This window comes from Prauserella sp. PE36 (assembly GCF_003311655.1).
Taxonomy (GTDB): Bacteria; Actinomycetota; Actinomycetes; order Mycobacteriales; family Pseudonocardiaceae; genus Prauserella_A; species Prauserella_A endophytica.
Map to the genome: position 1 here is coordinate 114,016 of NZ_QEQT01000029.1, position 41,923 is coordinate 155,938.

At 70.3% G+C, this 41,923-nt stretch carries 40 protein-coding genes; 16 read left to right on the forward strand and 24 right to left on the reverse strand.

What is annotated here, in order from left to right; genetic code table 11:
- The first annotated feature begins 12 nt into the window (after positions 1 to 12).
- Both DI005_RS02035 and mctP read left to right on the forward strand, forming a co-directional pair.
- Positions 13 to 231, forward strand: a complete 219-nt coding sequence (locus tag DI005_RS02035) for a DUF3311 domain-containing protein (RefSeq protein WP_369973552.1) — start codon at positions 13 to 15, stop codon at positions 229 to 231.
- On the forward strand, positions 228 to 1,874 hold the full coding sequence (gene mctP / locus DI005_RS02040) for a monocarboxylate uptake permease MctP (RefSeq protein WP_113641088.1): 1,647 nt from the start codon (positions 228 to 230) through the stop codon (positions 1,872 to 1,874). The genes DI005_RS02035 and mctP overlap by 4 nt, the downstream gene beginning before the upstream one ends.
- Here the strand turns inward: mctP and DI005_RS02045 are convergent.
- Positions 1,868 to 3,085, reverse strand: a complete 1,218-nt coding sequence (locus DI005_RS02045; RefSeq protein ID WP_113641089.1) for an RNA polymerase sigma factor — start codon at positions 3,083 to 3,085, stop codon at positions 1,868 to 1,870. The two genes, mctP and DI005_RS02045, sit on opposite strands and share 7 nt — an antisense overlap.
- A gap of 2 nt (positions 3,086 to 3,087) precedes the next feature.
- Entirely contained in the window at positions 3,088 to 3,447 is a 360-nt protein-coding gene (locus DI005_RS02050; RefSeq protein WP_113641090.1) for a YciI family protein, read from the reverse strand.
- Positions 3,448 to 3,533: 86 nt separating this feature from the next.
- Here DI005_RS02050 and DI005_RS02055 point away from each other — a divergent pair, with 86 nt between their 5' ends.
- Entirely contained in the window at positions 3,534 to 4,100 is a 567-nt protein-coding gene (locus DI005_RS02055; RefSeq protein ID WP_112265710.1) for a peroxidase-related enzyme, read from the forward strand.
- A 51-nt stretch (positions 4,101 to 4,151) separates the two neighbouring features.
- Here DI005_RS02055 and DI005_RS02060 read toward each other — a convergent pair whose 3' ends face one another.
- From DI005_RS02060 to DI005_RS02065, 3 genes are all read right to left on the reverse strand, one after another.
- A complete protein-coding gene (locus DI005_RS02060; RefSeq protein ID WP_113641091.1) occupies positions 4,152 to 5,084 on the reverse strand; it encodes a helix-turn-helix domain-containing GNAT family N-acetyltransferase in 933 nt (310 codons plus the stop codon).
- A 173-nt stretch (positions 5,085 to 5,257) separates the two neighbouring features.
- Positions 5,258 to 5,419: a hypothetical protein gene (locus DI005_RS38455; RefSeq protein WP_199542446.1), complete on the reverse strand. Its 162-nt coding sequence runs from the start codon at positions 5,417 to 5,419 to the stop codon at positions 5,258 to 5,260.
- Between the two features lie 208 nt (positions 5,420 to 5,627).
- Positions 5,628 to 6,824, reverse strand: a complete 1,197-nt coding sequence (locus DI005_RS02065; RefSeq protein ID WP_112265707.1) for an ATP-binding protein — start codon at positions 6,822 to 6,824, stop codon at positions 5,628 to 5,630.
- Between the two features lie 129 nt (positions 6,825 to 6,953).
- Here DI005_RS02065 and DI005_RS02070 point away from each other — a divergent pair, with 129 nt between their 5' ends.
- Positions 6,954 to 7,997: a glycerophosphodiester phosphodiesterase gene (locus tag DI005_RS02070; protein WP_113641092.1), complete on the forward strand. Its 1,044-nt coding sequence runs from the start codon at positions 6,954 to 6,956 to the stop codon at positions 7,995 to 7,997.
- A gap of 100 nt (positions 7,998 to 8,097) precedes the next feature.
- Positions 8,098 to 8,682 (forward strand): DoxX family protein, encoded by a 585-nt coding sequence (locus tag DI005_RS02075; protein ID WP_112265702.1) that lies wholly within the window; start codon positions 8,098 to 8,100, stop codon positions 8,680 to 8,682.
- A gap of 64 nt (positions 8,683 to 8,746) precedes the next feature.
- Here the strand turns inward: DI005_RS02075 and DI005_RS02080 are convergent, their stop codons facing one another.
- The 3 genes from DI005_RS02080 to DI005_RS02090 are packed head-to-tail and all read right to left on the reverse strand — an operon-like array spanning position 8,747 to position 11,924.
- Positions 8,747 to 9,562, reverse strand: a complete 816-nt coding sequence (locus DI005_RS02080) for an ABC transporter permease (RefSeq protein ID WP_112265700.1) — start codon at positions 9,560 to 9,562, stop codon at positions 8,747 to 8,749.
- Positions 9,559 to 10,530, reverse strand: coding sequence for an ATP-binding cassette domain-containing protein (locus DI005_RS02085; protein ID WP_112265698.1), 972 nt, complete (start codon positions 10,528 to 10,530; stop codon positions 9,559 to 9,561). The genes DI005_RS02080 and DI005_RS02085 overlap by 4 nt, the downstream gene beginning before the upstream one ends.
- Before the next feature lie 56 nt (positions 10,531 to 10,586).
- Positions 10,587 to 11,924 carry an acetyl-CoA C-acetyltransferase gene (locus DI005_RS02090; protein WP_113641093.1) on the reverse strand — a complete coding sequence of 446 codons (1,338 nt, stop codon included), beginning with the start codon at positions 11,922 to 11,924 and terminating at the stop codon, positions 10,587 to 10,589.
- 98 nt (positions 11,925 to 12,022) lie between these two features.
- Between DI005_RS02090 and DI005_RS02095 the strand changes: the two genes are divergently transcribed.
- Complete coding sequence (locus tag DI005_RS02095; protein WP_112265694.1) at positions 12,023 to 13,366, forward strand: 3-oxoacyl-ACP reductase; 1,344 nt, start codon at positions 12,023 to 12,025, stop codon at positions 13,364 to 13,366.
- Between the two features lies 1 nt (position 13,367).
- Positions 13,368 to 14,213 carry a MaoC/PaaZ C-terminal domain-containing protein gene (locus DI005_RS02100; RefSeq protein WP_112265692.1) on the forward strand — a complete coding sequence of 282 codons (846 nt, stop codon included), beginning with the start codon at positions 13,368 to 13,370 and terminating at the stop codon, positions 14,211 to 14,213.
- Here DI005_RS02100 and DI005_RS02105 read toward each other — a convergent pair.
- Positions 14,200 to 14,859, reverse strand: coding sequence for a TetR/AcrR family transcriptional regulator (locus tag DI005_RS02105; RefSeq protein WP_112265690.1), 660 nt, complete (start codon positions 14,857 to 14,859; stop codon positions 14,200 to 14,202). The genes DI005_RS02100 and DI005_RS02105 overlap by 14 nt on opposite strands.
- Before the next feature lie 184 nt (positions 14,860 to 15,043).
- On the opposite strand from DI005_RS02105, the gene DI005_RS02110 reads away from it, so the two are divergent.
- Complete coding sequence (locus tag DI005_RS02110) at positions 15,044 to 15,505, forward strand: SCP2 sterol-binding domain-containing protein (protein WP_112266716.1); 462 nt, start codon at positions 15,044 to 15,046, stop codon at positions 15,503 to 15,505.
- A gap of 1 nt (position 15,506) precedes the next feature.
- Here DI005_RS02110 and DI005_RS02115 read toward each other — a convergent pair whose 3' ends face one another.
- Complete coding sequence (locus DI005_RS02115) at positions 15,507 to 15,965, reverse strand: FxsA family protein (RefSeq protein WP_113641094.1); 459 nt, start codon at positions 15,963 to 15,965, stop codon at positions 15,507 to 15,509.
- Between the two features lie 68 nt (positions 15,966 to 16,033).
- Between DI005_RS02115 and DI005_RS02120 the strand changes: the two genes are divergently transcribed.
- Positions 16,034 to 17,428, forward strand: coding sequence for a pentapeptide repeat-containing protein (locus DI005_RS02120; RefSeq protein WP_113641095.1), 1,395 nt, complete (start codon positions 16,034 to 16,036; stop codon positions 17,426 to 17,428).
- A gap of 20 nt (positions 17,429 to 17,448) precedes the next feature.
- Here the strand turns inward: DI005_RS02120 and DI005_RS02125 are convergent, their stop codons facing one another.
- From DI005_RS02125 to pdhA, 3 genes are read right to left on the reverse strand one after another with little or no spacing between them, the layout of a single operon-like run.
- On the reverse strand, positions 17,449 to 18,777 hold the full coding sequence (locus tag DI005_RS02125; RefSeq protein ID WP_113641096.1) for a dihydrolipoamide acetyltransferase family protein: 1,329 nt from the start codon (positions 18,775 to 18,777) through the stop codon (positions 17,449 to 17,451).
- 10 nt (positions 18,778 to 18,787) lie between these two features.
- Positions 18,788 to 19,816 (reverse strand): alpha-ketoacid dehydrogenase subunit beta, encoded by a 1,029-nt coding sequence (locus tag DI005_RS02130; protein WP_112265682.1) that lies wholly within the window; start codon positions 19,814 to 19,816, stop codon positions 18,788 to 18,790.
- Positions 19,816 to 21,033: a pyruvate dehydrogenase (acetyl-transferring) E1 component subunit alpha gene (gene pdhA / locus DI005_RS02135; protein ID WP_112265680.1), complete on the reverse strand. Its 1,218-nt coding sequence runs from the start codon at positions 21,031 to 21,033 to the stop codon at positions 19,816 to 19,818. The genes DI005_RS02130 and pdhA overlap by 1 nt, the downstream gene beginning before the upstream one ends.
- Positions 21,034 to 21,399: 366 nt before the next feature.
- Here pdhA and DI005_RS02140 point away from each other — a divergent pair, with 366 nt between their 5' ends.
- Positions 21,400 to 22,809, forward strand: a complete 1,410-nt coding sequence (locus tag DI005_RS02140; RefSeq protein ID WP_113641097.1) for a M20/M25/M40 family metallo-hydrolase — start codon at positions 21,400 to 21,402, stop codon at positions 22,807 to 22,809.
- 14 nt (positions 22,810 to 22,823) lie between these two features.
- Entirely contained in the window at positions 22,824 to 24,095 is a 1,272-nt protein-coding gene (locus tag DI005_RS02145; RefSeq protein WP_228713554.1) for an aspartate aminotransferase family protein, read from the forward strand.
- 76 nt (positions 24,096 to 24,171) lie between these two features.
- On the opposite strand, the gene DI005_RS02150 is transcribed toward DI005_RS02145, so the two are convergent.
- The 6 genes from DI005_RS02150 to DI005_RS02175 are packed head-to-tail and all read right to left on the reverse strand — an operon-like array spanning position 24,172 to position 30,854.
- Positions 24,172 to 25,446, reverse strand: coding sequence for an ABC transporter substrate-binding protein (locus DI005_RS02150; RefSeq protein ID WP_113641098.1), 1,275 nt, complete (start codon positions 25,444 to 25,446; stop codon positions 24,172 to 24,174).
- 30 nt (positions 25,447 to 25,476) lie between these two features.
- Positions 25,477 to 26,571, reverse strand: a complete 1,095-nt coding sequence (locus tag DI005_RS02155) for a branched-chain amino acid ABC transporter permease (RefSeq protein ID WP_233519953.1) — start codon at positions 26,569 to 26,571, stop codon at positions 25,477 to 25,479.
- Entirely contained in the window at positions 26,571 to 27,467 is an 897-nt protein-coding gene (locus DI005_RS02160; protein ID WP_112265674.1) for a branched-chain amino acid ABC transporter permease, read from the reverse strand. Before DI005_RS02160 ends, DI005_RS02155 begins: the two co-directional genes overlap by 1 nt.
- Positions 27,464 to 29,302, reverse strand: a complete 1,839-nt coding sequence (locus tag DI005_RS02165) for a long-chain fatty acid--CoA ligase (protein ID WP_113641099.1) — start codon at positions 29,300 to 29,302, stop codon at positions 27,464 to 27,466. The genes DI005_RS02160 and DI005_RS02165 overlap by 4 nt, the downstream gene beginning before the upstream one ends.
- Positions 29,299 to 30,078, reverse strand: a complete 780-nt coding sequence (locus DI005_RS02170) for an ABC transporter ATP-binding protein (protein ID WP_112265670.1) — start codon at positions 30,076 to 30,078, stop codon at positions 29,299 to 29,301. The genes DI005_RS02165 and DI005_RS02170 overlap by 4 nt, the downstream gene beginning before the upstream one ends.
- Positions 30,066 to 30,854 (reverse strand): ABC transporter ATP-binding protein, encoded by a 789-nt coding sequence (locus DI005_RS02175; protein WP_112265668.1) that lies wholly within the window; start codon positions 30,852 to 30,854, stop codon positions 30,066 to 30,068. Before DI005_RS02175 ends, DI005_RS02170 begins: the two co-directional genes overlap by 13 nt.
- 138 nt (positions 30,855 to 30,992) lie before the next feature.
- Here DI005_RS02175 and DI005_RS02180 point away from each other — a divergent pair, with 138 nt between their 5' ends.
- Positions 30,993 to 32,411: a M20/M25/M40 family metallo-hydrolase gene (locus DI005_RS02180; RefSeq protein WP_112265666.1), complete on the forward strand. Its 1,419-nt coding sequence runs from the start codon at positions 30,993 to 30,995 to the stop codon at positions 32,409 to 32,411.
- 6 nt (positions 32,412 to 32,417) lie between these two features.
- Here DI005_RS02180 and DI005_RS02185 read toward each other — a convergent pair whose 3' ends face one another.
- The 5 genes from DI005_RS02185 to DI005_RS02205 are packed head-to-tail and all read right to left on the reverse strand — an operon-like array spanning position 32,418 to position 36,616.
- Entirely contained in the window at positions 32,418 to 33,017 is a 600-nt protein-coding gene (locus DI005_RS02185; RefSeq protein ID WP_112265664.1) for an energy-coupling factor transporter transmembrane protein EcfT, read from the reverse strand.
- On the reverse strand, positions 33,014 to 33,688 hold the full coding sequence (locus DI005_RS02190; RefSeq protein WP_112265662.1) for an energy-coupling factor ABC transporter ATP-binding protein: 675 nt from the start codon (positions 33,686 to 33,688) through the stop codon (positions 33,014 to 33,016). Before DI005_RS02190 ends, DI005_RS02185 begins: the two co-directional genes overlap by 4 nt.
- A complete protein-coding gene (locus DI005_RS02195; protein ID WP_113641100.1) occupies positions 33,685 to 34,791 on the reverse strand; it encodes a thiolase family protein in 1,107 nt (368 codons plus the stop codon). The genes DI005_RS02190 and DI005_RS02195 overlap by 4 nt, the downstream gene beginning before the upstream one ends.
- Positions 34,788 to 36,044 carry an AMP-binding protein gene (locus tag DI005_RS02200; RefSeq protein ID WP_304481721.1) on the reverse strand — a complete coding sequence of 419 codons (1,257 nt, stop codon included), beginning with the start codon at positions 36,042 to 36,044 and terminating at the stop codon, positions 34,788 to 34,790. Before DI005_RS02200 ends, DI005_RS02195 begins: the two co-directional genes overlap by 4 nt.
- Positions 36,041 to 36,616, reverse strand: coding sequence for a biotin transporter BioY (locus tag DI005_RS02205; protein WP_112265658.1), 576 nt, complete (start codon positions 36,614 to 36,616; stop codon positions 36,041 to 36,043). The genes DI005_RS02200 and DI005_RS02205 overlap by 4 nt, the downstream gene beginning before the upstream one ends.
- Before the next feature lie 311 nt (positions 36,617 to 36,927).
- On the opposite strand from DI005_RS02205, the gene DI005_RS02210 reads away from it, so the two are divergent.
- From DI005_RS02210 to DI005_RS02225, 4 genes are all read left to right on the forward strand, one after another.
- On the forward strand, positions 36,928 to 37,749 hold the full coding sequence (locus DI005_RS02210) for an ABC transporter substrate-binding protein (RefSeq protein ID WP_112266709.1): 822 nt from the start codon (positions 36,928 to 36,930) through the stop codon (positions 37,747 to 37,749).
- Positions 37,750 to 37,807: 58 nt separating this feature from the next.
- Complete coding sequence (locus DI005_RS02215; protein ID WP_112265656.1) at positions 37,808 to 38,617, forward strand: amino acid ABC transporter permease; 810 nt, start codon at positions 37,808 to 37,810, stop codon at positions 38,615 to 38,617.
- Positions 38,614 to 39,369: an amino acid ABC transporter ATP-binding protein gene (locus tag DI005_RS02220; RefSeq protein ID WP_112265654.1), complete on the forward strand. Its 756-nt coding sequence runs from the start codon at positions 38,614 to 38,616 to the stop codon at positions 39,367 to 39,369. Before DI005_RS02215 ends, DI005_RS02220 begins: the two co-directional genes overlap by 4 nt.
- Before the next feature lie 79 nt (positions 39,370 to 39,448).
- Positions 39,449 to 41,815, forward strand: coding sequence for an oxidoreductase (locus tag DI005_RS02225; RefSeq protein ID WP_113641101.1), 2,367 nt, complete (start codon positions 39,449 to 39,451; stop codon positions 41,813 to 41,815).
- Positions 41,816 to 41,923: the final 108 nt, after the last annotated feature.

A 41,923-nucleotide genomic window follows, 5' to 3' on the forward strand; every position in this document is an offset into this window, starting at 1 on the left:
TGGAACCTCCTGTTGATCATTCCGTTCTGGATCCTCCTGACTCCCCTGTACAACCGGGAGGACCCCGCCTTGTTCGGAATGCCCTTTTTCTACTGGTTCCAGTTCGTCGGCATCGCCATCGGGGTCGCCTGCACCACGCTCGTGTACCTCGGGACGAGGCACAAGCCGGCAACCGCGCCACCAAGCGAGCCCGCCGACGTCGACGACCTCGACGAGGGGAACGCGCGATGAACGACCTGCAGTGGCCGGAGCTGGTCGTCTTCAGCGCGTTGTTCCTGCTGGTCACCGTCCTCGGTTTCCTGGCGTCGCGGTGGCGGGCCGGTTCGACGCTGGACCACCTGGACGAATGGGGACTCGGCGGCCGCAAGTTCGGGTCGTGGATCACGTGGTTCCTGATCGGCGGTGACCTCTACACCGCGTACACGTTCGTCGCCGTGCCCGCGCTGCTCTTCGGGGCCGGGGCGATGGGCTTCTTCGCGCTGCCGTACACGGTCCTCGCCTACCCGCTGGTGTTCCTCCCGCTGCTGCGCCTGTGGTCGGTGTCGAGAGCCCGCGGGTACGTCACACCCGCCGACTTCGTACGCGGCCGCTACGGCTCGCCGCTGCTGGCGACCTTGATCGCGATCACCGGCATCGTGGCGACCATGCCCTACATCGCGCTACAGCTCGTGGGGCTCGAGGCGGTGCTGCGGACGATGGGGTTCAACGCGGGTGGCTTCCTCGGCCACCTACCGCTGCTGATCGCCTTCCTCATCCTCGCCGTCTACACCTACCAGTCGGGTCTGCGGGCGCCCGCCCTCATCGCGTTCGTCAAGGACCTGCTGATCTACGTCGTCATCCTCGTGGCCGTGATCTACCTGCCGATCAAGCTGGGCGGCTGGGACACGATCTTCAGCTCCGCCGAGGAGAAGTTCGCCGCGACGGAGTCGGCGACCGACGGCCTGCTGCTGAACTCCGACAACCAACTGCAGTACGCGACGCTGGCGCTGGGCTCCGCACTCGCGCTGTTCCTCTACCCGCACTCGGTGACGGGCGTGCTCGCCTCGCGCGGCCGCGACGTGCTCAAGCGCAACATGTCCGCGCTGCCGGCCTACTCGCTGCTGCTCGGCATGCTGGCCCTGCTCGGTTTCGCCGCCATCGCGGCCGGCACCGAGGCGATCACCAACCAGGCGACCGGCAACCCGGACACGAACACCATCGTGCCGAAGCTGTTCGACGACCAGTTCCCCGCGTGGTTCGCCGGCATCGCCTTCGCCGCGATCGGGATCGGCGCGCTGGTGCCCGCGGCGATCATGTCGATCGCGGCGGCGAACCTGTGGACGCGCAACATCTACAAGGAGTTCCTCAAGCGCGACGCCACCCACGCCGAGGAGGCCAGGCAGGCCAAGCTCGCGTCGCTGGTGGTGAAGTTCGGCGCGGTGGCGTGCATCGTGTTCATCGACCCGCAGTTCTCCATCGACCTGCAGCTGATCGGCGGGGTGATCATCCTGCAGACCCTGCCCTCTGTGGCGATCGCGCTCTACACGCGCTGGCTGCACCGGTGGGGCCTCGTCGCGGGCTGGATCGCCGGACTCGGCTGGGGCCTGATCCTGCTCTACAACATCCCGAACCCCGCAACGGGCAAGGCGCATTTCGGTGGGTCGGCCCTCGCGCTGGACAAGCTGAACATCTTCGGCTGGCAGCCGTTCGCGGGCTCGACGGTGCAGATCTACGTCGGCATCGTGGCGCTGGTCGCCAACCTGCTCGTGGCCGTGGTGGTGACGGTGATCGCGCGGCGGCTGAGGGTTTTCAACGGCACCGACACCACGGTGGACGCCGACTACCACGTCGACGAGCACGACAAGGACCTGCGCCCGATCGCCGCGACTCACTGACCGGAGGGAACGCAGTCGGCGAGCCGGCGGCGCAGCAGTCTGCGCTGTGGTTCGGAGCCCGGCAGCGCCAGTGCCGCGCGGTAGCACGCGGCGGCCCTGCCGGGCTCCCCCGCCCGGAACCACAACTCGCCCAGCGCGGCGGGCAGCAGCCGGTACCCGGCGAGGCGGGGATCTTGTTGGAGGCGTTCCAGCTCCGTGATCCCGGCCCTCGGTCCGCGCACCATCGCCAGCGCGATGGCCCGGTTGAGCCGGACGACCGGCGAGGGGCGCAGTTCCACGAGCCGCTCGTAGAGGCTCAGGATCCTCGGCCAGTCGGTGTCGCCCGCGACGTGACACAGCGCGATCGCGGCCTCCACGTGGTAGGCCGTGAGTTCCGTGCCCGTGCAGGCGGCGCCGAAGGTCCGGGTGCCCTCGGCGATCATCGCGTGATCCCACTTCGAGCGGTCCTGTTCCGCGAGCAGCAGCACGTCTCCGGCGTCGTCCACGCGCGCGGGCAGTCTGCTCGCCTGCAACAGCAACAGGCCGACGAGCGCCCGCGCGTCCGGCAGGTCGGTGCGCGGGTCGGCGAGCAGCAGCCTGCCGAGCCGGATCGCCTCGCCGCAGAGCTCACCGCGCACGGCCTCGTCGCCGCTCGTCGCGTCGTACCCCTCGGTGAACAGCAGGTACAGCACGGAGAGCACGCTGTCGACGCGCCCGGGCAGCTCCTCGGGCGGCGGGAGTTCGAGCGGTCCCGCGCCGCGCAGCCACCGCTTCGCCCTTGCGAGCCGCTGCGCGACGGTCGCCGGTTTGGTCAGCAGCGCCGAGGCGATCTCGTTCACCCCGAGCCCGCCGACGGTCTTGAGCGTGAGCGCCACCTGCGAGGTCTGCGGCAGATCCGGATGGCAGCACAGCAGGATCATCGCCAGCTCGGCGTCGCCGCTCCGCTCGGTCTCCGGGTCGAGCGCGGCGAGCAGCGGCAGCTTCGCCCGCAAGGTCTGCTCGCGGCGAAGCACGTCGAGGGCCCGGTTGCGAGCCGCCCGGAACAGCCAGCCGCGCGGGTTCCTCGGCACGCCGTCGTGGGGCCACGTACGCAATGCCTGCTCGATCGCGTCGGCCACAGCCTCCTCGGCGAGGTCGAGCCTCGCGGGCCCGAGCGTGCGGGCCAGCGTGGCGACGATCTGTCCGGCGCTGTGCCGGAACAGATGCTCCACCACGCCGGCCGGCCCGCCCATGCTCAGGCCTCGCAGCCGTTCTCGCCGAGCTTGCGCACCTCGATCGGCCCGAACCGCAGGTGCGGGTGGGTGCCGAACAGCTTCGCCGCCTGGTCGAGGTCGTCCGCCTCGATCACGATGAAGCCGCCGACGACCTCGGTCGCCTCGGTGTGCGGGCCGTCGGCTGACGCGAGCACTCCGTCGGTGACCCGTACGACACGGCTCTGGCTGTGGGACAGCCCGCTGCTGATGACGAGCCTGCCCTCCTTCTCGAGGTCGTCGCTCCAGGCGAGGTACGCCTCGAGCGTGCGCTGCGCCTCGTCAGGGCTCAGTCCGGCGTGCGAGTCCTCGGCATTGCGGATGAATCCGACGTAACGGGGCATGGTGCCTCCTCAATCTCGATGCTTGTCGACGGTCACCCGGCAGACGAACGAGGACAACGGAAATCGACACGGCTAGCGTGACATCCATGAGCGAGCAGGTGAGCAGGTTCGGCGTCGTCGAACCGGAGGAGCTGCCGGAGGACCTGCGCGAGCGCATCGGCGCGATCGCCGAGAAGTCGGGCTTCGTGCCGAACATCTTCCGCGCGCTCGCGCGCAGGCCTGACGAGCTGCGGGCGTTCCTCGACTACCACGACGCGCTGATGAACCGCGCCGAAGGACTGAGCAAGGCGGAACGGGAGCTCGTGGTGGTGGCGACGTCGGGCGCCAACCACTGCACGTACTGCGTGGTGGCCCACGGCGCCATCCTGCGGATCCGTTCGAAGGACCCGGAGCTGGCCGACCGCGTGTCCAGCAACCCGTGGCAGGTGGAGCTCGACGAACGCGGCCGGGCGATCGTCGACCTCGCCCTCGCGCTGGCGCACGACTCGGCGAAGTTCGGGGAGCGGCACCTCGCGGCGGCGCGTGAGGCCGGGCTGACCGACGACGAGATCTGGGACGTCGGCTCGATCACCGCGCTGTTCGCGATGTCGAACCGGCTGGCCCACCTCACCGCGCTGAAGCCGAACCCGGAGTTCTACACGCTGGGCCGGTAGGGCGGACGCGCCTGCTGGTTCCCTTCCCGCTGCTCGCGACGGAAAGAGCCATCAGGCCCGCCCTAGCCTCGTGCGCCAGACCTCGGAGACGAGGTCCTGCCCCCAGCTTCGGTGCTCCTCGGCGCTTTCCAGTTCGAAGCCCGCTTGCCGGTAGATCGCGCGTGCCGCGGTGAGGTTGCTCTGTGTCCACAGCTCCATCGAGCGGTAGCCGGAGCGGCGGGCGAACTCGACGCACTCGGCGACCAGCCGCTTGCCGACTCCGTGCCCCCGCGCGCTCGGCTCCACCAGCAGCAGGCGCAGCTTGGCCGTGTCCGCGTCACTGCCTTCGACGCAGAAGACCGATCCGACCGGCTCGCCGTCCAGTTCGGCGATCCAGCCGGCCTGCCGTGCGGTGCCCTCGGCCCCGACGTACTCCGCGACGATCCCGGCAACGAGCCCCTCGAAGGAGGCGGTGAAGCCGTACTCCTGGGCGTAGAGCTCGCCGTGCCGCTGCACCACCCAGCCGTAGTCGCCGGCCCTCGGCGGCCGTAGCACCAGCGTGGGATCGGCGCGATGCTCGCCGAGCAGCCTCGTGATGGTGCCCATCGCGGCGAGCAGGCGGCGCTGGTCGGCCTCGGTGAGCCTGCCGAGCAGCTCCCCGATCTGGGTGTCGGTGTTCTGCTCCAGGGTGGCCTGCTTCTTGCGGCCCAGTTCGGTGAGGCCGACGGTCTGCCTGCGGGCGTCGCTCTCGGAGCGCTCGCGCACGAGCAGCCCCTTGCCCTCGAGTTTCGCGAGCAGCCTGCTGGCGTAGCCCGCGTCGAGATCGAGGCGCTTGCGCAGCTCCGGCACGTCGTGGACGTCCTGCTGGGCGAGCTCGTAGAGCACGCGGGCCTCGCTGAGCGAGAAGTCCGACCCGACGAGCCCCTCGTCGAGGACCCCGATCACCCGCGTGTAGAGCCGGTTGAAGGCGCGGACACCGGCGATCCGCTCCGGGTCGGTATTCATTGACCACCTCAACAACTTCGTTGACTATGTCAATAATAACGGCAAAAAAAGAGGCCGGAAAAATGGAAACCCCGTGATGCTGCCAGGTCGGGGGTCCGCCAGCATCACGGGGTCATGGGGGGTATCGACAGCGCCTTCGCCGGCGTTACACCCTGGGTTGATTGTAATTCAGGTCACACGCGCGGTGAGCGCTCGTAGCGGGGGCGTGTCTGCGCGATGGCGATGAGCTCCTGGCGCATGGTCGCGGTCGCGGCGTTGTCGATCGCGCGGTTGATCGCTCGGCGGGTCCGGTTCTCGGCACGGCGGACACGAAGGCGGGCGGCGATGTTGTTCATCGGTTTTGCGGCATCCCCTTAGGGGTCTCGTCGGTTGGCCGGTACGCATCCCATTATGTACCATTTTTCACAAAGTCGCCAGCGATCATCCGGTGAGATGGCTTACTCGCCGAAAGATCGTAGGTGACGGAGGTCATTCTCCGATCAGGATTGACCGCTAGCCTTGTCTACCTTTCTATAGTCGCGGAGCTAGAAAGCTGTAGAAGGCTCAATCGTCGACGCGGCTGAGTAGGTACTGGCCGAAGTGCGGCACCGTGAAGGCGATGTGCCCGCGCTCCGCGGAGTAGACGAGCCCCTTCTTCATCAGGCTGTCCCTCGCCGGCGAGAGCGACGACGGCTTGCGGCCGAGGAAGACGGCCACGTCCGACGTCCCCGCGCTCTCGTCCCGGCCCTGGGTCAGCTCGGCCATCGCGCGTAGGTACTCCCGCTCGGCAGGTGTCGCCCGCTCGACGCGTGAGCCGAAGAAGCCCACCGCCAGTTCGGCCTCGGCCTCGGGCGCAGCGACCCGCACGTCCTCCTCGGTGATCGGGTTCGACGGCGCGGCGTCCCACGCGGCCTTGCCGTACGCCTGCACGAAGTACGGGTAGCCGCCAGAGGCCGTGAACAGTTCGTCGAGCGCCTTGGGGGCGATCTCCGCCTCCTCCCGCTCGACGGGTGCGAGCACGGCCCGGTCGGCGTCTCCCCTGCTCAACCGGTCGATGCGCGTGTAGCGGAAGAGCCGCTCCGAGTACGACTTCGATGCCGAGAGCACGGCGGGCACGTGCGGCAGGCCCGCACCCACCACCACCAGCGGGGCGCCGGACTGCGACAGCTCGTGGCACGCCGCGCACAGCGCCGAGACGTCTTGCGGCACCAGGTCCTGGATCTCGTCGATCAGCAGCGCGACCCCGGTGCCGACATCGGTGGCCAGCTCGGCGACGTCGGTGAACAGCTCCACGAGGTCGATCTCGATGTCGCCGGAGTCGGCTCTGCCCTGCGCCGGGGGCACGTCGATGCCCGGCTGCCAGCGATCGCGCAGCTTCGCGTCCGGCTTGTTGGCCTTGAGCGCGAACGCCTTGAGCACGGCCAGCACCTCGTCCACCCGTTCGGGTGCCCGGTGCCGCACGGCGAGGTCACGGATCGCTCTGTGCAACGCGGCCGAAAGCGGCCTGCGCAGTTCGGCGTCGGGGCGCGCCTCGACCTTGCCCGCGCCCCAGCCACGCCGGATCGCCATCGAGCGCAGCTCGCCCAGCAGCACGGTCTTGCCCACGCCGCGCAGTCCCGTCAGCATCAGGCTGCGCTCCGGCCTGCCACGCGCGACTCGCTCCAGCACCACTTCGAACGCCTGGAGCTCGCGCTCCCGGCCTGCGAGCTCCGGTGGGCGCTGCCCTGCGCCCGGGGCGAACGGATTCCGCACGGGGTCCATCGCTACGACACTATTGGGTTCTCTAGCGCGAGACCGATATTGCGCGAGAAACGGTTATCGGCGTGTCCCGCGCGGACAGCTCCGGTTCGCCTGCCTGTCACCCACGCGTGCGAGCGTCGCCACGTGACCATGACGAAACGGACACTCGCGGTGCTCGCGACCGGGCTGGTGGCGATAGTCGCCTTCACCGGCGTCGCCACCGCCAAGCCGAAGCACAAGACCTTCGACATCCAGGCCCACCGCGGTGGGTTGGGGCTCACTGTGGAGGGCACGCTCGCCGCGTTCTCCAAGGCGCTGACGCTCGGCGTCACCACGCTGGAGCTCGATATCCAGATCACCCGCGACGGCCGCGAGGTGATCACCCACGACCGCAGGATCAATCCGGCGAAGTGCGCCGACACCGCGCCGGTGACACCAGGCGACCCCCAGTACCCGTACGCGGGCAAGTACATCAAGGACCTCACGTTCGCCCAGGTCCGCACGCTCGACTGCGGCTCACAGCGGCAGCCGAACCACCCCGACCAGGAGCTCTCCCCCGGCGCGAAGATGCCGACGCTGGCCGAGCTGTTCGCGCTCGTGCGCAAGCACCGAGCGTGGCACGTCGAGTTCAACATCGAGACCAAGGTCGAGGCCGCGGCGCCGCACGAGACCGCTCCGCGTGAGCAGTTCGTCGACCGTGTGGTGCGGGAGGTGCTCCGCTCGGGCTTCGCCCGCAACGTCTCGATCCAGAGCTTCGACTGGGGCGCGCTCATGCTGGTGCGGGAGCGGGCGCCGTGGCTGCCGGTGGTCGCGCTGACCCAGCCGGAGTTCCTGCAGGTCGGCCAGCCGGGGAAGTCGCCGTGGCTCGGCGGGCTCGACATCGACGACTTCGGCGGGAGCCCGGTGCGCGCGGTGAAGTCGTTCGGCGCGAGCGCGCTGTCCCCGGTGCACGGCAACCCGCAGGGCGGCTCGGTGACCGACCCCGACTACGTCCCCTTCACGACGAAGGCGCTGGTCGACGAGGCGCACCGCGCCGGGCTGAAGGTGATCCCGTGGACGATCAACGACAAGGCAACCATGCACAAGCTGATCGACGACGGGGTGGACGGGATCATCACCGACTACCCGGACCGGCTGCGCGAGGTGGCGGAGGAGCGCGGGTTCAAGCTCCCGAAGTCGTATCCGCTTCGCTAGCCCTTTCTAGCGTGGACGCTAGAAATCCGTAGATGGGTGAAGACGGCGAGTAGTGGGTAGTTTCCTGGCGCACTGCTTCTCCTCGTCAAGGAAGGTCGCGATGATTCTCCGTCGAGTGGCGCGCCCGCTCCTCGCCTCCATCTTCATCTCCGGCGGCATCAACGCTCTGCGGGACGCCGAGGGCCACGCGCAGGCAGCCAAGCCGCTGGTCGACAAGACCGTCGCGCCGCAGGCCGACTCGTTGCCCGACCAGGTGCCGACCGATCCGGTGAGCCTGGTGAAGATCGATGCCGCGGTGAAGATCGTCGGTGGGACGCTGCTCGCGCTGGGCCGGATGCCCAGGGTGTCAGCACTGATGCTGCTCGGCAGCCTCGTGCCCACGACCGTCGCCGGCCACCCGTTCTGGGAGGAGAAGGACTCCGAGCAGCGGCAGGCGCAGCTGGTCGAGTTCCTCAAGAACGCGGGTCTCGCGGGCGGACTCCTGCTCGCCGCGGCCGACACCGAGGGCAAGCCGTCCGTGGCGTGGCGCGCGAAGAAGGCCGCGCACGAGGCCGTGGATCAGGTGCAGGACACGGCGAGCACCGTGCAGCGCAGGACGGGCAAGGCGACCGGCAGGGCCACGAAGGCCGTCGACAAGGCGACCGGCAAGGCCACCAAGGCCGTCGAGTCCGCGCTCTCCCGCTGACCGCGCCCAGCGCGAGTTTCGGGATGGCTGACGTGGCGGAACCCTCCTGCGCCCGCCCGCGGACCTATTTGCTGGCCACCCTGCGGTACCGCGCGGTGGCCAGCGGAGCGAAGATCGCGATGATCGCCACCGAGCTGAGGATCGCGTAGAGCGCCGCGTTCTCGGCGGGCCAGCCCGACGGCAGTGGCCACCCGGCCGGGCTCGCGTTGCCGAAGAGGTCGCGTGTGGCGTTGACGGCCGCCGTGAACGGGTTCCAGTCGGCGATCGTGCCCAGCACACCGGGCAGGCTCTCCTGCGGCACGAAGGCCGAGGAGACGAACGTCAGTGGGAACATCCAGATTAGGCCCGCGCTGTTGGCGACCTCGACGCTCGGCGTGATGAGCCCGATGTAGGCGCCGACCCACGACAACGCGAACGCGAACAGCAGGATCATCAGGTAACCGAGCACGGCGTCCAAGGCGCTGCCGCGGATCCGCCAGCCGATCAGCAGGCCGCACGTCGACATCACCACCAGCACGACGACGCTCAGCACCTGGTCGGCGGTGGTCCGCCCGAGGATCACCGCGAAGCGCGACATCGGCAGCGAGCGGAACCGGTCGATGATGCCCTTCTGCAGGTCGTTGGCGAAGCCGATGACGGTGTAGGAGGAGTTGAACGCCACGGTCTGCGCGAAGATGCCCGCGATCAGGAACTCGCGGTACTCCACGCTGTCGCCGCCGGGACCGCCGATGGCGCCGCCGAAGACGTAGGCGAACATCAGCACGAACATGATCGGGAACACCGTGGCCCCGAGCAGCCACTCTGGGTTGCGCCGCACGTTCATCACGTTGCGCCAGGTGATGACGCCGCTGTCGGAGAACACCTTGGCCAGAGCGGTCACGACGGCACCTCCTCGGTCGTGCCGTGCCCGGTGAGCGAGAGGAACACGTCGTCGAGCGTCGGCCGGTGCAGCGCCGCGTCCTGCACCACCACGTCCAGCGCGTCGAGCCTGCGCAGCGCCTCGACCAAGGCCTTGGTGCCGGTGTCCACCAGGACCTCGACGCGGCGCGAGCGTTCGTCGGCCGCGGGCTCACCGCTGCCGACCTCGGCGAGCACGCGCACGGCGAGCGGCACCTCCTCGGCGGCGGCCACGACGAGTTCGAGCCGTTCGCCGCCGATCTGGTTCTTGAGCTCGTCGGGGGTGCCCCTGGCGATGACTTTGCCCCGGTCGATCACCACCACGGAGTCGGCCAGCCGGTCGGCCTCCTCCAGGTACTGCGTGGTGAGCAGCACGGTGGCGCCGGTGGCGACGAGCTGTTCGATGACCTCCCACATCTCGATCCGGCCGCGCGGGTCGAGCCCGGTGGTGGGCTCGTCGAGCACCACGACGCTCGGCTCGGCCACGAGCGCGCCCGCGAGGTCGAGCCTGCGCCGCATGCCGCCCGAGTAGCCCTTCGCGGGCCGGTCGGCGGCCTCGTCGAGGCGGAATCGGGCGAGCAGCTCGCGCGAGCGCTTGCGCGCCTGCGGTTTGCGCTGCCCGTAGAGCCGGGCGACCAGGTAGAGGTTCTCGAAGCCGGTGAGGTTCTCGTCCACCGCCGCGTACTGGCCGGAGAGCCCGATCGAGCGCCGCACGCCGTCGGGGTCGGTCAGCACGTCATGCCCGGCCACCTCGGCCTCACCCGAGTCGGGCAGCAGCAGGGTGGTGAGGATGCGGACCGTGGTCGTCTTGCCCGCGCCGTTCGGCCCGAGGAGGCCGAGTACCTGCCCGGTGGGGATCTCCAGGTCCACGCCGTCGAGTGCCCGGGTGGTGCCGTAGTGCTTGACGAGGCCGCGTGCCCTGACCGCGACTCCCTTGTCGGTGTCGGACATCACGCCAGACTAGGAGCGCCCCCCGACAAAAGTCGTGCGATTCCGCCGTGCGCGAACTACCTTTCGAGGATCGCCGTGATCCCCTGGCCCCCCGCCGCGCAGATCGAGATGAGGCCCCGGCCGGATCCCTTCTCCTGCAACAGTTTCGCGAGCGTGCCGACGATCCGGCCCCCGGTCGCAGCGAACGGGTGTCCCGCGGCGAGCGAGGAACCGTTGACGTTGAGCTTGTCGCGGTCGATGGAGCCGAGCGGCTCGTCGCGGCCGAGTCGTTCCTTGGCGAACGTCGGGTCCTCCCAAGCCTTGAGCGTGGCGAGCACCTGCGAGGCGAACGCCTCGTGGATCTCGTAGAAGTCGAAGTCGCCGAGCGTGAGCCCGGCGCGGTCGAGCAGCCGGGGCACGGCGTACACGGGCGCCATGAGCAGGCCCTCCTCGCCGTGGACGTAGTCGACTGCCGCCGTCTGCGAGAAGGTCAGGTACGCCTGCACCGGCAGGTTGTGCTCCTTGGCCCACTCCTCGGTCGCGAGCAGCACCGTCGAGGCGCCGTCGGTGAGCGGCGTCGAGTTGGCCGCCGTCATCGTGCCTTCCGGCCCGCCGTAGACGGGCTTGAGCTTGGCGAGTTTCTCCGGCGTCGAGTCGGGACGCAGGTTCTGGTCGCGGGTGAGGCCGAGGTACGGCGTGACGAGGTCGTCGAAGAACCCGCGTTCGTAGGCTGCGGCGAGCCGCTGGTGGCTGGTCGCCGCGAGCTCGTCCTGCTCCTCGCGCGTGACCTCCCACGTGTTGGCGGTGAGGGACGCGTGCTCGCCCATCGACAGGCCCGTGCGCGGTTCCGCGTTGCGCGGGATCTCCGGCACGATGTGGCCCGGCCGGATCTTGGCGAGGAGCTTGAGGCGGTCGCCGAGCGACCTGGCCGCGTTCAGCCGCACCAGCAGCCTGCGGAGGCTGTCGTTGACGGCGAGCGGGGCGTCGCTCGTGGTGTCGACGCCGCCCGCGATGGCCGAGTCGAGCTGCCCCAGCGCGATCTTGTTGGCGACGTTGACGATCGCCTGCAGGCCCGTGCCGCAGGCCATCTGCACGTCGGAGGCCGGCGTGGCGGGCGAGAGCCTGCTGCCGAGCACGCACTCCCTGGCGAGGTTGAAGTCGCGCGAGTGCTTGAGCACCGCGCCGGCCGCGACCTCGCCGAGCCGCTCGTCCTGCAGGGAGAAGCGGCTGACCAGCCCGTCGATGGCCGCGGTGAGCATGTCCTGGTTCGACGCGTTCGCGTAGGGACCGTTGGAGCGGGCGAACGGGATCCGGTTGGCTCCGATGATCGCGACCTTGCGCACTGTCTGTGCTTTGCTTCGCCTGCTGCCGGTGCTCGTCCTGCGTGCCTTCTCCGGCTTCTGCGCTGAGGTCATGGCTCCTCCTGGTCAGCGTTCACGCACCCACTGGCGAGTGTAACCTACTCGCGAGTAGGTTAGGCTGGCGGTGCACAATCGGCACGGGAGGCAATCCGATGGCTGACAGGTATCAGCGGTTCACCAGGACACCGGTCGGGAAGTTCGTGGTGCCGAGGCTCGGCCTGCCGAACCCACCGACCCTGCGTCGCTACCGGCCGGGACAGCCCGCTCTCGATGGTCCCGCACTTCTCGGCAGCGCGCCCGGTGGCAGGCTCGAGAAGGTACTCACCACCCAGCTCGGCGCGATCGGGCTGGACGTCCACACCGCCGCGGCCGACGACGTGCGCTACGGCGCGCTGGTCTTCGACGCCACGGGCATCACCGAGCCCGCAGCGCTGCGCGAGCTGCACCGCTTCTTCCACCCGGTGATCCGCCGCATCGCCGCCAACGGGCGCGTCGTGGTGCTCGGCACCCCGCCCGAGCAGGCGCAGGGCCGCGAGCACATCGCGCAGCGCGCGCTCGAAGGGTTCACCCGCTCCGTCGGCAAGGAGCTCAAGCGCGGTGCCACGGCGCAGCTCGTCTACGTCGGCGAGGGAGCCGAGGACGCGACCGAGTCGACTCTGCGGTTCCTGCTCTCCGCGAAGTCGGCGTTCGTCGACGGCCAGGTGATCCGGATCGGCACGGGCGGCGTCACCACGGCGCGGGCGCCGGAGAGCTGGGAGGAGCCCCTTGCCGGCAAGGTCGCGCTGGTGACGGGCGCCTCGCGGGGCATCGGCGCCGCGATCGCCGAGGTGCTCGCGCGCGACGGCGCGCACGTGGTGGCGCTCGACATCCCCGCGCAGGGCGGCGACCTCTCCTCCGTCGCCAACAGGATCGGCGGCTCGGCGCTGCAACTCGACATCACCGCCGTCGACGCGCCCGCCAAGCTCGCCGAGTACCTCACCCAGCGCCACGGCGGCGTCGACGTCGTCGTCCACAACGCGGGCATCACCAGGGACAAGACGCTCGGCAACCTCAGCGACAGCGCGTGGGACGCCGTGCTGAACGTCAACCTCGTGGCCCAGCTCGCCGTCAACGACACGCTGCTCGCCGAGAAGGTACTCAAGGAGAACGGCCGCATCATCGGCGTCTCCTCGATCGCGGGCATCGCGGGCAACCTCGGCCAGACCAACTACGCCACCAGCAAGGCGGGGGTGATCGGGATGGTCCACGACGGCACGCCGAGGCTCGCCGAGTACGGCGGCACTATCAACGCCGTCGCCCCCGGTTTCATCGAGACGCAGATGACCGCGGCGGTTCCGGTGGTGATCCGCGAGGTCGGGCGGCGGCTGTCGAGCCTCGCCCAGGGCGGCCTTCCCGTGGACGTCGCCGAAACCATCGCCTGGTACGCCAACCCCGGCTCCTCGGCGGTCAACGGCAACGTCGTGCGCGTGTGCGGCCAGGCGTTCCTGGGGGCGTGACATGACGGTCAAGGAGCTCACCGAGGCGCCGAGCCTGTCGAAGCTGTACCCGAAGGCGGTGGTCGGCGGCCTGCGCAAGGCGGGTGGCGAGACCCTGCCGGAGATCGAGTACGTGCGCGCGGGCGTGGTCGCCGACCCGGCGCACGTCGCCGCGTACAACCAGGTGTGCGGCTTCCGGCTCACCGACGAGCTGCCGGCCACCTATCCGCACATCCTCGCTTTCCCGTTGCAGGTGGCGCTGATGTCGGAGCAGGAGTTCCCGTTCCCGCTGCTGGGCATGGTGCATGTGGCCAACCGCATCACCCAGCACCGCCCGGTGCGCATCGGCGAGGAACTGACGCTGCGGGTGCGGGCGGAGCACCTGCGCCCGCACGAGAAGGGCAGGCAGTTCGACGTCGTCAGCGAGGCGATCGCGGGCGGCGAGACGGTGTGGACCGACGTGAGCACGTACCTGCGGCGGGGCGGCGGGTCCGGTTCGGGCGGCAGGAAGGAGCAGCTCGCGGCGCCGTCGGCGGACGCGATCTGGCACGTGCCGTCCGATATCGGGCGCCGCTACGCCGAGGTGTCGGGCGATCGCAACCCGATCCACCTGTATCGGCTCACGGCGAAGCTGTTCGGCTTCCCGTCGGCGATCGCGCACGGCATGTGGACCAAGGCCCGCAGCCTCGCCGCGTTCGAGGGCAGGCTGCCCGGCGCCTACACCGTCGACGTGCGGTTCAAGCTGCCCGTGCTGCTGCCCGCGAAGGTCGCGTTCACGACCTGGCGGACCGATGAGGGGTGGGCCCTGGAGTTGTGGAACGCGCGCAAGCCAAAGCCCCATCTCGAGGGCACGATCACGACTCGGTAGGCCGCCAGACCTCGCCCTCGACCAGGTCGTTGAAGCCGAGCCAGATCAGGTTCATCAGCCACGACGCGAGCACCCCGTCGGAGACGTCGGAGTGGTCGAGCCACCAGTCGGCAAGCGACTCGGCGGCGCCGACGAGCGCGGCGGCGAGCCCCTCGCCGGAGAACTCGGCCTGCTCGGCGAGCCCCTTGCGGGCGCCGGCGGAAACGACGAGCCCGGACACCAGCTCGATCGCCTTGCTGCGCAGCGCGTCGACCTCACCCGCGAACGGGCCGCCCACGGTCAGTGCCTGCCGGTGCAGCACCGTCCATGACTCGCGGTACTCGGCGACGAACCCGTAGAACGAGCGCAGCCCGTGCCACAGCTGCATGTCCGGCGGGACGTCCGGTTTGATGCCGGTCTGCACGGCCTGCAGCAGCCTGCCCGCCTCGCGGCGGATGCAGTGGATGAACAGGTCCTCCTTGGCGCCGAGATAGCTGTAGATCATCGGCTTGGACACGCCCGCGACATCGGAGATCTCGTCCATTGACGCGGAGTGATAGCCGTGACGCGAGAACACCGCCACCGCGGCGTCGAGAATCTGCTTCTCCCGCACCGCTCGGGGTAGCCGTTTAGCCCGTTCGGGCGAGCGTCTTACGTCCTCGGTCACCAGAACCTCCTGTCCTCCCGGAAACGCTACCCGGCAGGGAGGTTCCGCTCGGTTTGCCGCCTTATCTACCGCTGAGTAACCTTACGCCGTGTCCTCGGAAAGCGTCCTGGACGACTTCGCTCGCAGCATCGACGTGCGGGCGCTGAGCACCGAGCAGTTCGTTCAGCTGCTCGAAACCCTCCACATGTTGGACACGGCGGGCGCGGGGGTGTCGCTCACGTCGTTGTCCACGGAGGTGCTCGCCGGAATCGTCGGCCGGGCCTCGAAAGAACAGATCAAAGGAATCGCGCAGCACCCGGAATTGCGCGCGGTGTTTCTCGACGAGATCTTCAGGCGAATGTCCGATCATTTCCTGCCGCAGAAGGCTCAGCACCTGAGCATCGTGGTCGGCTGGCGCTTTCCGGACGGCTCCGAGGATTTCGACCGGTTCCAGACGGTGATAGAGGACGGCCGGTGCGTTTCGAGCGCCGACTGCGCCCGGACCGCGGACACGACGATCACGGTGGCCGTGGAGGATTTCATCAGGATGGCGACGGGCAACGCCGCCGTGGCCACGATGTTCGTGACCGGCAAGGTCAAGGTGAAGGGCGAGTACGCGCCGGCGGTGCGGTTCAGCAGCTACTTCGACATACCCAAGGGCGCGTAGGTCACTGCGAGTCGATGATCATGCGCGGCGGCGGGTCCTGGTCGCCCTTGTTGTCGCCGACGACCTCGCTGTCGACCACGATCACCCGGCCCTGCGCCGGGTAGCCGAGCGGAGCGCGCTTCTCGATGCGGCGCACCCACGCCTTGCGCACCACCGCACGCGTCGGCGGCAGCAGCAACAGCAGGCCGAAGACGTCGCTCACGAAGCCCGGGATCAGGATCAGCAGCCCGCCGAGGCCCACGAGCATGCCGTTGGTGACCTCGGCGTGCGGGGACCGCCCCGACCGCGCGGTGGCCATGAACGCGCGTGCTGCCTTGCCCCCCTCGCGGCGGGCGAGCCACGAGCCGAGGAAGGCCCCGGCCAGCAGCACGCCGAGCGTGGGCAGGAACCCGATCAGCGAAGCGACCGCCCAGACGGCGGCCACCTCGGCGACCAGGTACAGCAAGAACACGACTGCCATACCCGGACAACGCGTGAGTCGGCCCTTTTGCTCCCGCGCTGCGCGCTGAATGGATAACGTCACCCCTCGTGAGCGGGATCTTCACCTGGGACGTGCTGCGCTTCGTGGTGGTCGGGGCGCTGATCGTGGCGGCGCTGATGATCATCAGGGTCGGCGCGAGGCGCGGCCGGTGGTCTCGGCCCTGGGCGGTGCTGTTCGCCCTGGCACGCGTGCTCGAACGGCTCTCGAAGCTCGTGCCTTCGGGCATCGCGGCGTCGGTGCTCGGCTGGCTCCTCGTGGCCGTGCTCGTGGCGAGCGGCACCGCGGCCGGGCTGCTGTGGCTGCTCGGCTGGCCCCGGTTCCCCGCCGCGAGCGAGTTCGGGGTCGCGCAGACCCTGGAGCTGCTCAAGATCGCGCTCGCGGTGGTCGCCGGCTTCGGCGGGGTGGTGCTGCTCGCTCTCAACCTGCGCAAGCAGCGGGTGGCGGAGGCCCAGCACGACCTGGAGGTCGAGCGGGGCGACCGCGAGCAGACGCAGGCCTTCAACGAACGCTTCGGCTCCGCAGCCGAACAACTCGCCCACGAGAACGCCGCCGTTCGCATCGCGGGCATCTACGCGATGGCCGGCCTCGCCGACGACTGGACCGACCAGCGACAGGTGTGCGTCGACGTCCTGTGCGGCTACCTGCGGCTGGCGGAGGACGAGAACGCCGAGTCCGAACGGGAGGTCCGCGACACCGTGCTGCGCGTGATCCGCGACCGGCTGGCGCGGTGGGGCGGCGTCGCCCTCGACTTCACGGGCGTCACCTTCGTCGACGCGGACTTCAGCGGCCTCACGTTCAGCGGCGACGTGACGTTCGACCGGGCGAGCTTCACCGGCGCGCTCACGTCGTTCGAGAAGACGACCTTCAACGGGCTGCTGAGCTGCCACGGCACCACGTTCTCCTCGGAACGGACGAGTTTTCGCTCCGCCTACTTCGGGAAAGCGCGGGCGGAGTTCGTCGGCGTGGAGTTCGGCGGCAAGGTCATCGACTTCTGGCGCATGGAGTTGCACGGGCAGTGCATCGACTTCTACCGCACCAGGTTCGACCAGCAGCAGCTGGACTTCTCGGGAGCGCTGGTCAAGGCGGGGACGTTGCGGTTCGACCGGTGCGAGTTCGCCGACTCCCGGCTGGACCTCTCGCTGGACTACGAATTCGAGGACTTCGGCGGCACCTTCGGGTTGAACCAGACCAGCATGGGGCAGGTGGTGGTCGAAGGCTGCGGCTTCGAGCGCTGCTCCGTCGAGCTGCGGGACCTGCACTGGGCGCCGTCGTACCTGTGGCTCATCGACACCCGCTTCGAGGCGTGTGAGCTGGGGCTGCCCGCGGGGCCCACAGAGAGGCTGCGTCCCTGGCTCAACGCCCGCGAGGTGGAACTTGTCGACACGGATCTACCCGAGGCGCACGTACGCAGGCGGCACCCGGACGCCGCGGCCCACCCGTAGGCGGGCCGCGGCATCGGGGCCTAGTATGTGATCGCCACGGCCGGATCGGCGAGCAGCGCGCCGACGTCGGCGAGGAACTGCGAGCCCTGCTGACCGTCGATCACCCGGTGGTCGAAGCTGAGCGACAGCTGCATCACCTTGCGCACGGCCAGCTCGCCGTCCACCACCCACGGCATGTCGCGGATGGCGCCGACCGCCAGGATGGCCGACTCGCCGGGGTTGATGATCGGCGTGCCGGTGTCGACGCCGAACACGCCCACGTTGGTGATCGTGAACGTGCCGTTCACCATCGCCTCCGGCGGCGTCTTGCCGTCCCTGGCCGTGGCGGTCAGCTCGTCGAGTGCCCTGGCCAGCTCCACCAGCGACATCGCGTCGGCGTCCCGGATCTTCGGCACCACGAGCCCGCGCGGGGTGGCCGCGGCGATCCCGAGGTGCACGTAGTCCTTGTAGACGATCTCGCCAGCTTCGCCGTCCCACACCGCGTTGACGTCCGGTGTCCTGCGCGCGGCGAGGCACACGGCCTTGGCGGCGAACGCGAGCGGCGTGAGCTTGACGCCCGCGAACGCCGGGCTCGTCTTGAGCTTCTCCCGCAGCTCCATCATCGGCGTGACGTCGACGGTGAGGAACTCCGTGACATGCGGGGCCGTGAACGCGCTCGCGACCATCGCCTGCGCGGTGGCCTTGCGGACGCCCTTGATGGGCACCCTCCGCTCCCGGTCCCCGGTCGGCACCGGCTCCGGTGCCGAGGGCTCCGCCGCCCGCCGCACGTCCTCGCGCGTGATCACGCCGCCCTCGGCCGAGCCGGTGAGCTCGCGCAGGTCGACGCCCAGTTCCTTGGCGAGCTTGCGCACGGGCGGCTTCGCGAGGGGGACGTACCCGCCGCGAGGCGGTGCCGCGGCTCCGTTCACGGCTTCCACCGGTGGGGCCTCGACCGGTGCCGGCTCGACCGCCGTGGGCTCGGACGCGGCTGCCTTGCGCGGGCGGCGCTTGGCGACCACGTTCTTCGAGCCGTAGCCGACGAGGGGCTTCATCTCCTCCTCGGCGGCCTGCCGCGGTGCGGGCGCGGACCCGTTGGCGGCCGCGGCGGGCGCCTCGGCGCCGTGCGGGTCAACGTCGACCGTGAGAATCGGCGTGCCGACCTCCACCGTCTGCCCCGGCTCCACGAGCAGCTCGGTGACCACACCGGCCCACGGGATCGGCAGCTCGACAGCGGCCTTCGCCGTCTCGATCTCCACGACGATCTGGTTGACCTGCACCTCGTCGCCGGGCTTCACGCGCCAGCCGAGGATCTCCGCCTCCGTCAGCCCTTCCGCGGTGTCGGCAAGGGGGAACTGCTTGTACTCGGGCATACCCTCCCCCTCACCAGTCCAGCGCGCGGTCGACGGCGTGCAGCACCCGGTCGAGGTCCGGGAGGAAATGCTCCTCCAGCTTCGACGGCGGGTACGGCGTGTCGAACCCGGTCACGCGCAGCACCGGCGCCTCCAGCGAGTAGAAGCACTCCTGCTGGACGCGGGCGGCGATCTCCGAGGTCAGCGACGACTCGGCTGATGCCTCGCTCACCGTGATGAGCCGTCCGGTGCGGCGCACCGACTCGAACACCGGCTCGAGGTCGAGGGGCGAGAGCGTGCGCAGGTCGATGACCTCCAGCGACCGGCCCTCCTCCTCGGCCGCGGTCGCGGCGTCGAGGCACACCTTCACCGAAGGCCCGTAGGCCACCAGGGTGGCCGCGTCACCGCGGCGCAGCACCCGTGAGGCGAACAGCGGGTCGGGCGTGGCGGCGGTGTCGACCGGCGCCTTGAGCGCACCCGAGTGGTAGAGCCGCTTCGGCTCGAAGAACAGCACGGGGTCGTCGGCGGAGATGGCCTGCTGGATCATCCAGTACGCGTCCACCGGGTTCGAGCACGAGACGACCTTCAGCCCCGCGATGTGGCTGAACAACGACTCCGGCGACTCGGAGTGGTGCTCGACAGCGCCGATCCCGCCGCCGAACGGCACCCGGATGACGATGGGGACCTTGACCTTGCCCTGTGTGCGGTAGTGCAGCTTCGCGACCTGGCTGGAGATCTGGTCGAAGCCGGGGAAGATGAACCCCTCGAACTGGATCTCGCACACCGGCCGGTAGCCGCGCACCGCGAGGCCGACCGCGGTGCCGATGATCCCGGACTCGGCGAGCGGCGTGTCCAGCACCCGGTGTTCGCCGAAGTCCTTCTGCAGGCCATCGGTGATGCGGAAGACGCCGCCGAGCTTGCCGACGTCCTCGCCCATGACGATGACCTTGTCGTCGGCCTCCATCGCCCTGCGCAGGCCGAGGTTGAGCGCCTTTCCGATCGTGAGGTTCTGCACGCTCGACGTCGGAGTGTCTACTGTGGATTTCACGGGAGCCGCCATCAGTGCTCACCCGCCCCGAAGCCCGCGAGGTAGGAGAGGTACTCCTCGCGCTGGGCCTCAAGCACCGGCGAGGGCTCCGCGTACACGTTGGCGAAGACCCGCTCCGGCGGCGGTTCCGGCATGTTGAAGCAGTAGTCGCGCAGCTCGGCGGCGAACCGGTCGGCCTCGGCCTGTACCTCGTCGAAGAACTCCTGGTCGGCGCTGCCCGTGCGCGCCAGGTGCACGCGGACCCGCTCGATGGGGTCCTTGTGCTTCCACACCTCGAGCTCGTCGGAGAGCCGGTAGCGCGTGGGGTCGTCGGTGGTGGTGTGGGCGTCCATGCGGTAGGTGAACGCCTCGATCAGCACCGGACCGTTGCCGTGCCTGCACTCCTCGAGCGCCCAGCGGGTGACGGCGAGGCAGCCGAGCACGTCGTTGCCGTCGACGCGGATGCCGGGGAAGCCGTAGCCCCGCGCGCGCTGGTAGAGCGGCAGTCGCGACTGGCGCTCCGTCGGCTCGGAGATGGCCCACTGGTTGTTCTGGCAGAAGAACACGAGCGGCGCGTCGTAGACCGCGGCCCACACGAAGCCCTCGTGCACGTCGCCCTGGCTGGTGGCGCCGTCGCCGAAGTAGCAGATGGTGGCCTCGGCGGTCTCGTCCGCGTCGGCTCCGCCCACCTTGCCGTCGAACTTCTGGCCCATCGCGTAGCCGGCGGCGTTGAGGACCTGGTTGCCGATGACGATCGTGTACGGATGGAAGCGGTGCTGCTGGAAGTCCCAGCCGCCGTGGTCGGTGCACCGGAAGATGCCCAGCAGCTCGCGGAAGTCGACGCCGCGCGTGTAGGCGACGCCGTGCTCGCGGTAGCTGGGGAAGGCCATGTCGCGCGGCTTGAGCGCGCGGCCGGAGCCGACCTGTGCGGCTTCCTGCCCGAGCAGCGGAACCCAGATGCCCAGCTGGCCCTGGCGCTGCATCGCGTTCGCTTCCCGGTCGGCGCGGCGGACCAGCACCATGTCGCGGTAGAGTCCGCGCAGTGCCTCGGCGTCGATGTCGGCGACATAGGGGTCGAACATCGCCGACGAGACGCGCTCGCCTTCGGGAGTCAGGAGCTGAGTGAGCTCAGCACCGCCTTCTGTAGTTGCTCGCAAACCCGCAATCACCTGTTCTGGGGTCGGTTCCGCCGCTGTCGCGGCCGGTCCGGCGCCAGGCTCCGGGCGCGTCCACTGTTCGGGGGACGGCATGCGCTATCTCCTTGGGATCGTGCCGCGCAGCCGCTTGTGGCGGTCGCTACGGCGCACCGGCGGCCACCGTTCGCGTCTCGGGTCCGAGCGCTCAGGTATCCGTCGGCGGTGACGGTTCACGTCGTCATCCTGGCACGAACCGGCCGGTTCTGGAGAGGCCCCGAGTCCGTTTCGTTGCCCCGAATCTGCTGTTGAGCTGCGGAAACGCTTGGAAGACCGACCATGTGCCCGCCGAAATTCGGTGGTGCGAACGGGCGTTAACCAGCCCTTCGCCGGAGACCCGGCCGTTCGCCGGTGGCGTGGCAATACCAGCCGGTACACCCACTGTGACGTGTGCCACAGAGCTTTCGTGCCACGATCAGGAGCATGGACGAGCGACTGGTGCGGGAGACGGTAAGGAACCTGTGGGCGCGAGAGGCACTGGCCGGCCTCTCCGAGTTCGTCGCCATCCCGGCGCTCTCCCCGGCCTTCGACGCCGACTGGCCGAGAACCGGCCACCTCCACGCCGCCGTCGAACATCTGCGGGCCTACCTCGCCGAGCGGCCCATCGCCGGAGCGAAGGCCGAGGTCGTGGAGCTACCGGGGCGTACCCCGGTGCTCCTGCTCGACGTCCCGGCGCGCGCGGCCACCAACCCGGAGACCGTGGTCGTTTACGGCCACCTCGACAAGCAGCCCGCGGCGGGAACGTGGTCGCCTGGACTCGGGCCGTGGACGCCCGTGGTGAAGGACGAGAAGCTCTACGGCCGCGGCGCGGGCGACGACGGCTACGCCGGGTACGCGGCGGCCACGGCGCTGGAGGCGCTGCACGCGGCGGACGGCAGGCACGCGCGCACGGTGGTTCTGCTGGAGACCGGCGAGGAGTCGGGCAGCCCCGACCTCGCCGCCTACCTCGAACACCTCGCCGGGCGGCTCGGCCGCGTCGGCCTCGTGGTGTGTCTCGACACCTCGGGCGCCGACTACGAGCGGCTCTGGCTCGCCACGTCGCTGCGCGGTATCGCTTTCCTCGACCTCACCGTCCGCGTCCTCACCTCAGGGGTGCACTCCGGGCACGGCAGTGGGCTCGTGCCCAGCAGCTTCCGCGTGCTGCGGGAGCTGCTCGACCGCATCGAGGACCCGCGCACGGGCCGGATGAAGTTGCCCGAACTCGAGGTGGGGGTGCCCGCCGACCGGCTCGCCGAGATCAGGGTCGCCGCCGAGGAGGGGTTCCTCGCGCCGCAGCTGCCGCTCGCCGACGGGGTCCGCTACGTCACCGACGACCCCGTCGAGCTGGTGCTCAACAACACCTGGCGCACCACGCTCTCGATCACCGGGGCCGACGGGCTCCCGCCGATCCTCGACGCGGGCAACGTGCTGAGGCCGTACACGAGCCTCAAGCTGAGCTTCCGCCTGCCGCCCACCGTCGACGCCGGGTCGGCGCTGCAGGCCATCGAGAAGGCGCTCACCACGGACGTACCATTCGGCGCGCAGGTGGAGCTGGCGAGGGCCGAGGCCGCCGATGGCTGGAACGCCACGCCGAGGGCGCCGTGGCTGGAGTCCACATTGGACGAAGTGAGCGCCGACGTCTTCGGCAAGCCCTGGCGGGCGCTCGGGCTCGGTGGCACCATCCCGTTCCTCGGCCTGTTCGGGCGGGCCTACCCCGACGCGCAGTTCGTCGTCACCGGGCCGCGAGGCCCCGGGAACAACGCGCACGTGCCCGACGAGTGGCTGCACCTCGAGCAGACCGAGCGGGTGACCGAGGCCGTGGCGCGCATCCTGCACGCGCACGCGACGGCCTGAACGAAAGGAGAGGGATGGCAACCGGATCGGCGCAGTCGCGGCTGTGGCACCCCTTCGCCAACATGGCGGAGGTCAAGGACGACAAGTTCGTCGTGGACCGCGCCGAGGGCGTGTGGCTCTACGACCGCGACGGCAAGCGATACCTCGACGGCACCGCGGGGCTCTGGTACTGCAACGTGGGGCACGGGCGCACGGAGATCGTCGACGCCGTCGCCGCGCAGATGCGACGGCTCGACAACTACTTCACGTTCAACGACTACTCCAACGAGCCCGCAGAGGAGCTCGCGCGGCGGCTGTCCGGCCTCGCGCCCATGGACGAGGCGAAGATCTTCCTGACCACGGGCGGCGGCGAGTCCATCGACACCGCGGCCAAGCTCGCGCGGCTGTACTGGGCGCGCCGGGGTGAGCCCGAGCGGACCCACCTGATCAGCAGGCGGCAGTCCTACCACGGCACGAACGGCCTCGGCACCAGCATCGCGGGCATCGAGGGCAACCGCGACGGCTTCGGCCCGCTCGTCGCCGAGGCCACACGCGTCGCCTACGACGACGCCGAGGAGCTGCGGGCGGCGATCGAGCGCATCGGCCCGGAGAAGGTGGCCGCCTTCTTCGCGGAGCCCGTGATCGGCGCGGGTGGGGCTCGGCCGCCGGAACCCGGCTACCTGGAGGCGGTGGCGAAGATCTGCGCAGAGCACGACGTGCTGTTCATCGCCGACTCGGTGATCGGCGGCTTCGGCAGGCTCGGCGGCTGGTTCGGGGTCGAGCGCTGGGGCCTGCGGCCGGACATGATCACCTTCGCCAAGGGCGTCACGAGCGGGTACCTGCCGCTGGGCGGGGTCGCCGTCTCGGCAAGGGTGTCGGACGTCTTCTGGGAGGCGCCGGGCGCCGCGTTCATGCACGGGCCGACGTACTCGGGGCACCCGAGCGTGGCCGCGGCGGCACTGGCGAACCTGGACATCCTGGAGCGGGAGAACCTGCTGGCGCGCTCGCGGGAGCTGGAGAAACCGCTGCACGACGCGTTGCTCCGGCTGGCGGACCACCCGGCGGTGGCCGAGGTGCGCGGCGGCACCGGGCTGATCGGCGCCGTGGAGATCGACGCCGCTGTCCTCGCGGGCGACAGGGGCCTGATCACGCGCACGCAGAAGGCGATCCGTGAGCGCGGGGCGATCGTGCGTGTGCTGTGCGGCAACACGCTGGTGGTCTCCCCACCGCTCACGATCACCGAAGCCGAGCTGACCCTGCTGGCCGACACGATCGAAGCCGGCATCAACGGAGCCCTCACCGCGTGAGTGAAATGCCCCCCAAGGCCACCTTTGGTGCGTTGAACGCAACAAAGGTGGCCTTGGGGGCAGGTGGGCTAGTGGGCTAGGGGTTGGCTTTCTGGAACTCGAACTGCTTGGCCGCGTCGGAGGTGAAGTTGTACTTCAGCGTGGCCAGGCCGAAGGGCTTGCTCGGGTCCACCGAGAACAGCGTCGTCGAGCGAGGCGGGTTGCGCTTCGCCGCGGTGCCGTAGGTGTAGTCGCCCGTGAGCCCGTCGAAGGACACCGTGCCGATCTGCTCGCTGGCCTTCATGATGCCGTCACGCGAGAGGTCACCGTTCTCCACGGCCTTCTCCAGCACCGCCGTCATCGCGCGCGCCTGGTTGTAGCCGAACGCGAAGTAGTAGTCCGGCTGCTGCTGCGGCGCGTACCGCTCGACGTCGTCGATCATCTGCCGCATGCCGGGCACCGAGGTGTCGCCCCATTCCGTGCCCTCGGCGGCGATCGTCACGTACTGCCGCAGGTACGGCGCCACGGCCGACTTCGCCAGCGCGCCCACGAAACTCGGCGACTGCGCGTACCACTTCGGCCCGAACCGCGCCTGCGCCGCCGTGCCCCAGATCTTGCCCGCGTCGGTCGGCGTCGCCGTCAGGAACACCATCTCGCAGCGGGCCGCGGCCAGCGCACCGATCTGCCCCGCGTAGTTCTCGGTGCCCACCTTGAACTTCTGGGTGTTGGCCACCGTGAAGCCGAGCCGCTCCGCCGCGAAGTCGACACCCTCCTGGCCCGCCTCGCCGTAGACGTCGTCCTGCACCATCGTGCAGATCCGCGACTGCCGGTTGCCGCCGCCCTCCGTGAGGTAGTGCTGCATCGAGTTGATCGCCTGGATCTGGTACGGCGCCCCCACCGGCAGCAGGTGTTGTTCCCGCACCCAGAACGCGTCGAGCGACGCCGGTGCGGCGAGCATGTTGTCAGAGTCGAGCAGCGGCAGCACCGCGAGCGTCGGCGCCGTGCCGAGTACCTGGGTGAACGCGACGACGTCGCTCTTCACCTTGTTGTACTGCTGCACGGTGACGTCGGGCTTGTACTGCGTGTCTTCCTGGACCAGCTCCACCTTGTACTTGCCCGCGACGCCGCCCTTGGCGTTGAGCGCGTCGAACCACACCTTGTTGCCCTCGGTCAACGGCTGGCCGATCACCGCGATGGGACCGGAGAGCGGGCTCAGCACGCCGAGCTTGATCGTCGTGCCGTCGAAACCGGCTCCGCTGGCGGGCTCGCCAGCCTGCCCGCCGCCGGTATCGCCCTCGTCACCGGCACCGCCGCACGCGGCCACCAGCAGCGCTGTGCCAGCCAGCGCCACCCCGATCGCCAGGATCTCCACCGCTTCGCGTACATGACGAGCCTCCTTGCCTCAGTAGGAGAAGGGCCAGGCCTTGAAATAGGCCTTGATCCGTAGCCAGATGCCGGCCAGCCCCCGTGGCTCGAACACCAGGAACAGCACGATCAGCAGCCCGAACAGGGCCTGGTTGAGCGCGAACACACTGATGAAGCCCTCACCGCCGACGCTGGCCTGAACGCCGGGGATGGCCTCGCTGTAGCGATCGATGAGCGCGGGTAGCGCGCCCACGAAGATCGCTCCGAGCACGGCGCCGAAGATCGTGCCGAGCCCGCCGACGATGACGATCGCGATGTACTGGATGGACAGCAGCAGGTTCCACTCGTCGGGACTCACGAACTGCTGGTACGAGCCGAAGAGCGCACCCGCCATCGCCGCGATCGCGCTGGAGAGCATGAACGCGCCGATCTTGTACCGGCCCGCGCGCACACCGATCACCTCGGCCGCCTGGTCGCGGTCGCGCACCGCTTGCAGCGCCCGGCCCGGCCTGGTGCGCACGAGGTTCTTCGCGAGCAGGGCCACCAGCGCGACGAGCCCCCACACGAGCCAGAACCAGCCCTGGTTGCGGGAGTAGCTCTCGCCGAACAGGTTCAGCGCGGCGAAGTCGACCGGGCCGATCGACGCCCCCGCCGTCACCGGTGTGCCGGAGTTGCCGCCGGTGAGGTCGGTGAGGTTGCGCCACAGGTGCTCGCCGATGAACACCAGGCCGAGGGTGACGATCGCGAGGTAGTGCCCGCGCAGCCGCAGTGTGAACGGACCGATCAGCCCGCCGAGCGCGGCGCCGATCGCGGCGGCGGCCAGCAGCCACAACGGCAGCGGGAGTCCGATCTCGCCACCCACCCGCGCCGCGACGTACGCACCGGCGCCGATGAAGAACGCGTGCCCGAGCGAGATCTGTCCACAGTAGCCGGTCAGGAGATTGAGGCCGATCGCGCCGATCGCGGTGATGCCGACGTAGATGAGCACCGACAGCCAGAAGTCGTCCTGCAACACCGTCGGCAGCACGAGGAACACCACGACCAGCGCGGCGAGGCCGGTGCGCGCGAGCGGAGTGCCGAAGAGCCGCAGCTCGTCGGCGTAGCCCCGGGTCACGTTGCGGTGCGCGCCCATCAGACCCGCCTCACTTCCTTGGTGCCGAGCAGCCCGTAGGGACGGATCAGGAGGATCACGATCATCAGCAGGTACGGCACGATCACCGACACGTTGGAGCCCGCCCACGAGAACAGCTCGTCCTGGTAGCCGCGCGTGAGCGCCTCGGCGAGCCCGATGACGAGCCCGCCGAGCACCGCGCCCGCCGGCGAGTCCATGCCGCCGAGGATCATCGCCGGGAACGCGGCGAGCGCGATGAACCCGATCGACGGCGTCAGCCCGCCCGGCCCCGCTGCCATGAGGATCCCGGCGAGTGCGGCGAGTGCCGCCGCGATGGCCCACGACGTCGCGTACACGCGGCGTGCGCTGATGCCCTGCGCGAGCGCGGCCTCGGGGTCGAACGCGGTGACGCGCATGGCGAGGCCGAGCGACGAGTACCGGAAGAACACGAAGAACGCGGCGACGACGGCGGCGGTGAGTCCGATGGTCCACAGGTCGCGTACGCCGAACACGAGCCCGCCCGCCTCGACCGTGCGGATGTTCCACGGGTTGGTGACCTGCTTCTGGTCGAAGCCCCAGATCGCGGTGATCATCGGTTCGAGGATGAACAGCAGGCCGATGGTGATCATGATGACCGCGAACGGGGGTTGCCCCACCATGCGGCGCAGCACGATCCGCTCGAACGTCGCCCCGACGAGCGCCGCCGACGCGCAGCACAGCAGCACCGCGACGCCGAACGCGACCGCGAGGTTGTTGGAGAACGTGTAGCCGAGGTACGCACCGAGCGCGAGCAGCCCGCCCTGCGCGAAGTTGATCACCCCGGTGGACTTGAAGATCACCACGAAACCCAGCGCCACCAACGCGTACGTGGAGCCGAGCGCGAGGCCGGCGAAGCAGTTCTGCAGGAAAGCCGTCACTGGTACATCGCCTCGATCTCCGCCGCGAAGCGCTGCTCGATGGCCCTGCGCTTGACCTTCTGGGTCGCCGTCAGCTCGCCGCCCTCGTGGTCGAGTTCCCTGCCGATGAGCGTGAACCGCTTGACCTGCTCCACGCTGGCGAGCCGCCGGTTGGTCTCGGCGACCACACCCTCGACGAGCGCGTGCACCTCCGGTTTCGCGGAGAGGTCGGCGTAGGTCGTGTAGGCGAGGTCGCGGCGCCGGGCCCAGTCGCCCACCGTGTCGAGCTCGATGCCGATGAGTGCCGTGAGGTGCTTGCGGCGGTCACCGACCACCACGGCCTCGCGGATGTACGGCGAGACCTTCAGCAGGTTCTCGATCTCCGAGGGAGAGACGTTCTTGCCGCCCGCCGTGATGATGATGTCCTTCTTGCGGTCGGTGATGCGCAGGAAGCCGTTCTCGTCGAGCTCGCCGACATCGCCGGTGTGCAGCCAGCCGTCCTCGTCGATCGTCGCGGCGGTGGCCGCCGGGTTGTCGAGGTAGCCGAGGAACACGCCCGCCGATCGCGTGAGGATCTCGCCGTCGTCGGCGATCCGCAGCTCCACGCCGGGCAGCGCGGTGCCGACCGAGCCGAGCCGGACGTCGCCGGGCGGCGTGAGCGTGCAGATCGCGGTGTTCTCGGTCTGCCCGTAGCCCTCGCGCACGGCGACGCCGATGGCCCACAGGTACTCCAGCACCTGCGGGGCGATCGGCGCGGCGCCGCTCAGCGCCACGCGCACGCGCACCAGCCCGAGTTTCTCCCGCAGTGCACGGAAGACGAGCAGCTCGCACAGCGCGAGCACGATCCGGTCGCCGACCGTCGTGGCCCCGCGCATGCGGCGAGGCGCGATGCGCCTGCCCTGCCGCAGGCACAGGCGGTAGAGGGTGCGTTTGAGCCGGGACGCGTCGGCCATGCGCAGCTCGACGCCGGCCAGCATCTTCTCCCACACACGGGGCACGCCGAGGAACACGGTGGGCTGGATGTCGCGCAGATCGTGGGCGAACGACGCGCCGCCCTCGCCGAAGTTCACCACCGAGCCGGCCCACACCGAGTCGATCACCGACGTGAGCCGCTCGGCGATGTGGCACAGCGGGAGGTAGCTGAGCACCTCGTCGGACGCCGAGCCGCCGAGCGCGTCGACGAACGTGCTCGCCGAGGCGACGAGGTTGAGGTGGGAGAGCAGCGCGCCCTTCGGCGGCCCCGTGGTGCCGGAGGTGTAGACGATGATCGCGGGCTTACCGGGGTCGAGCGCGGCCACGGAGTCCGTGAACGCCGCGAGCGGATCGCCGCTCGCGGCGCCGCGTTTCTCCAGCTCCGCGAACGTGAGCAGCCCCTCCTGCCGGATTCCGCGCGGGTCGATCACCACGATGTGGCGCAGCTCGGGCAGCCGGTCGCGCACCGCGAGCGCCTTGTCGAGCTGCTCCTCGTCCTCGGCGATGAGCACGCGGGCGCGGCAGTGCCCGAGCAGGTACTCCACCTCGCTCTCCGGCGAGGTCGGGTAGACGCCGACGCACTGGGCGCCGAGGCCCTGCACGGCCAGGTCGGCGATCACCCACTCCGGCCGGTTCTCGGCGTGCACGGCCACGCGCGTGCCCGGCTCCACGCCCAGCTCACGCAACCCGGCGGCGACGCAAGCGACGCGGTGGGCGTACTCGGCCCACGTCCACTCGCGCCAGTAGCCCCGGTGCTTCTCGCGCAGTGCCACCGCTTTCCCGCGCTGCCTGGCGTTGGCGAGCAGCCTGCCGGGCAGGGTCGGGCGGGCATCGCCCGTGGCCGCGAGGGCGGCCTCCGCGCCGGCGACGGTGCCGGACGTCATGCCGCACCTCCGAGGTACGCCTCGATCACCTGCGGGTCGTCCTGCACCTCGCTCGGCTTGCCGGTGGCGATCGCGACGCCGAAGTCGAGCGCCAGCACCCGGTCGGCGAGGTCCATCACCAGGCTCATGTCGTGCTCGACGAGGATCATCGCCAGCCCCAGCTCGCGACGGACCTCCAGCAGGTAGCGCGCGGTGTCCTCGGTCTCCTCCAGGTTCATGCCGGCCACGGGCTCGTCGAGCAGCAGCAGTCTCGGCTCCATCGCGAGCGCCCTGCCGAGCTCCGCCCGTTTCGCGACGCCGTAGGGCAGCATGCCCGCGGGCATCCTGCGGTAGGGCTCCAGCTCCAGTAGTTCGACGATCTCCTCGACCGCGGCCCGGTGGGTGATCTCCTCGCGCTTGGCTCTGCCCCACCAGAACATGCCGGAGAAGAAGCCCGTGTGCATGAGGTGGTGCCTGCCGAGCATGAGGTTCTCGATGAGCGTGAGATGGGCGAACAGGCCGAGGTTCTGGAACGTGCGCGCCACGCCGAGGCCCGCGATGGCGGCGGGCGGACGGCCGAGCAGCGACGTGCCGTCGAGCGTGATCGTGCCCCGCTGCGGACGGTAGACGCCGTTGAGGCAGTTGAAGATCGACGTCTTGCCCGCGCCGTTGGGGCCGATGATCGCGAACAGCTCCCCCGGCTCGACGTCGAACGACACGTCGTCGAGCGCGGTGACGCCGCCGAAACGCAGTGTCACGTCCGTGAACTCCAGCAGCGGCTCGCTCACGCGCTCCATCGCTTCTTCCTCCGGTAGCTCTTGACGTCGGCGAAGGAGCGCCGTTGTCCGGCGCTGGTCCCGAGGTAGAACTCACGGATGTCGGAGTCGGCGAGCAGTTCGGCGGAGGGGCCGTCCTTGACGACCTTGCCGGTCTCCAGCACATAGCCGTAGTCCGCGATCGACAGCGCCATCACGGCGTTCTGCTCCACGAGCAGCACGCTCGTGCCCTGTTCGTTGATCTGCACCACGATGTCGCGCACCTGCTCCACCAGCCTGGGCGCGAGCCCGAGCGAGGGCTCGTCGAGCAGCAGCAGCCGGGGCGAGGCCATGAGCGCCCTGCCGATGGCGAGCATTTGCTGCTCGCCGCCGGAGAGGTAGCCCGCGATCGACTTCCGTCGCTGGGCGAGCACGGGGAACAGGTCGAGCACGCGGGCGTAGGACTCGCGGATCTCGGTGCGGGAGCGTCGCGTGTAGGCGCCTGCCCGCAGGTTCTCCTCCACCGTGATCTCGGCGAAGACGCGCCTGCCCTCCATCACCTGCGCGATGCCCCTGCGCACGATCTCGGCGGGGTCGGCGGCGGTGATGTCGGTGTCCTCCAGCTGGACCGTCCCCTTGGTGATCTTGCCGCGGTGGGGCACGAGCAATCCGGTGATGGCGCGCAGGAGGGTTGTCTTGCCCGCGCCGTTGGCGCCGAGGAGCGCGACGACGGCGCCCGCTGGCACCTCGAGGCTGAGTCCCCTGAGCACGAGGACCACGTCGTCGTAGACGACTTCGAGGTTGTTGACGGAGAGCATCGGCGGGGGCAACGGATCCACTCCTTCGTCCTCGAATGTGATGTGGATCACGACGAATATGGACGTTATTCGCATACCGAGCGCTCACACAAGCCCCGATCCGAACTGTGACCTTCAGCCGTTTGGCAGGATGAATCCGTGGAACAGCGAGCCGTAAGTGACACAGTCCGTGAGCTGTGGGCGAATGACGTACTGCCGAGCCTCTCCGGTTTGGTCGAGATCCCCGCGCTTTCTCCCGTTTTCGACCGGGACTGGGCACGGACGGGACAGCTCGACGCGGCCGTCGACCACGTCCGCGAGTGGCTGTCCGCGCGCGAGCTGCCGGGGGCCACGATCGACGTCGTGCGCCTCGAAGGCCGCAGCCCCGTGCTGCTGCTCGACGTGCCTGCCACCCCCGGGGCGGAGGACCGGGGCACGGTGCTGCTCTACGGTCACCTCGACAAGCAGCCGCCGGTGGGCGGCTGGGCCGACGGGCTCGGCCCGTGGAAGCCGGTGATCGAGGACGGCAAGCTCTACGGGCGCGGCTCCGCCGACGACGGCTACGCCGGTTACGCGGCGACGGTCGCGCTGGAGGCCGTGCACGCCGCCGGTGGTGAGCACGCGCGCGCCGTCGTGCTGCTGGAGACCGGTGAGGAGTCCGGCAGCCCCGACCTGCCCGCCTACCTTGACCACCTCGCCGAGCGGCTCGGCCGCGTGTCGTTCGTCGTGTGCCTCGACTCCGGCGGCAACGACTACGAGCGGCTCTGGCTCACCACGAGCCTGCGCGGCCTCGCGCAGGTGCGGGTGACCGCACGGGTGCTCGACTCCGCGCAGCACTCCGGCCTCGCGAGTGGTGTGGTGCCCAGCTCCTTCCGGGTGCTGCGGCAGCTGCTCGCCCGAATCGAGGACGCGGCGAGCGGCGAGATCCTACTGGCGGAGTGCAACGTCGAGATCCCGGCCAACCGCGTCGAGGAGGCCCGCGCCACGGCGGAAGTCGCCCCCGGTGCGACGCGCACGGCGTTCCCCCTGCACGGCTCCACGCGGCCGGTGTCCGACGACGAACTGGAGCTGCTGCTCAACAACAGCTGGCGGCCCACCCTGTCCGTGATCGGCGCCTCGGGCTTCCCCCAGCCCGACGAGGCCGGCAACGTCCTTCGCGACCACACCACGCTCGCGCTGAGCTTCCGGCTCCCGCCCACCGCCGACTCCTCGGCCGCGCTGAACGCCATCGAGAAGGCGCTCACCACCGACGTCCCGTACGGCGCGACCGTGGAGCTGACCGGCATCGAGCACGCCGACGGCTGGAACGCGCCCGAGCTTGCCCCGTGGCTCGCGGGCGCGCTGGAGCTGGTCAGCGACGGTGTGTTCGGCAACCCCTGGCGCAGCGTCGGCCTCGGCGGGTCGATCCCGTTCATGGGCCTGCTCGGCGAGAAGTACCCCGAGGCGCAGTTCCTGGTCACCGGCGCGCTGGGCCCCGACTCGAACGCCCACGTGCCCGACGAGTGGCTCCACCTCGACCACGCCCAGCGCGTCACCGAGGCGGTCGCCCACATCCTCGACGCCCACGCGAAGGGCTGACCCCGGTCAGCGGTCCCCGGCGCCACGGGCGGCGAGGGCTTCGCCGAGCTCGTCGGCGTGGCGGAGGGTACGCACGAGAAAGGGCACGGCGAAGGCGGTGACCGAGCGCTCGGCGCCGCGAGCCTTCGCGGCCTCCCGCACCTCGCGCGCGATGCCGGACAACGTCGCCACCGCCTGCATCGTCAGCCCCACCAGCAGGCCCACCGACTCCGGCCGCACCCCGAACCGCCGCAGCGGCCGCGCCCAGCGCTCGACCGCCGACACCACGTCGTCCACCGGCGTCGTGAGCGTGACCAGGTTCGCCGCCGCCAGAGCCGTCACCAGCCGCAGGCACACCACCAGCGCGGCCTGCGCGCCCAGCAGCCACCACTGCAACGCGAACACGAACACCGCGAGAATCAGCAGCGCCCGCGCCGTCCGCAGCCAGCGTCTCGCCGGGATCCTCGCGAGCGCGTAGCCGAGCAGCACCACGCCGCACAGCACGCCCAGCCACAGCGGTGAGCCAAGCACGAACACCGCCGCGGCGAGCGCGAACAACGCCAGCAGCTTGGCCCCCACCGGCGCGCGGTGCACCACGCTCGTGCCGGGTTCGTGCGCGGAGATCATTCGGCGAGCTTCCGGTAGTACCGCAGCGCGGGTTCCGGCTCGTCGTCGGCGACCACGCGCCCGCCGTCGAGCACCACCACCCGGTCGAAGCCGTCCAGCAGGTCGAGGTCGTGGGTCACGAGCACCACCTGCTGCCGCAGCGTGCCGAGCAGCTCGGCGAACCGGCGCTTGTTGCGCAGATCGAGCAGCGTCGTCGGCTCGTCGCACACGAGCACCGCCGGGTCGAGCACCAGCATCGCGCACAGCGCCAGCAGCTGTTTCTGCCCGCCGGAGAGCTGGTGGGCGGGGTGCTCCGCGTAGCCGTCGAGGCCGTACTCGGCGAGCACCTCGGCCGCCCTCAGGGCGCGCTCCGCCTTGGACAGTCCGCTGCCGCGAAGGGAGAACGCCACGTCCTCGCCCGCGGTGGGCATCACGATCTGGCTGTCGGGGTTGGTGAAGACGAACCCGACGTGCTTGCGGACCTTGCGCCCGTCCTTCGCCGGGTCGAGGCCGTCCACCAGCACCTTGCCGTCGTCCGGCAGCACCAGGCCGTTGATCATGCGGGCGAGCGTGGACTTGCCGGAGCCGTTGGCGCCGACGAACGCGACCCGCCGCTCCGGCAGCGTGAGTTCCACGTCGGACAGCACGACGCGGTCGCCGAAGCGGTGCCCCACGCGGGAGAACTCGATCACGACACGGCCTCCCACATCGCCGCCACGCCCACACCGCCGCCGGCCGACAGCGCGGAAAGCCCCGAGCCGCCGGTGCCCAGCAGCCGGTGGAACAGCCGCACCACCAGCACCGCGCCCGACGCTCCCCAAGGATGCCCGAGCGCGATCGCGCCGCCGTCGGGGCTCACGGTCTCCTCGTCGATCCCCGCCGCGTCGAGGCACGCGAGCGTCTGCCCGGCGAAGGCCTCGTTGAACTCCACGACGTCCGGCGCGCGGTCGAGCACCGACTTCATCGCGGGGACGGCCCCGAGTCCGAGCAGGTTTGGGTCCACGGCAGAGGTCGCCGACGCCACGAGCCGCAACCCCGGCAGGCCACGCTCACGCCGGAACCGCTCGCTGACCACCAGCACCGCGGCGGCGCCGTCGTTGACGCCGCACGAGTTCGCCGCGGTCGCCGTGCCGCCCGGCGTGAAGGCGGGCCGGAAGCGGGCGAGCCGCTCGACGGTGAATCCAGCCCTCGGCCGCTCGTCCCGCTCCACCCCGCCGATGGGAACCACCTCGGCGGCGAAGCGGCCTGCTCGCTGCGCCGCGACGGCGCGGTCGTGGCTGCGGACGGCGAACGCGTCCTGCCGGGTGCGGGAGATCCCGGCCTCGGCGGCGACGCGGTCGGCGGCGGGTCCCATGTCCGGGTCGCCCAGCTCGGCCGGAGCGAACGGGGCCCGCGTGTACCAGGTCGGCGGCTCGGTGCGCCACGCGCGATACGGCGCGGTCGAGGCGCTCTCGACACCGCCCGCGAGGTACACCTCGCCCTCGCCGGCGCGGACCAGCGAGGCGGCCAGCGTGATCGCGGCGAGCCCGCTCGCGCACTGCCGGTCGACGGTCACGCCGGGCACCTGGGCGCCGAGCCCCGCGCGCAGCGCGGCGACGCGGGCCGGGTTGCCGCCGGGGCCGAACACGTTGCCGAGCAGCACGTCGTCCACGGTGCTCACGGCCGCGTCGGCGAGCACGGCGCGCAGAACGGGTGCCGCGAGCCGGTCGACCGGGTGCCCGCGCAGCGCGCCGCCCGCGTTGCCGATCGGGCTCCGCCGGGCGGCGACGACCACGGGGGTCCGCTCGTCACTCATCGCAACGGCTCCGCGAGCAGGGTGCCGTCGCGCAGCTGCGCGGCGGCCCGCGCCCTGGCCGGTTTGCCCGAGGCCGTGCGCGGTAGTGCCTTGGTGGTCAGCCACACCCGGGGCCGCTTGCCGGACGCGAGCCCTTCGCGTGCCGCGGTCCGCAGCCGACGCAGCGACGGCGGATCGTCCGACTCCACGATCGCGGTCACCAGCTCGCCGAGCCTGGAGTGCGGCGTGCCCGTCACCAGCACGTCGGCCACACCCGGCACCGCGCGCAGCACGGCCTCCACCTCCTCGGCGGCGACGAGCCTGCCCCCGCTGGACACGGTCGCCGAACCCCGCCCGTGCACGCTCAGCACACCCGCCACGCTCAGCTCCACGCGGTCGCCGACGCTCGACCACTCCGGCGCGGGCTCGAGCGCGCCGTCGCGCAGGTAGCCGGAGAAAGCCAGCGGGGAGCGCACCCACAGCACGCTGTCGCGCACGTCCAGCTCCACCCCCGGCACCGGCCGCAGGCCGTCGGCGTGCCGCAGGGCGATCAGCGAGTGCTCGGCGGAGCCGTAGTACTCCACCAGCTCGGCCTGCGGCAGCAGCCGCGCGAAGCGCTCGCGCAGACCGTCGTCCACGTGCGCGCCGCCGCACACGACCGTCCGCAGCGCGGAGGGACGCCGTTCGGTCAGCAGTGTGGAGAGCTGTGCGGGCACCACGTGCACGGTAGCCGCGGCCGCCGCCTCCCTCGGCTCGAACCGGGGCCGCACGCGCAGCTCCGCGCCCGACCACAGCGCGTGCAGCGCCCCGAAGAGAAACAGCGACGAGCTCAGCGGCCCGCCGATCAGCACCGGCCCCGGCGCGGGCCCGAGCGCGGCGAAGCTCCTCAGCCACGAGGCCCGCGTCCGGCTCAGCACCTTAGGCGTCCCGGAGCTGCCCGACGTGGTGGCCAGGCAGAACGCCGTGCGGTCGTCCCCGCGTGGCTCGACGAGCGTTGACGCGGGCTCCGGGGCGCCCTTCACCACCGCGTGCGGCGCGGCGTCCGCCAGCACCGCCGCCCGCTCGGCCGGTGTCCACGACGGTTCGAGCACGAGCGTGGCCGCGCCCAGCAGGTCGGCGCCGAGCAGCCACGGCAGCGGTTCCAGGGCGTCCACGGCGACGCGCGCGCCCTCGCCGATCCCCCGCGCGGCCAGCGCCGCGGCCGCCCCGTGCACCGGGGCGAGCAGGTCGGCGGGCAGTTCGGCCCCGCCGAGGATCGGGGGCGAATGGGTCACTCGCCGTGCACCGCCGGGCGGGCCAGGGTGCCGGGCAGCGCGCGGTGGACCACGGCCGCGATCACCGCCGCGGCCACCACCTTGCCCGCGTCACCCGGCAGGAACACGAGGGACTGCACGGCGGCGGCGCCGAGGTCGCCCGTGTAGGCGCCGAGGAACGGGATGCCGATGGCGTAGTCGACCGCGAGACCCGCCGTGGTCGCCATCAGCAGCACCGGCAGGCCCGGCCGCTCCGCTCGCTGCACGATCAGGCCGGTGACCAGCGCGGAGGCGATCCAGCCGAACAGGAACCCGCCGCTCGGTCCGACGAACGGCGCGAGACCGCCGCGACCACCGGACAGCAGGGGCAGGCCGATGGCCACCAGAGCCAGCAACAGCACGACCGACGCCGTGCCCCTGCGTGCGCCGAGGATCGCCCCGGCCAGCAGCGGCCCCGCGTTCTGGATGACGATCGGCACGCCGGAGCCGCCGAGGTAGATGCCGGGGAAGATCCCGAGCACGGCGATGAAGGCGGCGAAGACGACCGTCCTGGCGAGGTCCGCCGCAGGTAGTGAGACACGTGGTGCGGGCACGTCTGGCAAGGTAACCCGGCTCGCGCGCACGTCGACAAGACGTGCGTCACGTTTGCCGCATCACCCGGTCGAGTGGCGTTCGGCAACCTGCAGTGAAGGCCACCATGCCTGCGCCCACCCGTCTCTCCCCACCACCCGAACGGAGCCGCTGCGCGCCGCTGTGCCTGATCAACGCAGTGAAGGTGGCCTTCACTGCGGATGGGTCTCAGCGCGTCGCAACGCCTCCGTAACGTCCCTGGTGCTGTGCACTAGCCCCGGAGGGTGGCAGGATGCGTGCACTCAACCAGTATGAACTACTAGGAGTGAACATCGTGGCGCGTCGACTGCACACCAGAGCGCTGATTCTCCTTCCGGCCCTCGCCCTGGCCGCGACCGCGGCCGCGTGCGCCGAAGAGGTGAACCCTGGCGAGGACTCGCAGGCGGGCGGTGAGGTCTCGCTCATCAACGAGGGCAAGCTCACCACGTGCACGCACCTGCCCTACCCGCCGTTCCAGTTCACCCAGGACGGCAAGACCGTCGGCTTCGACGTCGAGCTCGTCGACCTCGTCGCCAAGGACCTCGGGGTGCAGCAGGAGATCTTCGACACCTCGTTCGAGGGCATCGAGTCCGGAGCCTCCTTCGACACCGGCCAGTGCGACCTCGCCGCCGCCGCGATCACCATCACCGAGACGCGCGACAAGGTGATGGACTTCTCCGACGGCTACTTCGACGCCAACCAGGCGCTGCTCGTCAAGAAGGGCTCCGGCATCGACGGGCTCGGCAAGCTGCGCGGCAAGGTGCTCGGTGTGCAGCTCGGCACCACCGGCGAGGACTACGCCGAGGAGAACAGGGCCAAGCACGGCTACACGGTCCGCCAGTTCGAGGACCTCGCTCTCCTGCAGACGGCCGTCAAGACCGGGCAGATCGACGCGGGCATCAACGACAACTCCGTGCTGTACGACTTCGTCAAGAACAACCCCGACACCGAGGTGACGGCCGAGTTCGAGACCGGCGAGGAGTACGGCATCGCCGTGCGCACCGGCAACAACGCGCTTCGGTCGAAGATCAACGAGGTGATCGCCGCCGCGAAGCAGGACGGCACCTACGACGAGATCTACGAGAAGTGGTTCGGCCGGAAGCCGGACAGCCAGTAACCCGCTGACCTCGGCTCGTGAGTGGCGGGGGNGAGCCACTTCTCGAGGAGTTCCTTTCATGGCGATGTCTCGGCGCCAGCGTGCGCGGGCTTTCCGCGGCGGGCAGTACGGCGTCCTCATCCTCGCGATCGTGCTGCTGGCGGTGTTCGCCGACTGGGGCACGATCCGCGACGCGTTCTTCAACCTGGACGCGGCGTCAACGCAGTTCCCGGAGATCCTCTCCACCGCTCTCGTCAACACGATCATCTACACGGCACTCGGGTTCGCCCTCGGTCTCGGCCTCGGCCTCATCCTCGCGCTGATGAAGCTCTCGTCGGTCGGCCCGTACCGCTGGCTCGCGACGATCTACATCGAGTTCTTCCGCGGCATCCCCGCACTGCTCGTGTTCATCGCGCTGGGCTACGGCGTGCCGCTGGCCTTCGGCATCCGGTTCGACATCTACTCGACCGCGGCGATCGCGCTCGGCCTCGTCGGCTCCGCCTACATCGCGGAGACCCTGCGGGCCGGCATCCAGGCCGTGCCGCCGGGCCAGATCGAGGCGGCCCGCTCGCTCGGCATGTCCCAGACGCGGACCACGGTGACGGTGGTGATCCCGCAGGCGTTCCGGATCATCCTGCCGCCCCTGACCAACGAGCTGATCCTGCTCACCAAGGACTCGTCGCTGATCTACCTGCTTGGTCTGGTGCGTGACGAGTACGAGCTGGCGAAGTTCGGCCGTGAGGGGCTGAACGCGACGGGCTCACTGACCCCGATCCTCCTCGCCGGCCTCTGCTACCTGATCATCACCGTGCCGCTCGGCTACCTGTCGCGGTACCTGGAGCGCAGGACGGGCCGCAAGGTGGACGAAGGACTGAAGGTGACGGCATGAGTGACGTGATCATCGAGGTCTCCGGCCTCCACAAGGCGTTCGGCAAGCTCGAGGTGCTCAAGGGCATCGACATGAGCGTCCGGCGCGGCGAGGTCGTGTGCATCATCGGGCCGTCGGGCTCCGGCAAGTCGACGCTGCTGCGCTGCGTGAACCTGCTGGAAGAGCCGAACTCGGGCGCGGTACGCGTCAACGGTTTCGAGATGACCGACCCTGACGTGGACATCGACAAGGCCCGCCGCACGATCGGCATGGTCTTCCAGAGCTTCAACCTGTTCGGCCATCTCTCCGTGCTCGACAACCTCACCATCGCCCAGCGGAAGGTGCTCAAGCGCGACCCGGCCGAGGCCACGGCGATCGCGAGGGAGAACCTGCGCAGGGTGGGGTTGGAGGAGAAGGCGAACTCCATGCCGTCGCAGCTCTCCGGCGGCCAGCAGCAGCGGGCCGCGATCGCGAGGGCGCTGTCGATGCAGCCCGCCGTGATGTTGTTCGACGAGCCCACCTCGGCGCTCGATCCCGAGCTGGTCGGCGACGTCCTCGGCGTCATGCGCCAGCTGGCGAACGAGGGCATGACGATGCTCGTGGTGACCCACGAGATGCAGTTCGCCCGCGAGGTCGCCGACAAGGTGCTGTTCATGGACGGTGGCGTGGTCGTGGAGGAGGGTCCACCCGCGCAGGTGATCGGCGAACCACGGCACGAGCGCACGCAGACGTTCCTGCACCGGGTGCTGAACCCCGTGCACGTGATCGACTGATCCGGGAACCAACCTCGCTGCGCGGTCGTCCACATACAGAATGTGGTTTCACACGGCCGAGCTACAGAGGAGACGCGCGATGCCGGGTTTTCGCCGAGCAGGCCGTGAACCCGGCGAAAGCGAGGACGGGCAGGTCGAGACGGCTGAGCCGGAGCGGCCCCCGTTCGACCCCTTCGCGCCGAGCCCGGACCGCCGCTACGAGGTCAACGCCGCCGACCTGCTGCGTCCCTTCATCGAGCCCGGCAGCGGCGGGCTGCTGCGCTGGCGCAAGCAGGCGACCAACGCGCCGATCGTGCAGGTCGAGGACGCCTACATCACGGGCAAGCTCGACCTGCGCGCGGCGGACCTGCAGTACCTGTTCCGGTTCGAGCGCTGCCGGTTCGAGCAGCCGCCCGACGTGCGGGAGGCCAACCTGCTCGGGCTCGTGTTCCGGCGGTGCTGGCTGCCGGGGCTCAAGGCCCGCAACTTCCGCAGCCGCAACGACGTCCGGCTGATCCGCTGCCTGGTGGAGGTCGACTCGGGGCGGGACGACTCGGAGACCACGGTGCGCCGCGCCGACGACCTGGAGCGCGGGCTGCCCGACGCGGCCGTCAACCTCACCGACGCCGTGATCGAGGGCTCCGTGGTGCTCACGCGCACGCGGATCTTCCACCCGCGCGGCAAGGCCGTGCAGGCCGACCGGCTGGTGATCACCGGCGCGCTGCTCGCGTACCGGCTGGAGGCGAGCGGCGAGGTGCGCGTGCCCGGCCTGCGCGCGGGCGGCAACGTGAACTTCTCGGGCGCCACGCTCGACAACCCGGAGGGCTTCGCCCTCAACGGCAACGGCATGCAGATCGGTGGCAGCCTGCTGTGCGAGGTGGACAACTACGGTCCCCGCGCCTCCCGCAGACGGTTCACCGCCAACGGGATGCTGTTCATGCCGAGCCTGAACGTGGCGGGCGACATCGTGTTCAGGGGCGGGCGGCTCGCGGTCGACCAGACCGGCGAGATCGTGGTGGACGCGTGGAAGACCGGTGACTGGTACGTCGATCCCCGGCCGTCCCTGATCGCCGACCGGATGCACGTGGAGGGCAACGTCGAGCTCAGCGACCAGCTCGACGTCACCGGCACCATCCGCATGGTCAACGCCCACCTCGGCGGTTCGCTGCGGCTCGCGGGCGCGCGGATCAAGGTGCTGCGGGGGCAGACGCCGCCGTTCCACGACCGGGCCGTGCACCTCGACGGCAGCGAGATCAACGGCGACATCGACGGCAAGGGCATGTGGTCGGAGGGGCAGCTGCGCCTGGCCGACGTCACCGTGCGCGGCAACGTGCTGATCTCCGGGGCCACGTTCTTCCACCCCGAGCGCGACGTGGTCTCGGCCCGGCGCAGCACCGTGTCCGGCAACCTGCTGCTCACCGACTGCGCGGTGGCCGGAACGCTGCGGCTGCAGGGCATGACCGTCGGCGGGAGCATCGATCTTCGGGGCACCGACGTGGGCCAGCCCGAGGTCACCGAGGCCGGCAGCTGGGCGGTGGACCTGCGGTCGGTGCAGGTCGCCAGGAGCCTGCTGCTGATGGCCAACCGCGACCGGCCGTTCCGGGCCAGGGGCGGCGTGACGATGGACGGCGCGGTGGTCAAGCGGCAGATCGACTTCACCGGTTCCGAGCTGGTCTCGACGCCGAGGGACGGGATCGCGCTCGACGCGGGTGACACCGTGGCCGACGAGTTCGTGCTCGCCCCCGAGGTTCCGCCGGACGGCACGGTGGTGCTGCGCAGGGCCCACTGCGGGACGCTGTCCGACACGCCTGCGCTGTGGCGGGCCACGGGCGGCCTCGAGCTGGAGGACTTCCGCTACGACGCGCTCGACACCCCGATCGACCTGCGCGACGACGGCACCGTCAAGGCGCGGCTGCGGATGCTGCACGACGCCATGCCGGGCTACCGGCCGGGCCCGTACGACCAGCTCGCCACGATGTTGCGCACGAGCGGCAACGAGGAGCACGCCGACACCGTGCTGCTCAAGAAGCAGCAGTACCGCTACGAGTCGCTAGCTCGTGGCTACCGGTTCCTCGGGCTGGGCGTGCGGTTGTGGAGCTGGTTGCAGCGGTCGATGGTCGGCTACGGCTACCGCCCCGTCCGCGCGCTCGCGTGGCTGGTCATGCTGCTCGTGGCGGGCAGCCTGTGGTTCGGCCTGCGCAGCGACGAGTGCACGCTCGACACCGAGCGGTTCGAGGTGATCGGCGAGCGCTGCACGGTGAACCGCGACGATTCGGGCCTGGAGTGGAACCCGGTGCTCTACACCGCCGACCTGCTGGTGCCGATCGCCGACTTCGGCAACAAGGGCCGCTGGTACATGGCCGACGAGGACAAGTGGGTCTCCACCGGGTTCACGGCGATGGGCTGGGTGCTCGCCACCACGGTGGCGGCAGGCATGACGCGCACACTCCGCCGCAACGGCAGCTAGCCCCCGCCACCTGTCCGCCAACCGCAGTGAAGGCCACCATGCCTGCGTTGAACGCAGTGAAGGCCACCATGCCTGCGCCCGCCCGTCTCCCACCACCACCCAACCGGA

Bases quoted from the DNA above. Each gene is read 5' to 3' on its own strand.
- DI005_RS02060 (WP_113641091.1), bottom strand. From the start codon at position 5,084: ATGAATACCGACCCGGAGCGGATCGCCGGTGTCCGCGCCTTCAACCGG.
- DI005_RS38455 (WP_199542446.1), bottom strand. From the start codon at position 5,419: ATGAACAACATCGCCGCCCGCCTTCGTGTCCGCCGTGCCGAGAACCGG.
- DI005_RS02045 (WP_113641089.1), bottom strand. From the start codon at position 3,085: ATGGGCGGGCCGGCCGGCGTGGTGGAGCATCTGTTCCGGCACAGCGCC.
- DI005_RS02175 (WP_112265668.1), bottom strand. From the start codon at position 30,854: ATGCTCTCCGTCAACAACCTCGAAGTCGTCTACGACGACGTGGTCCTC.
- DI005_RS02185 (WP_112265664.1), bottom strand. From the start codon at position 33,017: ATGATCTCCGCGCACGAACCCGGCACGAGCGTGGTGCACCGCGCGCCG.
- DI005_RS02125 (WP_113641096.1), bottom strand. From the start codon at position 18,777: ATGCCCGAGTACAAGCAGTTCCCCCTTGCCGACACCGCGGAAGGGCTG.
- DI005_RS02155 (WP_233519953.1), bottom strand. From the start codon at position 26,571: ATGGGCGCGCACCGCAACGTGACCCGGGGCTACGCCGACGAGCTGCGG.
- DI005_RS02095 (WP_112265694.1), top strand. From the start codon at position 12,023: ATGGCTGACAGGTATCAGCGGTTCACCAGGACACCGGTCGGGAAGTTC.
- DI005_RS02070 (WP_113641092.1), top strand. From the start codon at position 6,954: ATGACGAAACGGACACTCGCGGTGCTCGCGACCGGGCTGGTGGCGATA.
- DI005_RS02145 (WP_228713554.1), top strand. From the start codon at position 22,824: ATGGCAACCGGATCGGCGCAGTCGCGGCTGTGGCACCCCTTCGCCAAC.
- DI005_RS02170 (WP_112265670.1), bottom strand. From the start codon at position 30,078: ATGGAGCGCGTGAGCGAGCCGCTGCTGGAGTTCACGGACGTGACACTG.
- DI005_RS02065 (WP_112265707.1), bottom strand. From the start codon at position 6,824: ATGGACCCCGTGCGGAATCCGTTCGCCCCGGGCGCAGGGCAGCGCCCA.
- DI005_RS02195 (WP_113641100.1), bottom strand. From the start codon at position 34,791: ATGAGTGACGAGCGGACCCCCGTGGTCGTCGCCGCCCGGCGGAGCCCG.
- DI005_RS02090 (WP_113641093.1), bottom strand. From the start codon at position 11,924: ATGACCTCAGCGCAGAAGCCGGAGAAGGCACGCAGGACGAGCACCGGC.
- DI005_RS02075 (WP_112265702.1), top strand. From the start codon at position 8,098: ATGATTCTCCGTCGAGTGGCGCGCCCGCTCCTCGCCTCCATCTTCATC.
- DI005_RS02225 (WP_113641101.1), top strand. From the start codon at position 39,449: ATGCCGGGTTTTCGCCGAGCAGGCCGTGAACCCGGCGAAAGCGAGGAC.
- DI005_RS02100 (WP_112265692.1), top strand. From the start codon at position 13,368: ATGACGGTCAAGGAGCTCACCGAGGCGCCGAGCCTGTCGAAGCTGTAC.
- DI005_RS02050 (WP_113641090.1), bottom strand. From the start codon at position 3,447: ATGCCCCGTTACGTCGGATTCATCCGCAATGCCGAGGACTCGCACGCC.
- DI005_RS02055 (WP_112265710.1), top strand. From the start codon at position 3,534: ATGAGCGAGCAGGTGAGCAGGTTCGGCGTCGTCGAACCGGAGGAGCTG.
- mctP (WP_113641088.1), top strand. From the start codon at position 228: ATGAACGACCTGCAGTGGCCGGAGCTGGTCGTCTTCAGCGCGTTGTTC.
- DI005_RS02215 (WP_112265656.1), top strand. From the start codon at position 37,808: ATGGCGATGTCTCGGCGCCAGCGTGCGCGGGCTTTCCGCGGCGGGCAG.
- DI005_RS02140 (WP_113641097.1), top strand. From the start codon at position 21,400: ATGGACGAGCGACTGGTGCGGGAGACGGTAAGGAACCTGTGGGCGCGA.
- DI005_RS02085 (WP_112265698.1), bottom strand. From the start codon at position 10,530: ATGTCCGACACCGACAAGGGAGTCGCGGTCAGGGCACGCGGCCTCGTC.
- DI005_RS02165 (WP_113641099.1), bottom strand. From the start codon at position 29,302: ATGACGTCCGGCACCGTCGCCGGCGCGGAGGCCGCCCTCGCGGCCACG.
- DI005_RS02115 (WP_113641094.1), bottom strand. From the start codon at position 15,965: ATGGCAGTCGTGTTCTTGCTGTACCTGGTCGCCGAGGTGGCCGCCGTC.
- DI005_RS02110 (WP_112266716.1), top strand. From the start codon at position 15,044: ATGTTGGACACGGCGGGCGCGGGGGTGTCGCTCACGTCGTTGTCCACG.
- DI005_RS02130 (WP_112265682.1), bottom strand. From the start codon at position 19,816: ATGGCGGCTCCCGTGAAATCCACAGTAGACACTCCGACGTCGAGCGTG.
- pdhA (WP_112265680.1), bottom strand. From the start codon at position 21,033: ATGCCGTCCCCCGAACAGTGGACGCGCCCGGAGCCTGGCGCCGGACCG.
- DI005_RS02220 (WP_112265654.1), top strand. From the start codon at position 38,614: ATGAGTGACGTGATCATCGAGGTCTCCGGCCTCCACAAGGCGTTCGGC.